At 71.1% G+C, this 56486-nt stretch carries 54 protein-coding genes and 1 tRNA gene (1 of these 55 only partly in view); 33 read left to right on the top strand and 22 right to left on the bottom strand.

Features of this window, described 5'->3' with window-relative positions; translation table 11 throughout:
* The 5 genes from IOD14_RS40065 to IOD14_RS40045 form a co-directional block, all read left to right on the top strand.
* On the top strand, positions 1 to 366 hold the 3' portion of the coding sequence (locus tag IOD14_RS40065) for a septum formation initiator family protein (protein ID WP_123989773.1). The gene continues 111 nt to the left of window position 1, outside the view; 366 of the gene's 477 nt are visible here — the last part of the coding sequence; its start codon lies off the left edge, out of view; it ends in the stop codon at positions 364 to 366.
* Positions 367 to 396: 30 nt separating this feature from the next.
* Positions 397 to 933 carry a DUF501 domain-containing protein gene (locus IOD14_RS40060; RefSeq protein WP_123989772.1) on the top strand — a complete coding sequence of 179 codons (537 nt, stop codon included), beginning with the start codon at positions 397 to 399 and terminating at the stop codon, positions 931 to 933.
* On the top strand, positions 930 to 1871 hold the full coding sequence (locus IOD14_RS40055; protein ID WP_123989771.1) for a Ppx/GppA phosphatase family protein: 942 nt from the start codon (positions 930 to 932) through the stop codon (positions 1869 to 1871). Before IOD14_RS40060 ends, IOD14_RS40055 begins: the two co-directional genes overlap by 4 nt.
* A 432-nt stretch (positions 1872 to 2303) precedes the next feature.
* On the top strand, positions 2304 to 3680 hold the full coding sequence (locus tag IOD14_RS40050) for an NAD(P)/FAD-dependent oxidoreductase (protein ID WP_078936012.1): 1377 nt from the start codon (positions 2304 to 2306) through the stop codon (positions 3678 to 3680).
* 144 nt (positions 3681 to 3824) lie between these two features.
* Entirely contained in the window at positions 3825 to 5123 is a 1299-nt protein-coding gene (locus IOD14_RS40045) for a class I SAM-dependent methyltransferase (protein ID WP_123989770.1), read from the top strand.
* Positions 5124 to 5180: 57 nt separating this feature from the next.
* On the opposite strand, the gene IOD14_RS40040 is transcribed toward IOD14_RS40045, so the two are convergent.
* Together IOD14_RS40040 and IOD14_RS40035 are read right to left on the bottom strand one after the other, a co-directional pair.
* Positions 5181 to 7709: an FtsX-like permease family protein gene (locus IOD14_RS40040; RefSeq protein WP_123989769.1), complete on the bottom strand. Its 2529-nt coding sequence runs from the start codon at positions 7707 to 7709 to the stop codon at positions 5181 to 5183.
* Positions 7709 to 8470: an ABC transporter ATP-binding protein gene (locus tag IOD14_RS40035; RefSeq protein ID WP_123992690.1), complete on the bottom strand. Its 762-nt coding sequence runs from the start codon at positions 8468 to 8470 to the stop codon at positions 7709 to 7711. Before IOD14_RS40035 ends, IOD14_RS40040 begins: the two co-directional genes overlap by 1 nt.
* Positions 8471 to 8898: 428 nt before the next feature.
* Between IOD14_RS40035 and IOD14_RS40030 the strand changes: the two genes are divergently transcribed.
* Positions 8899 to 8982: transfer RNA gene (locus IOD14_RS40030), tRNA-Leu, on the top strand.
* Positions 8983 to 9031: 49 nt separating this feature from the next.
* Here IOD14_RS40030 and IOD14_RS40025 read toward each other — a convergent pair.
* Both IOD14_RS40025 and IOD14_RS40020 read right to left on the bottom strand, forming a co-directional pair.
* Entirely contained in the window at positions 9032 to 9283 is a 252-nt protein-coding gene (locus tag IOD14_RS40025) for a hypothetical protein (protein WP_249126185.1), read from the bottom strand.
* A 623-nt stretch (positions 9284 to 9906) separates the two neighbouring features.
* Positions 9907 to 10302 (bottom strand): helix-turn-helix transcriptional regulator, encoded by a 396-nt coding sequence (locus IOD14_RS40020; RefSeq protein WP_123989767.1) that lies wholly within the window; start codon positions 10300 to 10302, stop codon positions 9907 to 9909.
* Positions 10303 to 10534: 232 nt separating this feature from the next.
* Between IOD14_RS40020 and IOD14_RS40015 the strand changes: the two genes are divergently transcribed.
* The 6 genes from IOD14_RS40015 (at position 10535) to IOD14_RS39990 (ending at position 17063) form a co-directional block, all read left to right on the top strand.
* A complete protein-coding gene (locus IOD14_RS40015) occupies positions 10535 to 10750 on the top strand; it encodes a hypothetical protein (RefSeq protein ID WP_249126184.1) in 216 nt (71 codons plus the stop codon).
* A 52-nt stretch (positions 10751 to 10802) separates the two neighbouring features.
* Positions 10803 to 11021: a hypothetical protein gene (locus IOD14_RS40010; RefSeq protein WP_007382551.1), complete on the top strand. Its 219-nt coding sequence runs from the start codon at positions 10803 to 10805 to the stop codon at positions 11019 to 11021.
* A gap of 108 nt (positions 11022 to 11129) precedes the next feature.
* Positions 11130 to 13061, top strand: a complete 1932-nt coding sequence (locus IOD14_RS40005; protein ID WP_212672850.1) for a hypothetical protein — start codon at positions 11130 to 11132, stop codon at positions 13059 to 13061.
* A gap of 937 nt (positions 13062 to 13998) precedes the next feature.
* Positions 13999 to 14676, top strand: coding sequence for a hypothetical protein (locus tag IOD14_RS40000; protein ID WP_123989765.1), 678 nt, complete (start codon positions 13999 to 14001; stop codon positions 14674 to 14676).
* Between the two features lie 169 nt (positions 14677 to 14845).
* Entirely contained in the window at positions 14846 to 16021 is a 1176-nt protein-coding gene (locus IOD14_RS39995) for a 4-hydroxybenzoate 3-monooxygenase (RefSeq protein ID WP_212672849.1), read from the top strand.
* 148 nt (positions 16022 to 16169) lie between these two features.
* Complete coding sequence (locus IOD14_RS39990) at positions 16170 to 17063, top strand: Bax inhibitor-1/YccA family protein (RefSeq protein ID WP_123989763.1); 894 nt, start codon at positions 16170 to 16172, stop codon at positions 17061 to 17063.
* Between the two features lie 64 nt (positions 17064 to 17127).
* Here the strand turns inward: IOD14_RS39990 and IOD14_RS39985 are convergent, their stop codons facing one another.
* Entirely contained in the window at positions 17128 to 17358 is a 231-nt protein-coding gene (locus IOD14_RS39985) for a DUF4287 domain-containing protein (protein ID WP_020120819.1), read from the bottom strand.
* A 104-nt stretch (positions 17359 to 17462) separates the two neighbouring features.
* Between IOD14_RS39985 and IOD14_RS39980 the strand changes: the two genes are divergently transcribed.
* The gene (locus IOD14_RS39980; RefSeq protein WP_212672848.1) at positions 17463 to 17774 is read left to right on the top strand and encodes a hypothetical protein; all 312 of its coding nucleotides are present in this window, start codon (positions 17463 to 17465) and stop codon (positions 17772 to 17774) included.
* A 3-nt stretch (positions 17775 to 17777) separates the two neighbouring features.
* On the opposite strand, the gene IOD14_RS39975 is transcribed toward IOD14_RS39980, so the two are convergent.
* The 3 genes from IOD14_RS39975 to IOD14_RS39965 all read right to left on the bottom strand — a co-directional run bounded on the left by IOD14_RS39975 (position 17778) and on the right by IOD14_RS39965 (position 21449).
* Positions 17778 to 18560, bottom strand: coding sequence for a hypothetical protein (locus tag IOD14_RS39975; protein WP_123989762.1), 783 nt, complete (start codon positions 18558 to 18560; stop codon positions 17778 to 17780).
* A 288-nt stretch (positions 18561 to 18848) separates the two neighbouring features.
* A complete protein-coding gene (locus IOD14_RS39970; RefSeq protein WP_062029947.1) occupies positions 18849 to 20069 on the bottom strand; it encodes an acetyl-CoA C-acetyltransferase in 1221 nt (406 codons plus the stop codon).
* A 348-nt stretch (positions 20070 to 20417) separates the two neighbouring features.
* A complete protein-coding gene (locus IOD14_RS39965) occupies positions 20418 to 21449 on the bottom strand; it encodes an SGNH/GDSL hydrolase family protein (protein ID WP_123989761.1) in 1032 nt (343 codons plus the stop codon).
* Between the two features lie 162 nt (positions 21450 to 21611).
* Here IOD14_RS39965 and IOD14_RS39960 point away from each other — a divergent pair, with 162 nt between their 5' ends.
* The gene (locus tag IOD14_RS39960; RefSeq protein ID WP_123989760.1) at positions 21612 to 23000 is read left to right on the top strand and encodes a cystathionine beta-synthase; all 1389 of its coding nucleotides are present in this window, start codon (positions 21612 to 21614) and stop codon (positions 22998 to 23000) included.
* Between the two features lie 338 nt (positions 23001 to 23338).
* Here IOD14_RS39960 and IOD14_RS39955 read toward each other — a convergent pair whose 3' ends face one another.
* On the bottom strand, positions 23339 to 24193 hold the full coding sequence (locus IOD14_RS39955; protein ID WP_212672847.1) for a helix-turn-helix transcriptional regulator: 855 nt from the start codon (positions 24191 to 24193) through the stop codon (positions 23339 to 23341).
* 151 nt (positions 24194 to 24344) lie between these two features.
* Between IOD14_RS39955 and IOD14_RS39950 the strand changes: the two genes are divergently transcribed.
* On the top strand, positions 24345 to 25109 hold the full coding sequence (locus tag IOD14_RS39950; RefSeq protein WP_212672846.1) for an SDR family oxidoreductase: 765 nt from the start codon (positions 24345 to 24347) through the stop codon (positions 25107 to 25109).
* 8 nt (positions 25110 to 25117) lie between these two features.
* On the opposite strand, the gene IOD14_RS39945 is transcribed toward IOD14_RS39950, so the two are convergent.
* From IOD14_RS39945 to IOD14_RS39925, 5 genes are all read right to left on the bottom strand, one after another.
* Complete coding sequence (locus tag IOD14_RS39945; RefSeq protein WP_123989757.1) at positions 25118 to 25561, bottom strand: hypothetical protein; 444 nt, start codon at positions 25559 to 25561, stop codon at positions 25118 to 25120.
* 76 nt (positions 25562 to 25637) lie between these two features.
* On the bottom strand, positions 25638 to 26576 hold the full coding sequence (locus IOD14_RS39940; RefSeq protein ID WP_212672845.1) for an ABC transporter substrate-binding protein: 939 nt from the start codon (positions 26574 to 26576) through the stop codon (positions 25638 to 25640).
* A gap of 11 nt (positions 26577 to 26587) precedes the next feature.
* Positions 26588 to 27250, bottom strand: coding sequence for an ABC transporter permease (locus IOD14_RS39935; RefSeq protein ID WP_123989755.1), 663 nt, complete (start codon positions 27248 to 27250; stop codon positions 26588 to 26590).
* Between the two features lies 1 nt (position 27251).
* Positions 27252 to 27893, bottom strand: coding sequence for an ABC transporter permease (locus tag IOD14_RS39930; protein WP_123989754.1), 642 nt, complete (start codon positions 27891 to 27893; stop codon positions 27252 to 27254).
* Complete coding sequence (locus IOD14_RS39925; protein ID WP_123989753.1) at positions 27890 to 28936, bottom strand: ATP-binding cassette domain-containing protein; 1047 nt, start codon at positions 28934 to 28936, stop codon at positions 27890 to 27892. Before IOD14_RS39925 ends, IOD14_RS39930 begins: the two co-directional genes overlap by 4 nt.
* Positions 28937 to 29077: 141 nt before the next feature.
* On the opposite strand from IOD14_RS39925, the gene IOD14_RS39920 reads away from it, so the two are divergent.
* From IOD14_RS39920 to IOD14_RS39910, 3 genes are all read left to right on the top strand, one after another.
* On the top strand, positions 29078 to 30598 hold the full coding sequence (locus tag IOD14_RS39920) for an aromatic amino acid ammonia-lyase (protein WP_212672844.1): 1521 nt from the start codon (positions 29078 to 29080) through the stop codon (positions 30596 to 30598).
* Positions 30595 to 31446 (top strand): MurR/RpiR family transcriptional regulator, encoded by an 852-nt coding sequence (locus tag IOD14_RS39915; protein ID WP_123989751.1) that lies wholly within the window; start codon positions 30595 to 30597, stop codon positions 31444 to 31446. The genes IOD14_RS39920 and IOD14_RS39915 overlap by 4 nt, the downstream gene beginning before the upstream one ends.
* A gap of 99 nt (positions 31447 to 31545) precedes the next feature.
* Complete coding sequence (locus IOD14_RS39910) at positions 31546 to 32139, top strand: hypothetical protein (RefSeq protein WP_249126183.1); 594 nt, start codon at positions 31546 to 31548, stop codon at positions 32137 to 32139.
* Between the two features lie 43 nt (positions 32140 to 32182).
* On the opposite strand, the gene IOD14_RS39905 is transcribed toward IOD14_RS39910, so the two are convergent.
* From IOD14_RS39905 to IOD14_RS39885, 5 genes are all read right to left on the bottom strand, one after another.
* Positions 32183 to 32557, bottom strand: coding sequence for a hypothetical protein (locus IOD14_RS39905; protein ID WP_123989750.1), 375 nt, complete (start codon positions 32555 to 32557; stop codon positions 32183 to 32185).
* Between the two features lie 21 nt (positions 32558 to 32578).
* A complete protein-coding gene (locus tag IOD14_RS39900; protein WP_123989749.1) occupies positions 32579 to 33100 on the bottom strand; it encodes a roadblock/LC7 domain-containing protein in 522 nt (173 codons plus the stop codon).
* A 34-nt stretch (positions 33101 to 33134) separates the two neighbouring features.
* On the bottom strand, positions 33135 to 34073 hold the full coding sequence (locus IOD14_RS39895; protein WP_212672843.1) for a hypothetical protein: 939 nt from the start codon (positions 34071 to 34073) through the stop codon (positions 33135 to 33137).
* Complete coding sequence (locus IOD14_RS39890) at positions 34070 to 34483, bottom strand: hypothetical protein (RefSeq protein ID WP_212672842.1); 414 nt, start codon at positions 34481 to 34483, stop codon at positions 34070 to 34072. Before IOD14_RS39890 ends, IOD14_RS39895 begins: the two co-directional genes overlap by 4 nt.
* 169 nt (positions 34484 to 34652) lie before the next feature.
* On the bottom strand, positions 34653 to 36026 hold the full coding sequence (locus IOD14_RS39885) for a diaminopimelate decarboxylase (RefSeq protein WP_123989747.1): 1374 nt from the start codon (positions 36024 to 36026) through the stop codon (positions 34653 to 34655).
* A 174-nt stretch (positions 36027 to 36200) separates the two neighbouring features.
* On the opposite strand from IOD14_RS39885, the gene hutU reads away from it, so the two are divergent.
* The 8 genes from hutU (at position 36201) to IOD14_RS39845 (ending at position 44538) form a co-directional block, all read left to right on the top strand.
* Entirely contained in the window at positions 36201 to 37865 is a 1665-nt protein-coding gene (gene hutU, locus IOD14_RS39880) for a urocanate hydratase (protein WP_123989746.1), read from the top strand.
* A 59-nt stretch (positions 37866 to 37924) separates the two neighbouring features.
* Positions 37925 to 39127, top strand: a complete 1203-nt coding sequence (locus IOD14_RS39875) for an allantoate amidohydrolase (protein ID WP_123992684.1) — start codon at positions 37925 to 37927, stop codon at positions 39125 to 39127.
* Positions 39124 to 40461: a formimidoylglutamate deiminase gene (locus IOD14_RS39870; protein WP_212672841.1), complete on the top strand. Its 1338-nt coding sequence runs from the start codon at positions 39124 to 39126 to the stop codon at positions 40459 to 40461. Before IOD14_RS39875 ends, IOD14_RS39870 begins: the two co-directional genes overlap by 4 nt.
* Complete coding sequence (gene hutI / locus IOD14_RS39865) at positions 40458 to 41753, top strand: imidazolonepropionase (protein WP_212672840.1); 1296 nt, start codon at positions 40458 to 40460, stop codon at positions 41751 to 41753. Before IOD14_RS39870 ends, hutI begins: the two co-directional genes overlap by 4 nt.
* Before the next feature lie 119 nt (positions 41754 to 41872).
* Complete coding sequence (locus IOD14_RS39860; protein ID WP_212672839.1) at positions 41873 to 43126, top strand: DNA sulfur modification protein DndB; 1254 nt, start codon at positions 41873 to 41875, stop codon at positions 43124 to 43126.
* A gap of 343 nt (positions 43127 to 43469) precedes the next feature.
* Complete coding sequence (locus tag IOD14_RS39855; protein ID WP_212672838.1) at positions 43470 to 43874, top strand: hypothetical protein; 405 nt, start codon at positions 43470 to 43472, stop codon at positions 43872 to 43874.
* Between the two features lie 32 nt (positions 43875 to 43906).
* A complete protein-coding gene (locus IOD14_RS39850; RefSeq protein WP_212672837.1) occupies positions 43907 to 44170 on the top strand; it encodes a hypothetical protein in 264 nt (87 codons plus the stop codon).
* A complete protein-coding gene (locus IOD14_RS39845; RefSeq protein WP_212672836.1) occupies positions 44167 to 44538 on the top strand; it encodes a hypothetical protein in 372 nt (123 codons plus the stop codon). Before IOD14_RS39850 ends, IOD14_RS39845 begins: the two co-directional genes overlap by 4 nt.
* A gap of 21 nt (positions 44539 to 44559) precedes the next feature.
* Here IOD14_RS39845 and IOD14_RS39840 read toward each other — a convergent pair whose 3' ends face one another.
* Positions 44560 to 46164 carry an RICIN domain-containing protein gene (locus tag IOD14_RS39840; RefSeq protein WP_212672835.1) on the bottom strand — a complete coding sequence of 535 codons (1605 nt, stop codon included), beginning with the start codon at positions 46162 to 46164 and terminating at the stop codon, positions 44560 to 44562.
* Positions 46165 to 46330: 166 nt separating this feature from the next.
* Complete coding sequence (locus IOD14_RS39835) at positions 46331 to 47233, bottom strand: RNA polymerase sigma factor SigF (protein WP_123989742.1); 903 nt, start codon at positions 47231 to 47233, stop codon at positions 46331 to 46333.
* A gap of 250 nt (positions 47234 to 47483) precedes the next feature.
* On the opposite strand from IOD14_RS39835, the gene IOD14_RS39830 reads away from it, so the two are divergent.
* The 5 genes from IOD14_RS39830 (at position 47484) to IOD14_RS39810 (ending at position 52036) form a co-directional block, all read left to right on the top strand.
* Complete coding sequence (locus tag IOD14_RS39830; RefSeq protein WP_123989741.1) at positions 47484 to 47864, top strand: STAS domain-containing protein; 381 nt, start codon at positions 47484 to 47486, stop codon at positions 47862 to 47864.
* Between the two features lie 226 nt (positions 47865 to 48090).
* Positions 48091 to 48585, top strand: coding sequence for an ATP-binding protein (locus IOD14_RS39825; RefSeq protein WP_123989740.1), 495 nt, complete (start codon positions 48091 to 48093; stop codon positions 48583 to 48585).
* 132 nt (positions 48586 to 48717) lie between these two features.
* Positions 48718 to 49410: an LPXTG cell wall anchor domain-containing protein gene (locus IOD14_RS39820; RefSeq protein WP_123989739.1), complete on the top strand. Its 693-nt coding sequence runs from the start codon at positions 48718 to 48720 to the stop codon at positions 49408 to 49410.
* Positions 49411 to 49637: 227 nt separating this feature from the next.
* Positions 49638 to 50729 carry a hypothetical protein gene (locus IOD14_RS39815; RefSeq protein WP_212672834.1) on the top strand — a complete coding sequence of 364 codons (1092 nt, stop codon included), beginning with the start codon at positions 49638 to 49640 and terminating at the stop codon, positions 50727 to 50729.
* Positions 50730 to 50731: 2 nt separating this feature from the next.
* Positions 50732 to 52036 carry a hypothetical protein gene (locus IOD14_RS39810; RefSeq protein ID WP_212672833.1) on the top strand — a complete coding sequence of 435 codons (1305 nt, stop codon included), beginning with the start codon at positions 50732 to 50734 and terminating at the stop codon, positions 52034 to 52036.
* A gap of 90 nt (positions 52037 to 52126) precedes the next feature.
* Here the strand turns inward: IOD14_RS39810 and IOD14_RS39805 are convergent, their stop codons facing one another.
* Positions 52127 to 53623 (bottom strand): oligopeptide:H+ symporter, encoded by a 1497-nt coding sequence (locus tag IOD14_RS39805; RefSeq protein ID WP_123989737.1) that lies wholly within the window; start codon positions 53621 to 53623, stop codon positions 52127 to 52129.
* 296 nt (positions 53624 to 53919) lie between these two features.
* Between IOD14_RS39805 and IOD14_RS39800 the strand changes: the two genes are divergently transcribed.
* Positions 53920 to 54597: a response regulator transcription factor gene (locus tag IOD14_RS39800; RefSeq protein ID WP_007382513.1), complete on the top strand. Its 678-nt coding sequence runs from the start codon at positions 53920 to 53922 to the stop codon at positions 54595 to 54597.
* 47 nt (positions 54598 to 54644) lie between these two features.
* Positions 54645 to 55919, top strand: a complete 1275-nt coding sequence (locus IOD14_RS39795; RefSeq protein WP_123989736.1) for an ATP-binding protein — start codon at positions 54645 to 54647, stop codon at positions 55917 to 55919.
* Positions 55920 to 56486: the final 567 nt, after the last annotated feature.

Below are 56486 nucleotides of genomic sequence, written 5' to 3'. Positions count from 1 at the left end.
TCCCGGCTCACCGGCAGGGCCGCGCTGCTCGCCCTCGTGCTGTGCACGCTGGTGGTGGCGCTGGCGTACCCGATAAGGCAGTACGTCTCCCAGCGCGCCGAGATCGCCGATCTCCAGCGGGAGAAGGCGCAGGCCGCCCAGCGGGTCGAGAAGCTGCGCGATCTCAAGGCGCGCTGGCAGGACGACGCGTACGCGGAGCAGCAGATCCGGCAGCGGCTGCACTATGTGATGCCGGGCGAGACGGGCTTCATCGTCGTCGACCCGGACGCGGCGAAGCAGTCCCGCACCGATCTCGGGGCGGCCGACCGCCCCTGGTACTCCAACGTCTGGGACGGCGTCGACAAGTCCGACGCCTCGGACCAGTGAACCGACCGATGGACCGATAGAAAGACAGGCATGGAAACGCCCCCGCCCTCCACCCCGCGCACCGAGCCCACCGACGCGGACGTCGAGGCCTTCAAGCAGCAGCTCGGCCGGCCGCCGCGCGGACTGCGCGCGATCGCGCACCGCTGCCCCTGCGGTCAGCCGGACGTGGTGGAGACGGCCCCCCGCCTCCCCGACGGCACGCCCTTCCCGACGACGTACTACCTGACGTGCCCGCGCGCCGCCTCGGCGATCGGCACGCTGGAGGCGAACGGCGTCATGAAGGAGATGACGGAGCGCCTGCAGACCGACCCGGAGCTCGCCAAGGCGTACCGGGCCGCGCACGAGGACTACATCGCCCGCCGTGACGCCATCGAGGTCCTGGAGGGCTTCCCGAGCGCCGGCGGCATGCCGGACCGGGTGAAGTGCCTGCACGTCCTGGTCGGCCACTCGCTGGCCGCGGGCCCGGGCGTGAACCCCTTGGGCGACGAGGCGATCGCGATGCTGCCGGAGTGGTGGCGCAAGGGGGCGTGCGTGACCCTCGCCGATACCGAGGAGAACGACCAGTGACCCGCGTCGCCGCCATCGACTGCGGTACGAACTCCATCCGCCTCCTCGTCGCCGACTGCGACCCGGCCACCGGCGAACTCGTCGACCTGGACCGCCGTATGACCATCGTCCGGCTCGGGCAGGGCGTCGACCGGACCGGCCGGCTCGCCCCCGAGGCGCTGGAGCGGACCTTCGCCGCGTGCCGGGAGTACGCGGCGGTCATCAAGGAGCACGGGGCCGAGCGGCTGCGTTTCGTCGCCACCTCCGCCTCCCGGGACGCGGAGAACAGGGACGACTTCGTTCGGGGCGTCCTCGACATCCTCGGCGTCGAGCCCGAGGTCATCTCCGGGGACCAGGAGGCCGAGTTCTCCTTCACCGGGGCGACCAAGGAGCTCACCGGCAGCGACCACCTCGCCAAGCCCTACCTGGTGGTGGACATCGGCGGCGGTTCGACGGAGTTCGTCGTGGGCGACGACCATGTGCGCGCCGCACGTTCCGTGGATGTCGGCTGTGTGCGGATGACCGAGCGGCACCTCGTCCAGGACGGCGCCGTCAGCGACCCGCCCACCGCCGCGCAGATCACCGCGATGCGCGCCGACATCGAGGCCGCCCTCGACCTCGCCGAGCAGACCGTCCCGTTGCGCGAGGCGCGCACGCTGGTGGGGCTCGCCGGGTCCGTCACCACCGTCTCGGCGATCGCCCAGGAGCTGCCCGAGTACGACTCCGAGGCCATCCACCACTCCCGGGTCCCCCACGAGCGGGTCCGCGAGATCACCGACTGGCTGCTGCGCTCCACCCACGCCGAGCGCGCGGCCGTCCCCTCCATGCACCCGGGGCGCGTGGACGTCATCGGCGCCGGGGCCCTCGTCCTTCTCGCGATCATGGAGCGGATCGGTGCCGAGGAAGTCGTCGTGAGCGAGCACGACATCCTCGACGGCATCGCGTGGTCGGTCGCGTAGCCCCTCCCGGGCACCTCTGCTGAGCAGGGAGAACAACGTATGAGCGCGTCAGAGGGGTCCTTCGGGGCCCCTCTTCGACGTGGCGCCGGGAAAGTTCGTGAAGTTCTTCACAAGGAATTGGGCCCTGTCGGACGACGAATGTGGTCCGGTTGACCCTTCCGGGGGCTCAACACCCCTGTGAACACGTTCAAAACGGTGGGATGCGGACCTCGGGCGAGGGGTCTGCGAGGGGCCTGTGAGGGCCCCTCACGGGGCGGCTTCCGGCACGGAGAGGCAGCTCACGCGGCATTGACAACGGGTCGCCCGGTACCGTGGTTCCCGTCCCGCTTCATGATCTGGATCACGCGAGCGGCGGAGGATAACACACCCCTTGCAAGAGCTTGTGAAGGGGCGCACGAGCGACCCCCCTGAGGCGGGTGGATACTCGATGGCATGAGCACCACGGAGCGTCCCAGGATCCTCGTAGTAGGCGGTGGGTACGTAGGCCTGTACGCAGCTCGGCGCATCCTCAAGAAGATGCGCTACGGCGAGGCGACCGTCACGGTCGTCGACCCCCGGTCGTACATGACCTACCAGCCCTTCCTCCCCGAAACCGCCGCCGGCAACATCTCCCCGCGCCACGTCGTCGTCCCGCTGCGACGCGTGCTGCCCAAGGCGGAGGTTCTCACCGGCCGGGTCACCACCATCGACCAGGACCGCAAGGTCGCCACGATCGCCCCCCTCGTGGGCGAGGCGTACGAGCTGCCTTTCGACTACCTGGTGATCGCGCTCGGCGCGGTCTCCCGCACCTTCCCGATCCCCGGCCTCGCCGAGCAGGGCATCGGCATGAAGGGCATCGAGGAGGCCATCGGCCTGCGCAACCACGTCCTCGAGCAGCTCGACAAGGCCGACTCCACGACCGACGAGGAGATCCGCCGCAAGGCGCTCACCTTCGTCTTCATCGGCGGTGGCTTCGCGGGTGCGGAGACCATCGGCGAGGTCGAGGACATGGCCCGCGACGCGGCCAAGTACTACACCAACGTCTCGCGCGAGGACATGCGGTTCATCCTCGTCGACGCCGCCGACAAGATCCTTCCCGAGGTCGGCCCCAAGCTCGGCCAGTACGGCAAGGAGCACCTGGAGAGCCGGGGCGTGGAGATCTACCTCTCCACCTCGATGGACTCCTGCGTCGACGGCCACGTGGTCCTCAAGAACGGCCTGGAGGTCGACTCCAGCACCATCGTGTGGACCGCCGGCGTCAAGCCCAACCCGGTCCTCTCCCGCTACGGCCTCCCGCTGGGCCCGCGTGGTCACGTGGACACCGCCCCGACCCTCCAGGTCCAGGGCACCGACTACATCTGGGCCGCCGGCGACAACGCCCAGGTCCCGGACGTCGCCGCCCGCAAGGCCGGCGTCGAGAACGCCTGGTGCCCGCCGAACGCCCAGCACGCGCTGCGGCAGGCCAGGGTCCTCGGTGACAACGTGATCTCCGGCATGCGGGGCTTCCCGCAGAAGGAGTACAGCCACTCCAACAAGGGTGCTGTCGCGGGTCTCGGCCTGCACAAGGGCGTCGCGATGATCGTCATGGGCAAGATGAAGATCAAGCTCAAGGGCCGTCTCGCCTGGTACATGCACCGCGGCTACCACGGTCTGGCCATGCCGACCTGGAACCGCAAGGTCCGCGTCTTCGCCGACTGGACCCTCGGCATGTTCCTCAAGCGCGAGGTCGTCTCCCTCGGCGCGATGGAGCACCCGCGCGAGGAGTTCTACGAGGCAGCGCGGCCCGTGCCGGCCGCCGAGCCGAAGAAGACCGAGGCCAAGGCCTCCTGACCCGTACCGGTCGCTGAACGGACCGAAAGGCCCCCTGCCATCCGTGGTGCAGGGGGCCTTTCGGTGGTTTCGGGATTGACCATGGCCGTGGCGTTGTTTACCGAGGTGGACAATTCCGGGATCCTCGTCACGGAGGTGTGCGCCATGGCAGATGCCGCGCTGCGGCTCAGAACCCTCATCTCTCAGGTGCTGGGAGTGCCGCTACCGGTGCGGATCCGTGCCTGGGACGGCTCGGAGGCCGGGCCGCCCGAGGCGCCCGCGCTGGTCGTGCGCAACCGGCGGGCCGTCCGCCGGCTGCTGTTCAAGCCGGGCGAGCTGGGGCTGGCGCGTGCCTGGGTCGCGGGAGACCTGGACATCGACGGCGACCTCTACACCGCCCTCGACCTGATCTCGGGGCTGGTCTGGGAGCGCGGGGAGGACGCCAGGAGCCTCCTGCAGGCCCTGCGCGACCCCGAGGTGCGCTCCGCCGTACGCGGACTGCTCGCCCTCGCCGGGCCTCCGCTGCCGCCCGCCCCGCCGCCGGAGGAAGTCCGGAGGGCCCGCGGCCATCTGCACACCAAAGGCAGCGACAAGCGGGCCATCAGCCACCACTACGACGTCGGCAACGGCTTCTACGAGATCGTCCTCGGCCCGTCGATGGTGTACTCGTGCGCCTACTGGGAGGCCCCCGAGCCCGAGGGCACCCTGGAGCACGCCCAGCGCGACAAGCTGGATCTCGTCTGCCGCAAGCTCGGCCTGACAGCCGGGCAGCGGCTCCTCGACGTCGGCTGCGGCTGGGGCTCGATGGCCGTCCACGCGGCCCGCGAGTACGGCGTGAGCGTCGTCGGCATCACCCTCTCCCAGGAGCAGGCGGCCTACGCCCGCAAGCGTGTCGCCGAGGAGGGGCTCACCGACCGTGTGGAGATCCGGGTGCAGGACTACCGGGATGTCATCGACGGGCCGTACGACGCCGTCTCCTCCATCGGCATGGCCGAACACGTCGGCGCCGAACGCTACCTGGAGTACGCCGAGGACCTGCTGAAGCTCCTGAGGCCCGGCGGGCGGCTGCTCAACCACCAGATCGCCCGGCGTCCGCACCGCGACGAATCGGCGTACCACGTCGACGAGTTCATCGACGCCTATGTCTTCCCCGACGGCGAACTCGCCCCCCTCGGCACCACCGTGACCATGCTGGAGCGGGCCGGGTTCGAAGTGCGGGACGTCGAGTCGATCCGCGAGCACTACGCCCACACCCTGCGCCGCTGGGTCGCCAACCTGGAGGCCCAGTGGCAGCGCGCGGTCCGGATCGCCGGCCCCGGGCGGGCCCGCGTGTGGCGGCTGTACATGGCTGCCAGCGCCCTCGCCTTCGAACGCAACCGCATCGGCGTCAACCAGGTCCTCGCCGTCAGAACTCCCGATTCCGGCGCCTCCGGGCTGCCGCTGAGATCCCGCACCTGGAACTGACCCGCACGAAGAAGGGGCCCGCCACCCCCTCCGTGACGGGCCCCGAGCGCCGTGCCCCTACTCCGCCTTGATGGCCGCCAGCATGTTCATACGGGCCGCCCGGCGGGCCGGCCACAGCGCGGCGAGGATGCCCACCGTCGCCGCGAGGAGCAGGAACACCGCCATCCGGGCCCAGGGCAGGACGAGTTCGTACGTCGCCATCTTCGTGCCGAGCAGCTCACCGGCCGCCCAGCCGAAGAAGACACCCAGGCCGATGCCGAGGACCCCGCCGAACAGGGAGATGACCAGCGACTCCAGACGGACCATCCGCTTGATGCCCTTGCGGTCCAGGCCGATCGCGCGCAGCATGCCGATCTCCTGGGACCGCTCGAAGACCGACATGGCCAGGGTGTTGATGACGCCGAGGACCGCGACGATCACCGCCATGGCCAGGAGGCCGTAGAGCATGTTCAGCATCAGCGTGAACATCTGGGCGATGGAGTCGGAGAGGTCCTTCTTGTCCTGGACCTTGATGGCCGGGTTGGAGCCGAGGGCCTTCTCCAGCCTGTCCTTGGTGGCGGCGGAGGCGCCGTCGGACGTCTTCAGCATGACCTGCATGTCGGACCGGTCGCTCAGATGCGGGTTGAGGGTGGCGGTGTCGAGCAGGATGCCGCTGATCAGCTCGTTGCCCTCGTAGACCCCCGCGACCGTGAGCCGCTGCGCCTTGCCGTCCTCGTAGTGGACGGTGAAGGTCGAACCGGCTTTCCAGCCGAAGGACTTGGCCCTGTCCTTGTCCACGACCACCTGGGTGCCGCCGACCTTGAACGAGCCGTCGTCGACCTTGAGGTCGGTGAGCTCGCCGATCGCGGAGCCGTTGACACCGGTCAGGTACTCGGTCTCGCCGTCGATGCGGGAGGGCCCGTTGCGCAGCGGGCTGACGGCGGTGACGTCGCCGACCTTCGCCAGCTTGCGCTCGACGTCCGGCGAGAGCTCGTTGCCGTTCGCCATGGAGACCACGTAGTCCGCCTTGACGGCCGCCGACGCCATCTTGTCGATCGACTTCTGGAGGCTGCCCGCCATCACCGTCATGCCGGTGATCAGGGTGAGACCGATCATCAGCGCGGAGGCGGTGGCGGCCGTACGGCGCGGGTTGCGCACCGAGTTCTGGCGGGCCAACTTCCCGGAGACGCCGAACACGCGCATGAGGGGGGCCGCGGCCGCTATCAGCGGACGGGACAGCAGCGGGGTGAGGATGAACACGCCGATGATCAGCAGGACGGCGCCGAGACCCATGGGGGCCTGGCCGTCCGAACCCTCCATCGTGGTGGCCGCCAGGACGACGGCGACACCCGCACCGCTGAACAGCGCGCCCAGCGTGTTGCGCAGCACCAGCGACTTGGTCGTCGCCTTCGCGTGCACGCTGCTCATCGCCGCGACCGGCGGGATCTTCGCGGCCCTGCGACCGGGGAGCCAGGCCGCCAGCATGGTGATCAGGACGCCGACCGCGAGGGCCGTGCCGACCGTGCCGGGAGTGATGATCAGCGGGCCGTCCGGGACGGTCGCGCCGAGCGTGCCCATCAGCGACCTGAGCCCGGCCCCGATGCCGATACCGGCCACCAGACCCGTCACCGCGGCGACCAGACCGACCACGAACGCCTCGATCAGCACCGACCGTGTGACCTGCCTGCGGGACGCGCCGACCGCCCTGAGCAGCGCCAGCTCCTTGGTGCGCTGGGCGACCAGCATGGTGAAGGTGTTGGCGATGATGAAGGTGCCGACGAAGAGCGCGATGCCGGCGAAGACCAGCAGACCCTGCTTGAGGCCGCTCATCGAGGCGGAGATCATCTCGGCCTGCTCGTCGGCGAGTTCCTTGCCGGTCTCGGTCTCCACCAGGTCCGCGGGGAGCGCCTTGTCCAGCGCGGCCCGCAGCGCGGTCTGGGAGGTGCCTGCGGCCGCCTTCACGTCGATCTCGTCGTACGTCCCCGGCTTGCCGAACAGCTTCTGGGCGGTGGCCGTGTCGAACAGCGCGAGGCTGCCGCCGGCCGCGACATTGCCGTCGTCGGTGGTGAAGATGCCGGTGACGACGGGCTTGAGGACCGGGCCGTCGACCGAGATGCGCACGGTGTCGCCGACCTTGTAGCCGGCCCGCTTCGCGGTCTCGGAGTCGATCGCGACCTGGTTCGCACCGTGCGGGGCGGTGCCCTCGGCGAGCGGGTACCGGGGGTCCTTGGCCCCGTAGTAGTTGCCGCCCTGCGACTGGAAGCCGCCGCCGATGAGCTTGCCGTCCTTGTCGGCGATGGCGGTGAAGCCGCTGACGACACCGATGGCGTTCGACGCGCCGGGGACCTTGGCGCTCCGGTCGAGGAGGGCCTGGGTCAGCTCGTGGCGCTTGCCGATCGTGTTGCCCTTGCTCTCGTCCCATTCGGCGGTGACGGCGACGTCGACCTGGTCGAAGCCCTTGGCCGAACTCTTCTGGTAGGCCTCGGAGATGGTGTTGGTGAAGACGAGGGTGCCGGAGACGAACGCCACGCCGAGCATCACGGCGAGCACGGTCATCAGCAGCCTGGCCTTGTGCGCCAGTACGTTGCGCAGGGCGGTGCGGAACATCAGGAGGTGCGGCCCTTCGCGTCGAACTGCTTCATGAAATCGAGCACGTTGTCGGCCGTGGGCTTGTACATCTCGTCCACGATCCGGCCGTCCGCGAGGAAGACCACCCGGTCCGCGTACGCCGCGGCCACCGGGTCGTGGGTCACCATGACGACCGTCTGCCCGAGCTCCCGCACGGAGTTGCGCAGGAAGCCCAGCACCTCGGCGCCGGAGCGCGAGTCGAGGTTTCCGGTCGGTTCGTCGCCGAAGATGATGTCGGGCTTGGACGCGAGGGCCCGGGCGACGGCGACGCGCTGCTGCTGACCGCCGGAGAGCTGCGCGGGGCGGTGGCTGAGCCGGTCCCGGAGGCCGACCATCCGGATGACCGAGTCGAGCCACTCCTTGTCCGGCTTGCGGCCCGCGATGTCCATCGGGAGCGTGATGTTCTCCAGCGCCGTCAGGGTCGGCAGCAGGTTGAACGCCTGGAAGATGAAGCCGATCTTGTCCCGCCGCAACTTGGTGAGCTGTTTGTCCTTCAGGGAGCCCAGCTCGGTCTCACCGATGCGCACCGAACCGGAGGAGAAGGTGTCGAGACCGGCGACGCAGTGCATCAGGGTGGACTTGCCGGAGCCCGAGGGGCCCATGATCGCCGTGAACTCGGCCTGACGGAACTCGGCGGTGACCCGGTCCAGGGCGACCACCTGGGTCTCGCCCTGTCCGTAGATCTTCGACAGATCCGTGGCGCGCGCGGCCACGGCCGTGGTCCGGCCGGCCGGGGGCACCCCCGGACGAAGTTCGGGGGAGGGGGTGGTGGTCACGGGATGGAACTCCTAGCGGGACGACATCGTTGAAGGACGTCTTCCATCGTGGTGGCCGGAGCCCGCCGTGTAGTCAGCCGCAGTTCTGGTTCCGAAGGCAGACTTCGGAGGGACCGCGGCGCTCGGTGTCATACCTGGGGATGACGGCGACCCCTGATGAGGGGCCGCGTGCAGAGAACAGGTGGAGCGTCCTCGTTCGGGCGGTGAAATTCCGTCATTCCACATGCGCGTCCGGGTGTCGCACGTAACGCTATTGGCAAGTGCGGATGGCGTGTTCCATGGTCTGATGCACCCTCAGAACTCAATAAAATAAGACAACATCGGTCCGCTCGACCAGGGTTGGGGGGATGCACCCCGATAGGCTCGGAACCTCGACGCGGAGCCCATGGCCTGCCCGGATGGTGGAATGCAGACACGGCGAGCTTAAACCTCGCTGCCCCTTCGCGGGCGTGCCGGTTCAAGTCCGGCTCCGGGCACTTTCCCGCCCACGCGATGAGTACTCACGCGTGGGCCGGCATCCCGTCTTCAACCCTCGTAGACGGTGAGTACGGCACCGTCGATCTCGATCCGGCGGCCGGCGCGCATGCCGTCGCGGCGCAGTCTTCTCAGACAGGTGTGGAACAGGGGCAGCTCGTCCGCGTCCAGGACGGCGGCGGCCAGTTCCAGGAGTTCGGTCACTGACCGGTCGGTCAGTACCTCGGGCAGCTCACCGGAGAGCAGTACGACCGATTCTCCGGCGGGCCCGCGGACCACGGCCGTGGCCGGTCCGCCATGCACGAACAACACATTCCCCCCTGGGAGCCCGGGTCGTGCGGCTCTCGCTCCTCGGGCAGGACGAGAGACTAGCGGGGGAGTCCGGCGCTTTCGGCCACAGTCGAATTCTTTTTCCGACTGCACGAAAGAGTGAACATCCGCGATCGCGGACCGCCGACACCCGGCTTCCGGACGGTCACTTCCTTGGCCAGGGGTGGGGGTTGGGCGGTCGGTCGGGGACGGACGGGGTTCGTGGTGCCGGGGCGCGGAGGGGGGCCGGAGTGCCGACCGAGCCGGTGCGAGTGACGGGCTCGACGGGACCGTCGCGTCGGTGCGGGGCGCAGGGGTGCGGTGGGCCGATGTCCGGGGCCCTTTCCGGGGGCCGGAGGGGGCTCGTGGCGTCGGGTGCGGGTGCGGGTGCGGGTGCGGACGTGGCGAGCGTGCTGTGGCGCGAACCGACGCGCACGGCCCGGGCCCCGTCGCAGACGCCGATGCTCATCGGGCAGCCGCTCGTGTTCGCGCGGCGCCGGGCTGCCGGCGTGGCTCGGGGTGGGGCAGGAGAGGGCTCGCCGTGTCGGGCGGGCGGTGGTCGTGGTCGCCTTGGCGGGGCCGGGCGGGGTGACTTTGGCGGGGCCGGACGGCGGTGGTCAGTTCTTCGGGGTGCGGTCCAGCAGGGACTCCACCAGTGCGGCCACGTGGCGGCGGTCGTCGGCCGAGAGTTTCTGGACGCTGGCGATGAGCAGGTCCACCTCGGGGTCGGCCGGGTGGAGGGCCGTGCCCTCGGCGCTCTGGGCGGCCGGCGTGCCGTAGACGTGGATGCCGCAGGCCTCCGCGGCGGCGCGGCGGACGGTGTCCAACGGGAGTTCCAGCCCCTTGGACAGCCCCTCCAGCGTCGTCGACTGGGGCATGCGGACGACCCGGTCCGTGGTCGCCAGGTGGTGGACGGTGGAGCGCGGGACGCCACCGCGGCGCGCCACCTCGCCGTAGGACCAGCCCTTGAGGTCCAGGCGCTCACGGATCAACTGCTGGAGTGCGTTGGCCACGGGTGGGTCACTTCCTGCTCGCCGCTCGGCGGAACCGTCCATGTCGGAGCCGATTCTACGGGCGGGTCCACCCGCCTCCGAAAGGGTGATTCCCCGAACGGGTTGCGCAGCGGCCCCGCGAGGCCCTAGTGTCCAATCTCGTTGGACAGCACGTCCGACCAAGTTGGACAGAGTGTGGGGGGAACCTGACTCGGTCCGACCGGAAATGCCCATCCCTGAGGGGGAATTGATCATGATGGACGCTCACGAGCTCGAGGCCGAGTCCGCGGAACTGCTGCCGGGCCGGGAGGCCCTCGGTCGTCTGAAGTTCAGCTTCAACAAGACGACCAACGTCACCAAGCACATCGCGAACGTCGAGGCGCACAACACGTCGATGGCCGTCAACGACCACTCCTTCGCCTCGGCCGCCGCCTCCCAGGCCGGCCAGAACATCACCGTCACCCAGTAACACCCGCGCACCACCTCGAACCCGATCCGCATCACCTGAAAGGACGTCCGTCATGAGCATGGACATGCACGAGCTGGAGACCGAGTCCGCCGAGCTGCTGCCGGGCCGGGAGGCCCTCGGTCGTCTGAAGTTCAGCTTCAACAAGACGACCAACGTCACCAAGCACATCGCCAACATCCAGGCGGACAACCAGTCCGCGGCGCTCAACGACCACTCCTCCTACTCGGTCGCCGAGTCGCAGGCCTCGCAGTCGATCGTCGTCAAGCAGTAACGACGACGTGATCACGGCCGTCGGGGCGGACCGCCCGTACCAGCGGTGCGGTCCGCCCCGACGGCCATGCAAGGGGGGAAACGGGGAGGACGTGGGGGGAGACCACATATGACAGTGCTCGGAGACGGGCCCCCGACGCTGTACGACCCCGGGCCGGTGCCCGGGCCGGGCGGCTGGCCGGTCACCTACGAACAGGTGGCCACGGGCAGCCTGCCGGTCGTCGAACAGCGGCTCGTGCCACGGCTGAGCGCGGGGCTGCGGCTGCACGGCGAGTACCAGGGCTCGGGCTTCACCGAACCCAAGTACATCGCCCGTCGGGGGGACGGGCAGGTCGTGCAGCTGTCACGGCTGCTGTATCTCGTGGCGTCGTCCGTCGACGGCGTCCGCGACGCGGAGTCGATCGCCCACCGGGTCAGCGCGCGCTTCGGCCGCGAGGTCAGCGGCGAGAACATCCGCTTCCTGGTGGAGAAGAAGCTCGAACCGCTCGGGGTGACGGTCCCCGAGGGCCAGGAGAGCGACGAGGTCGACGCCCCGCGCTCCGATCTGCTGCTCGCCCTCAAGGGCCACCGGGTCATCTTCGACGAGCGGCGCACGGCACGGATCGCGCGGACGTTCGCGTGGCTGCACCGGCCGGTCGTGGTGCTGGTGATGATGGCGGCGGCCGTCGCCATGGACGTCTGGCTGTTCGCCTTCTACGGGGCGATCGAGCCGGTCCTGGAGGTCCTCGACCAGCCGCTGCTGATCCTGCTGGTCTTCCTGCTGACCGTGGCCTCGCTCGTGTTCCACGAGTTCGGCCACGCCTCCGCGTGCAGATACGGCGGCGCACGGCCCGGGTGCATCGGCTGCGGGATCTTCCTGATCTGGCCGTCGATGTACACCGACGTCACCGACGTCTACCGGATCGGCCGGGGCGGGCGGATCAGGACCGACCTCGGCGGGGTCTACTTCAACGTGGTCTTCATGCTCGGCATGGCCGGGCTGTACTTCGCCACGGGGGAGCCCTTCTTCCTGGCCGCGGTCTACCTCGGGCACTTCGAGATCCTCGAACAGCTGATGCCGGCCGTGCGTCTGGACGGCTACTACATCCTGGGCGACCTCGCGGGCGTGCCCGACCTCTACGGCAAGATCAAGCCGATCCTGCTCGGTCTGGTGCCGGGCAGGAAGGGGCGGGCCGCGCGGAAAGAGGTCGCCGGCCTGAAGAAGTCGGCGCGGACCATCGTGGCCACGTGGGTGCTCACCATGGTGCCGCTGATCATCGGCGAGATGGCCTACGCGCTGTGGAACCTGCCGAGGATCATCGCCACGATGACCCGGTCCATGGTCGAGCAGTTCTCCGGCACCGGGTCGGCCTTCGCGGACGGCAAGATCGTCGAGGGCCTCGTCGGGGTGCTGGGCTGTCTGATGCTGCTCATCCCGATGGGCGGGGTCGTCTATCTCTCCGTGAAGATCGGGGGGCGGATCTTCCGTGCCGCCAAGCGGTCCACGGCGGGGCGGCCCGTGCTGAGGGTGGCGCTGTGCGGGGTGGTCCTCGCCGGGCTGACCGGCCTGAGCTACGCATGGACGTCGGGTCTGACGCCCCAGCCGCTGCCGAAGAAGCCGCCGATCGCGCCGATCCTCCAGCCCGGGGTGTCGACGGAGGAACCGCAGCCCCGGCAGGCCACGACTCCGGACGGCGACGCGTCCACCTCGGACGACGATCCGTCGGGCGATCCGTCGGGCACCGGACCGGGAGCGGTCCCGCCATCGGCGGGGGGCGGTGCCTCGGGCTCCGGCGCCCCGTCCGCCGGTGCCTCCGCCGCCTCGGCGTCCGCCTCCCTGGCGTCGTCCGCGACACCGCCCGGTGCGGCGAGCGGGGGTTCCTCCCGGAAACCGGCGTCCCCGAGCCAGGGCACGTCGGCGGGCCCGGAACCCTCGTCGCCGGGCACGGGCGAGGGCCCGTCGAGCCAGGCCCCGTCCCCGATCCCGTCGGAGAGCATCCCGGCGTCCCCGGCGGACACCCCCTCCCCACCGCCGGCCAGCGGAACACCCGGGGCGTCCTGAGGGGGCGGGACGGAGACGGACCGGCCGCGCAGGCTTCCGGCCCGGGCATCGAGGAGGGGACGGCGGCGACCCGGCCGCCGGGCTTCCCGGACACCGGGGCCGGGGCCGGGTCCGGGGCCCGGGAGGAACCGTCCGCCCCACCCGAGGCAGACCCTCGGCCCGCCACGGCCGGCTCCCGCCACGGGGGCCGGCCAGATCCCTCCCGGAAGGGGGCGTCCTGCCGGACCACCTGCGTGGGGCCGGGGCCGGGCGGGAGCGGGGAGAGGGGCCTCGCATCCCACGGACGGCGGGTCGGGCAGCTCTTTCCGGGGCCGGGAGCCGGGGCCCGGGGCCGAGGGCCGGGGCCGGTCGATTCGCGTCAAGCGGTCCGGTCGGCGGATCTGGCCCGAGGAGGGCGAGGTCGGGCAGCTCCTTCCGAGGGAGGAGGGACGAGGGTCAAGGGCCGGTGGCCTGGGGCCTGGGGTCGGGGCCGGTCGATTCGCATCAAGCGGTCCGGTCGGCGGATCTGGCCCGAGGAGGGCGAGGTCGGGCAGCGCCTTCCGAGGGAGGAGGGACGAGGGTCAAGGGCCGGTGGCCTGGGGCCTGGGGTCGGGGCCGGTCGATCCGCGTCAAGCGGTCCGGTCGGCGGATCTGGCCCGAGGGGGCCTTCGGCCCTTGCCCCGCGGCCCGGTGGTCCGGCGGTCTGCGCCGACCCGCGTGTGTGGTCCTCACGCGGGTCGGCGCTCGGGCCTCGTCCCGGCCGCCCGCGGGCCCGGCGCCCGGCGTCACGGCCGGTTCCGGGCCCCTCCTCGTCGCCCTCCCCGCAGCCGGGCCACCCGCATCCAGGCCCCCCCCCGCACTCCGACAACCCGCATCCAGGCCCCCCGCACTCCGACAACCCGCATCCAGGCCACCCGCACCCCCACATCCCTACTGATCCACCACCCGAGGAGATTCCTTGAGCAGCCACCGAAAACCCCGTACCTCCACCCCGTTCACCCGACGTGCCGTTCGCGTGGGGCTGTTCGCCGCCGGTGTCGCCGGTGTGGCGACCGCCGTACCGGCGCAGGCGGCCACCGGCGGGGCCGCCACCAAGGTCGCCGTCGCGTCGGACCATGTCTTCAGCCACGCCGACCGGCTCGACCACGAGGAGGAGAAGGACTCCTTCACCATCCGCCAGTTCGGCAAGGTGAACGCCGCCTCCGTGCGCAACCAGGCCAACGCGGTCTCCTCGGGCTGCACCGCCGACGACGCCTGCCGTTCGGTCGCGCTGTCGTTCCAGATCGTCACCATCGCGGGTGAGCACACCCGCCTGAACGCCGTGAACCTCAGCGACGCCACCAACAAGAGCTGCACCGGCTGCCAGACCCTGGCCGGCGCCTACCAGTTCGTGGTCTCCACGCCCACCCCGCTCACCCTCGACTCGGCCCACCGCCGCCAACTCGCCGACATCCAACGCAGGCTGGACGCGCTGACCCGCTCCGACGTCCCCGCGACCGACCTGCGCACCCGGGCCGACGCCCTCGCCGCCGAGGTCAACTCCGTCCTCCGGGACGCCGTGGCCGACGCCCCGAAGGGCGATGCGCAGGAGGACGTCACCATGCGCCGCCACCTGGACGGCTGGCCCGGCCGCTGACCCGTCGGCCGTCCGGCCCGCGGCAGCCACCCGCGGGCCGGACGGCCGCGCTGACCGTTGACATCGGCAGTCCCTGGGCGCAAACTCGGCACATTCAAGTGAAAAAAACTTCACTGTGCGAACATCCGCAATGGCGGCCAGTACCCCAGCCCTCCGAAGGGAACGCTCGATGCGTACCACCGTCGGCATCATCGGAGCCGGCCCCGCCGGCCTCCTCCTCGCCCGGCTCCTCCACCGCGCCGGCATCGACTCGGTCGTCCTGGAGAGCCACGACCGCGCCTACGTCGAGCAGCGCCAGCGCGCCGGGATCCTGGAGCAGGGCACGGTCGACGTGCTGCGCGCGGCCGGCGCCGGCGAGCGCATGGACCGCGAGGGGCTGAACCACGACGGCATCGAGCTGCGCTACGCGCGGCAGCGCCACCGCGTCGACTTCCCTGCCCTCACCGGCGGCCGGTCCGTGATGGTCTACGCCCAGACCGAGGTCTGCAAGGACCTCATCGCCCTCCAGCTGAAGGACGGCGGCCCCCTGCTGTTCGAGGCGGAGGCCCTGGCCGTCGAGGGTGCCGACACCGACAACCCGCGCGTCCGCTTCCGGCACGAGGGCCGCGAGGACGTCCTGGAGTGCGAGTACGTCGTCGGCTGCGACGGCTTCTGGGGCGTCGCGAGGAAGGCGATTCCCGCCGAACTGACCAAGGTCTTCGAGCGGACGTACCCCTTCTCATGGCTCGGCATCCTCGCCGACGTCCCGCCCTCCCACGACGAACTCGTCTACGCCCGCCACGACCGCGGCTTCGCCCTGCTGTCCATGCGCTCCCCGTCCGTCTCCCGCCTCTACCTCCAGGTCCCCGAGGGAACGGACGCCGAGAGCTGGGGCGACGAGGAGATCTGGGACGAGCTGGAGCGGCGCTTCGAGACGGACGACGACTGGACCCTCGAGCGCGGCCCGATCACCCAGAAGTCCGTCACCCCCATGCGCTCCTACGTCCACGAGCCCATGCGCCACGGCCGGCTCTTCCTCGCCGGTGACGCGGCCCACATCGTCCCGCCGACCGGCGCCAAGGGCCTGAACCTCGCCGTGGGGGACGTCGTGACCTTCGCGAGGGCGCTGACGCACCAGAAGGAGACCGGTTCGGCCGAACGCCTGGACGCCTACTCCGAGACCTGCCTGCGCCGGGTCTGGCAGGCCGAACGGTTCTCGTACGACATGACGGGCCTCCTGCACCGGGCGCCCGACGCCACTCCCTTCGAGGACCGGATGCAGCTGGCCCGGCTGGAGCGGATCGCCGGGTCGCGGGCCGCCGAGACCGACCTCGCCGAGGGGTACACCGGCTTCGCCTTCGGATGAGGGCCCCTCCGGTGCCGGGAATCACGCCCGCGCGTAGCGTGTTGGCCAGCACAACGAGGGAAGATCCTCCTCAAGCACTAGGGTCATTCCTTTGCCTACCCATTACTCTTGAGGCAAGGTCCACACACGGTGGCCATGGAGGAGTGAAATGAGGAGCAGCAACCCGGTCTTCTCGCGACGGGGGTTCAGCCGCGACAACGGCTACGCGGGCTTCAACACCGCGCCGCAGGCCGGGGGAGCAGCCGTGGGCACGCAGGGCAGCCCCTACGCGCAGCCGCAGGGCAACCCGTACGCGACCAACCCCTACGCCCAGCAGGACCTGCAGCAGGGAGCGCCGCCGCAGGCCCCGGTGACCACCGGCCGGATGACGATGGACGACGTCGTCATGCGCACCGGCACTACGCTCGGCATCCTGATCGTCACCGCCGCGCTCTCCTGGGCGCTGCTGCCCGTCGACGACGCCAACATCGGCCGCTCGTACGGCATCGGCATCGGCGCCGCGGTCATCGGCATGGTCCTGGCGCTCGTCCAGTCCTTCAAGCGCACGGCCACGCCCGCGCTGATCGTGTCGTACGCCGCGTTCGAGGGCGTGTTCCTCGGCGTGATCTCCAGCATCGTCGACAACCGCATCGCGAGCGGTGCGGCCATGCAGGCCGTCATCGGCACACTGGCGGTCTTCGCCGCCGTGCTCGTGGCGTACAAGGCCGGCTGGATCCGCGTCAACCGACGGTTCTACGGCTTCGTCATGGCGGCCGCGCTCGGCTTCATGCTGCTGATGGTCGTCAACCTGCTCTTCGCCGCCTTCGGCGGCGGCGACGGTCTCGGCTTCCGCAGCGGCGGCCTCGGCATCCTGTTCGGCATCATCGGCGTCCTGCTCGGCGCGTGCTTCCTCGCCCTCGACTTCAAGCAGGTCGAGGACGGCATCGCCTACGGTGCGCCGAAGGAGGAGGCCTGGCTGGCGGCGTTCGGTCTGACGCTGACGCTGGTCTGGATCTACATGGAGTTCCTGCGCCTCATCGCGATCCTCAACAGCAACGACTAGTCCTCGACGGTCGTACGGCGAAGGGCCCCCGGTCGAACCGGGGGCCCTTCGGCATGTGCGCAGCTCAGAAGTACCTGCGCGCGGCCCTCCTCAGGTCGTACTCGTGGATGATCGCCTTGGCGTGGCCGTACGCGAGGTTGTGTTCGTGGCGGAGCCAGCTGACCTTTTCCTCGAAGCGGAAGAGGGCTGGGCCTTCGTCGACGGTGCGGAGCCAGTCGGACACTTCACGACCGGTGCAGTGGGGAATGCGGGCGAGCATGTTGCGGTGGGTCTCCTCGGAGAGGACGTGGGACATCGGCGCCTCCGGACGCAAAGGGGATGTAAGCCGGTCCTTCAGGTCACCGTGCCTGAGCGTTCGCCTGTTGGCAACAGTCCCGGTGGGACGCGTACGGTTGCCGGGTGGCTGATACGACACGTCTGACCCGGGCTGTGGACCACTTCGCCGACCGTCTGCGGGCCGCGCCGCAGAGCCGGCTGCAACGGGGTGCGGCCGCCGAGGCGCTGGGCCTGGCCCGCGAGTTCGCCCGCCGGACGCAGGTTCTGGAGGAGCCGGGGACCGCTCCGCGCGAGATGCCGGACGCGGGGATGTTCGCCGCCGCCGACCAAATCACCGTGGCCGTGCACGACTTGGCCCTCGTCCTGACGGACGAGGGCCAAGTGGAAGAAGCGCTGGAGCTGGTGGCGCAGGCCCAGCAGCGTGCCGGAGTGTGACTCCTACAGGGACGCTATGACCCGGTCGGCCAGGATGTAGACGTTCTCCTCGCCGCACGCGAAGGTCAGCGTGTACGCGCCCGAGATGCCCGAGCCGCCCAGCAGCACCGGGGTTTCGCCGGCGCGGAGGGCCGCCGAGAGGCGTTCCGCCGTCTCGCGGTGGCCCGGGGTCATGCAGAGTGTCGTGCCGTCGGCGAAGACATAGACGTCGAGGGTGCCGAGCGGGCCCGGGCGGACGTCGGCGAGCTCGGTGCCGGAGGCGGCCAGCTCCTCCAGCGTCGCCACCGTGCGTTCATGGTCGTTCACGACGGGTGAACCGACCGGGACGAAGTCCGGGTGGCTCGGGTGCCGGCGGCGGGCCGCGGCCAGCTCTGGGGAGTCGCCCGCGAACTCGTCCAGGTCGACGGTCGGCTCCGACACCGGCTCCAGGCCCACGAAATCGGCCTGCCGGGGCAGGAACAGATCGCTGTCGGGCAGACCGAGCAGCGAGGGTGCGTCGGAGGCGTCACGGGCCTCCTGGGCCGCCCAGAAGGCCCGCGCCTCGGCGAGCTCGCGCTCGCGCTCCTCGGCGAGGGCCTCGGCCACGGCGGCGCGTATCTCGTCGACGTCAGCGGCGGGGCGGGCGGCCGGTACGAGACCCCGTACGGGCGCGGTGTTGTTCCTGGCGAGCTCGGTGTGCAGGGCGGCGACCTGTCGGCGCAGCACCATGAGGGTGCGCAGGACGGCGACGCCCACGGCGCCCGTGGCGGCCGTGGTGACCAACAAGGCGATCGGCATGGCGCTCACTGACGTACTCCCGGTTCAAAGTCGACCCCCGACTTCCTACATCAGCTTGAAGGGCGGACTATCCAGCTGTCAGTGCGTAACGTCACGAAACGGACAGGACTTTGGGCCCGGGGTTTAGTGGTGAAACGGCTCTGACCTGCGTAAATCCCTTCCGGAAGGGAGATAGGTCACATCCTGAGGGAGATTGGATCACAAATCGGCCCAGAACCTTGGAGTTTCCTGGGTTCTGGGCCAAAGAGTGACAGCGAGTTCCCGTACGGATACGGAGTGTTGACGCTTCGGCGCCTGCTAGCTCAGACGCTCGATGACCATCGCCATGCCCTGGCCGCCGCCCACGCACATGGTCTCCAGACCGAACTGCTTGTCGTGGAACTGGAGGGAGTTGATGAGCGTGCCGGTGATGCGGGCGCCGGTCATGCCGAAGGGGTGGCCGACGGCGATCGCGCCACCGTTCACGTTCAGCTTCTCCAGCGGGATGTTCAGGTCGCGGTACGAGGGGATCACCTGGGCGGCGAACGCCTCGTTGATCTCGACCAGGTCGATGTCGTCGATGGTGAGACCGGCGCGGCGCAGCGCCTGGTTGCTCGCGTCGACCGGGCCGAGGCCCATGATCTCGGGGGACAGGCCCGAGACACCGGTCGACACGATGCGGGCGAGCGGGGTGAGGCCGAGCTCGCGGGCCTTGGTGTCGGACATGATCACGACTGCTGCGGCACCGTCGTTGAGCGGGCAGCAGTTGCCGGCCGTGACGAGACCGTCGGGGCGGAAGACCGGCTTCAGACCCTGCACGCCCTCGAGGGTGACGCCCGCGCGGGGGCCGTCGTCCTTGCTGACCACCGTGCCGTCGGGCAGCGTCACCGGGGTGATCTCGCGCTCCCAGAAACCGTTCTTGATGGCTTCCTCGGCGAGGTTCTGCGAGCGGACGCCGAACTCGTCCATGTCCTGACGAGTGACGCCCTTGACGCGGGCCAGGTTCTCGGCGGTCTGACCCATGGCGATGTACGGGTCGGGGAGCAGACCGTCCTCGCGCGGGTCGTGCCAGGTGGAACCCTCGGACGCGGCGGTGGCGGCGGTGCGGGCCTGGGCCTCGTCGAAGAGCGGGTTCGTGGTGCCCGGCAGACCGTCCGAGCTGCCCTTGGCGTAGCGGGAGACCATCTCGACGCCGGCCGAGATGAAGACGTCGCCCTCGCCGGCCTTGATGGCGTGCAGGGCCATGCGGCTCGTCTGCAGCGAGGAGGAGCAGTAGCGGGTGATCGTGCAGCCGGGCAGGTGGTCCATGCCCATCTGCACGGCGACGATACGGCCCAGGTTGTACCCCTGCTCACCGCCGGGCAGGCCGCAGCCGAGCATCAGGTCGTCGATGTCGCGCGGGTCCAGCTCGGGGACCTTGGCGAGGGCGGCCTGGATGATCGTGGCGGTGAGGTCGTCGGGGCGCAGGTCCTTGAGCGAGCCCTTGACAGCGCGGCCGATGGGGGAGCGGGCGGTCGAGACGATCACGGCTTCGGGCATCACGGCTCCATTGGCGTACGGAATTGTTCTTCCTGGACGGGGCTCCTTGGGAAGTTACCCGGACGTATGGCCTGGGTCACGGGGGTGGCGGTGTGACCTATGTCTAAGCGCTTGCTTTGGCCTCCGGCGATTGAGCGGGTCGGGGCGTGGGCCGGTCGTGGCGCGGGTCGGTGGGGGCGGGCGTCCTGGGGGCTGCGCCCCCAGGCCCCCATCGACCCAAGGGCCTCGTCCTCAAACGCCGGACGGGCTGGGAGTCCCCGAACCGACGCCGTTGACGGCACGCCCGTCTCCGGCCCGGCATTCGTCACCGCGCGCCCGTCGGGCAGGGCGTCTCCGGCCCCGTGCTCGTCACTGGGCGCCCGTCGTGCTGGTGGGTGACGGTTCTGCCTCCTTGACCCGGCGCCTGCGTCGCCGCTTCAGCAGGGCCCACGGGCCTGTCGGGCCCGTGGGCATCGCGGCCGCGACTTCGGTGCCCGCCTCCGACGCGGCTTCCGCCGCCGCACGCGCCACCGGTAGGAAACCCTCGCGGCGGGAGATGTCCGGGCGGTCCTCGTCGGCCGGCCACAGGCTCAGGGCCGCACAGACCGTCGGCAGCACCGCCATCGCGGCCGTCGCGTAGCCCTCCGCCGAGGGGTGGTAGTGGTCGGGGCCGAACAGCTCGCGCGGATTCGCCTCGAACTCCGGGCCCAGCAGGTCGCCCAGCGACACCGTGCGACCGCCCTGCTCCACCGCGCCGATCGTCTGCGCCGCCGCCAACTGACGCGAGGCCCGGCGGGCCAGCCACCGCAACGGCTGTTGCACCGGCTCGATCGTGCCCAGGTCGGGACAGGTGCCGACCACGACCTCGGCACCGGCCGTGCGCAGCCGCCGTACCGCCGAGGACAGATGGCGCACCGAACGCGTCGCCGGCATCCGGTGCGTCACGTCGTTCGCACCGATCATGATCACGCAGACGTCCGGGACCAGGTCGGGATCCGAGAGCGTCAGCGCCACCTGACGCTCCAGATCGTCCGAGGTGGCCCCGGGCAGAGCCACATTGCGGAGTTCGACCGGGCGCTCCGCCACCGCCGCCAGCCCGGACGCCAGCAGCGCGCCCGGTGTCTGGCCCGCCCGGTGCACCCCCTGGCCCGCGGCCGTGGAGTCGCCCAGCATCGTCAGGCGCAGCGGCGGATCACCGAGGGCGGCGTAGACATGGCCGTACCGGCCCTCGGCCTGCGGGACGTGCGGCGTCGTGCCGTTGCCCACCTGCCGTCTCGCCAGCCGCACCTCCGCCAGCAGCAGACCCATGGCCGCCGCGCCGACCAGGCCGATCCCGCCGCCGCCGTACGCCGCGCCGGCCGCGATCCGACGGGCCACCCTCGCCCTCGACATGCTCGTCATACGTTGCCGCCACCTCCGTCGTACCCGCTACACCCACTCCTTGCCCCGCACGGACCGTGGCCCAATCCCAACGGGGAGTGATCGGCCGTCATGGCGCCCGAACAGGCCATAGGCTGGCTGGACCACTAGGACCACTTCTTTTGCAAGCATCCGGAGACAACGGTGCAATTCCACGACTCGATGATCAGCCTCGTCGGCAACACCCCGCTGGTGAGGCTCAACAGCGTGACCAAGGGCATCAAGGCGACCGTCCTGGCCAAGGTCGAGTACTTCAACCCCGGCGGCTCCGTGAAGGACCGCATCGCCCTGCGCATGATCGAGGCGGCGGAGGAGAGCGGCGCACTGAAGCCCGGGGGCACCATCGTCGAGCCGACCAGCGGCAACACCGGGGTCGGGCTCGCCATCGTGGCGCAGCAGAAGGGGTACAAGTGCATCTTCGTGTGCCCCGACAAGGTCTCGACGGACAAGATCAACGTCCTGCGGGCCTACGGTGCCGAGGTCGTCGTCTGCCCGACCGCCGTGGACCCCGAGCACCCGGACTCCTACTACAACGTCTCCGACCGGCTGGTCCGCGAGACGCCCGGCGCGTGGAAGCCCGACCAGTACTCCAACCCCAACAACCCGCTCTCCCACTACCACTCCACCGGCCCGGAGCTGTGGGAGCAGACGGAGGGGAGGATCACCCACTTCGTGGCGGGCGTCGGCACCGGCGGCACCATCTCCGGCACCGGCCGGTACCTGAAGGACGCCAGCGACGGCAAGGTCCAGGTCGTCGGCGCCGACCCGGAGGGCTCGGTGTACTCCGGCGGCTCGGGACGGCCGTACCTCGTCGAGGGCGTCGGTGAGGACTTCTGGCCGACCGCCTACGACCGGACCGTCGCCGACGAGATCGTCGCGGTCTCCGACAAGGACTCCTTCCAGATGACCCGCCGCCTCGCCAAGGAGGAGGGCCTCCTGGTGGGCGGCTCCTGCGGCATGGCCGTCGTCGCGGCCCTGCGGGTCGCCGAGCGCCTCGACGAGAACGGCGTCGTCGTGGTCCTGCTCCCGGACAGCGGACGCGGGTACCTCTCGAAGATCTTCAACGACGAGTGGATGGCCGACTACGGCTTCCTGGAGGACGAGGGCCCCAGCGCCCGAGTCGCCGACGTCCTGAACGACAAGGTGCACGGAGCCATCCCCTCCCTCGTCCACATGCACCCCGACGAGACGGTCGGCGAGGCCATCGAGGTCCTGCGGGAGTACGGCGTCTCGCAGATGCCGATCGTCAAGCCGGGCGCCGGTCACCCGGACGTGATGGCCGCGGAGGTCGTCGGCTCGGTCGTCGAACGCGAGCTGCTCGACGCCCTGTTCGCCCAGCGGGCCTCGCTGGAGGACCCGCTGGAGAAGCACATGTCACCGCCGCTGCCCCAGGTCGGCTCCGGCGAGCCGGTCGGCGACCTGATGTCGGTCCTGGGCCGGGCGGACGCGGCCATCGTCCTCGTGGAGGGCAAGCCCACCGGCGTCATCAGCCGCCAGGACCTGCTGGCCTTCCTCGCCAAGGGCGGGAAGTAGCGGTGAACGTCCGGTGAACCCGGGGTGCCGGCGGCGGACTTGCGGTTTCCTACCGAATGGGTGGACTTCGCGGAACTGGTACGAGGGCGTCACGTCCGCGCAGCACACGCTTAACACGGGTTCGGCACAGTAGTGGGTGTCGGCAGGGCGGGAGCGGCTCCCCGCCCCGGCCGACGCCGAACGTCCAAGGACCTCCGGAGCGGCTCCCGGACCTCCATGGACGCCGGACGTGAGACCCGGCCTGACCCGGTCGACGTCCTTCGCGGGGACCGCCGTCGTCCCGCCCCCCGGTAACGGGGGTGCGGCGGTCCCCGCGCACATCTCTTTCCAGGCTCTTCCTAGGCGCCCGTACTGGCCCAACTGCCCAGCAGCGTCAGCCTCTCCGCGGTCTCCGAGCCCGGTTCCGGGGTATATGCCACGAGCGTCCGGTCCGGGGTCTCCGGCAGGACCAGGGATTCGTACGGCAGGGTCAGCAGGCCCGCCAGCGGGTGCCGGACCCGTTTGACGCCGTACATGCACGCCTTGACCTGGTGGTCGGCCCACAGTCGGCGGAAGTCCTCGCTCTTCAGGGAGAGTTCCCCGACGACCTCGCGCAGTCGCCGGTCCTCGGGGTGGGAGCCGGCGCCCAGCCGCAGGTGGGCGACGGTCTGCGCGGCGACCGCGGCCCAGTCCGGGTACAGGTCGTGGGTCCCGGGGTCGAGGAAGAGCTGAAGCGCGGTGTTGCGGTGGGCGGGGGCGATGCGGCTGAACCCGAGCACGGCGTCGGCCAGGGCGTTCCAGGCCAGGACGTCCATGGCGGGGCCGAGGACGAAGGCCGGGGTGCGCTCCATGCTGTCGAGCAGCAGCTGGATCCCGGGACGGACGCGGGGCGCGGAGCGCCTGCGCTCGGCCGTCTTGGGCGGCCGGGCCACGGCGTGCAGATAGGCGTGCTCAGTCTCGTCCAGACGCAGCACACGGGCGATGGCGTCCAGGACGGCGTCCGACACTCCCGCGGACTTCGTCCGGGAGGTGCTCCCGGGACCCCGGCCCTGTTCCAGCCGGATGTAGTAGTCCACGCTCACTCCGGCCAGCTGCGCCACCTCCTCGCGGCGCAGCCCGGGCACCCGGCGCCGGCCGTGCGAGGGCAGCCCCACTTCCTCCGGCTGGATGCGAGCGCGACGCGAGCGCAGGAAATCTCCGAGGTCCCCGTCCATGCGGTCGAGCATAGGGGAGCCGGGGCCGCGGAACCTGGTACTGCCAGACCCAGGAAAAACACATCCCTGGGTAGGGCCGCGAGACCGGCGCAGGGTGAGAACGAGGCCGGGGACAGCACCCCGGCGGACATCCCATCCGAGGAGCAACTCCATGTCGTACGAGAACCTTTCAGGGCGTACCGCGGTCGTCACCGGGGCCGCGAGCGGGATCGGTGAGGCGGTCGCCGTGCTGCTGGCCGCGCAGGGAGCCCGGGTCGCGCTGCTCGCGCGCCGCGGTGAGCGGCTGGACGCGGTGGCCGGGAAGATCCGGGCCGACGGCGGACAGGCGCTGGCGGTGGTCGCCGACGTCACCGACGACGCGTCCGTGGCGGCCGCCGTGGAGAGCGTCCACGCGGCCTACGGGAGCGTCGACCTGGTGGTGAACAACGCCGGGGTGATGCTGCCGAACCCGATCGCGGACGCCCGCGTCGACGAGTGGCAGCGGATGATCGACACCAATGTCACCGGTGTCCTGCGGATCATCGGCGCGTTCGCCGGCGACCTGTACGAGGCGGCCGAGCAGGGGCGCAGCGCGGACCTGGTCAACGTCTCCTCCATCGGCGCGCACATCACCGGCTTCACCAACTACGCCGTGTACGGGGCGACGAAGGCCGCCGTCACCCATCTCTCGGCGCTGCTGCGCAACGAGTTCGGGCCGCGGGGTGTGCGGGTGACCAACATCGAGCCGGGGCTGACGGAGACCGAACTGGCCACGCACATCGACAACGACGGGCTGCGGGAGCAGATCGGCGGGATGTTCGAGGCGATGGGCGCGCTGGCGGCCGCAGAGCTCGCCGACCTCGTCGCCTACGTCACCAGCCGGCCCCGGCACGTCAACCTGCGCCAGGTCATGGTGCTGCCGACCGCGCAGGTGTGAGCGCCGGGTCAGCCCTCCCAGTCGCTGTCCTGGGAGGTCGGCCCGGTGCGCCGGCCGCCGCGGAAGAGGTCGGGGTTGAGGCGCAGGGCCTGGAAGGCGTTGACGCCGACGATGCCGAGCCAGGTGACCAGCAGGCCGGGCAGGTGGGCGACGCCGGCGCCGATCCCGGAGAGCGGGATCGCCAGCACCAGGGAGACGATGCCGAAGCCGAAGCGTTCGCCGAAGGAGTCGGTGGGCCTGGGCGAGCGGGCGCTGCGGGCCGTCACCATCTGCTGCTCGGCGAGCTGCCGGCGCAGCCGTCGGTCCACGGCGCCGTCGATCCGCTGGTCGACCTTCTCCAGGAACGAGTCGACCAGCGCGGACTCGTACTCCTCGCCCAGTTCCCTGCGGGCCTGCAGGGTGGCGTCGAGTTCCTTCTTGAGTTCGGGGTCCCGCGCGTCCATTCCGGTCATGGAACCCACGGTAGGCAGCCGGAGGGCCCGCTGCACTGGGGTTAGCCCCCCTGTTGCGGCGGGGGCCCCTCCCAGGTCAGCCCGTGGTCAGTCCGTGCTGCTTCGCGTAGGCGTTCGCCACGTCCTCGGGGTCCTTCTTGTCGTTGTCCACCTGGCTGTTGAGCTGGGTGAGCTGGGCGGTGGTGAGGATGTTTCCGAGGCGGGCGAGGGCCTTGCGGACGGTGTCGTCGGCCTTGCGGTCGGCGATGAGAGGGACGATGTGCTGGCTGGGGATGAGGTTCTTGGGGTCGGTCAGCACCACCCAGTCGTTGGCGGCGATGTCGGTGTCGGTGGTGAAGAGGTTCGCCACGTCCACGTCGCCCTTCTTCAGGGCGCCCTTGACGAGCGGGCCGTCCGAGTCGAGGGACTTGAACTCCTTGAACTCGACGCCGTACACGTCCTTGAGGCCGACCGCGCCCACCCGGCGCTTCTTCACCTCGGGCGCTGCGCCGATGACCAGCTCGCCGTTCCGCTTGGCGAGGTCGGCGAGGGTGACGAGACCGTACTTCTTCGCGGTGGCGCGGGTGACGACGAAGCAGTCGGAGTCGGCCGCCTGGCCGTACGGGAGGACCTGGAGGCCGGTGGGCAGGGCCAGGGTGAGGGCGTTCTGCATGGTGCCGGGCTCGGCGGAGGCGTCCTTGGGGGCGAGGTAGTTGAGGAGGGCGCCCTGGTACTCGGGAAGGAGGTCGATGTCGCCCGCCTTGAGGGCGGGGATCACGATCTCGCGGGTGCCGAGGTTGGGGCGGACCTTCACCTTGACGCCGGCCTGCTGGAGCACGGCCGCGTACAGGTAGCCGAGGACCTGGTTCTCGGTGAAGTTGGCGGTGCCGATGGTGACTCCGCCCTTGCTGGAGCCGCTGCCGCCGGAGGTGGTGCCGCCGCCGTCGAGCGAGGTGATGCCGCTGGAGCAGGCGGAGAGGGCGGGGACGGTGACGGCTGCTCCGGCGAGGGCGCCGAGGAGGGTGCGACGGTTCATCGGAGGGGTCCTTAGGCAGTGCGGTGGCGGAAGAGGAAGCGCTGGAGGCCGGAGAGCAGCAGGTCGAGGGCGACGGCGATCACGGCGACCAGCACCGCCCCGCCGAGGACCTGCACGAGGTCGCGCTGGGCGAGGCCGTCGAAGACGTAGCGGCCCAGGCCCCCGAAGGAGACGTAGGCGGCGATGGTTGCGGTGGCGACGACCTGGATCAGTGCCAGGCGCAGGCCGGTCATGATCAGGGGGAGCGCGAGGGGCAGCTCGACCTGGAACAGGACCTGGTGGCCGCGCATGCCCTGGCCGCGGGCGGCGTCCTTGACATCGGGGTCGACGGCGGTCATGCCGGCGTAGGTGTTGGTGACGATCGCCGGGACCGCGAGGGCGACGAGGGCGACGTAGACCGGGAGCATGGACAGGCCGCCGGCGAGGAAGACCAGCACGACCAGGCCGACGGTGGGCAGGGCGCGGCCGAAGGACGCGAGGTTGATCGCGACGAAGGCGCCCTTGCCGGTGTGGCCGATCAGCAGGCCGAGGGGCAGGCCGATCGCGGCGGCGACGAGGGTCGCCAGGAGCGAGTACTGGAGGTGTTCGGCGAGCCGGTGGGCGATGCCGTCGGTGCCGGCCCACTGGGAGCCGCTGGTCAGCCAGGAGCCGAGGTTCTTGATGAGTTCGTACATGTCAGGCTCGCCTCCGCCGCCAGGGGGTCAGGACGTACTGGAGGGCCACCAGCAGGGCGTCCGCGACCACGGCGAGCAGGAGCGTGAGGACCACGCCCACGATCACCGGGGTCGGGAAGTCGCGCTGGAAGCCGTCGGTGAAGAGCTGGCCGAGGCCGCCGTCGCCGATGTAGGTGGCGACCGAGACGAGGGAGATCGACATGACGGTCGCGATCCGCACACCCGCCATGATCACGGGGAGCGCGAGGGGGAGTTCCACGGTGAGGAGGGTGCGCAGGGGCCGGGTGCCCATGGCCTTCGCCGCCTCCTTCGTCCTCGCGGGGACCGAGTCGAGGCCCTCGACGGTGTTCCGCAGCAGGACGACCAGGGTGTAGACGGTCAGGCCGATCACGGTCGTGGTCCTGGTCAGGCCGCTGACCGGCAGCAGGAGCACGAAGATCGCGATGGACGGGATCGTGAACAGGACGTTCGAGAGCCCGAGCAGGAATCCGCGCAGAGGGCGGATCCGGTGGGCGACCACGGCCAGGGGCAGGCTGATCAGCAGGCCGAGGAAAACGGCGCTGAGGGCCGCCTGGAGGTGGGAGACCGTGAGGGTGGTCAGGTCGTCGGTGTGGCCGGAGATCCACGACCAGTCGATGGTCATGCGGCCACCCGGGCTTCCGTGTGCGCCAGGCCCGCGTGCCGGTGGATGTCGTCGCGGGAGGTGACCCCGGTCAGGACGCCGTCGGCGTCGACGCGGGCGACCAGGCCGGTGGGGGAGGCCACCGACTCGTCGAGGGCGGCGAGCAGCGAGTCGCCGTCCCCGAGCGGCCGCAGGGGGATGTCGAGGGCTTCCGCGCCTTCCGCCGAGCGCCAGTGCGTCGGCTTTCCGGCTTCGTCGCGTACGAGGGTCCAGGCGCCGCCGTCCGGGGCCGGGCCCTGGGGGACCTCGGCGAGGGACTTCAGCGAGAGGAGCTTCAGGCCGCGCTCGGCGCCGAGGAAGTCGGCCACGAAGTCGTCGGCGGGGCGGGCGAGGAGTTCGGCGGGCGGGGCGCACTGGACGAGGTGGCCGCCGGTGCGGAAGATCGCGATGCGGTCGCCGAGCCGGACGGCCTCGTCGACGTCGTGCGTGACGAAGACGATGGTCTTGTTCAACTCCTTCTGGAGTCTGAGCAGTTCGTCCTGGAGCTGGGTGCGCACCACCGGGTCGACCGCGCCGAAGGGTTCGTCCATGAGCAGCACCGGCGGGTCGGCGGCGAGGGCGCGGGCGACGCCGACGCGCTGCTGCTGGCCGCCGGAGAGCTGGTGCGGGTACCGCTTGCCGGCCTCGGCGCTCAGGCCTACGGTCTCCAGCAGTTCCGCCGCCCGGGCCCGGGCCTTCTTGCGGCCGTGGCCGAGCAGCAGCGGGACGGTGGCGATGTTGTCCAGCACCGTGCGGTGCGGGAAGAGGCCCGACTGCTGGATGACGTAGCCGATGGAGCGGCGCAGTTCGGCCGCGTCCTGGTCGGTGACGTCCTTGCCGCCGACCTTGATGGTGCCGGAGGTCGGTTCGACCATCCGGTTGATCATCCTGAGGGTGGTCGTCTTGCCGCAACCGGAGGATCCGACGAGGACGGTCACGCCGCCTTCCGGCATGTCGAGGGTCAGGTCGTGCACGGCTGTCGTGCCGTTGGGGAAGCGCTTGTGGACCGCGTCGAACTGGATCATGAGATGTCCCTTGCCCGGCTGTATAACGTCATGCAGAGTTCTTGGTAGCTGAATAGGTTGTCAACGGTTCGGTGTTAATCCGAGGTAACTGATGACCGACAAGCAAGATCAAGTGTCCGCATTGAGGGGAGTTTGGGCTCTATGTCGTCTCGGATCGTGGACACGCCGGATCCCGTCGCCACCGGGCACACCGGTCTGGTGGTCCTCGACGGGATCGGACTCGGTGTCGCGGACGTCACCCGTCTCGCCGACGGAAGCGCGCGACCGGTGCCCGGGACCGAGGCGATGAAGCGCGTGACGGAGTCCTGGGACGCCGCCCGCCAGATCGCCGCGACCGGACGCGTCTACGGCCGCTCGACCGGAGTGGGCGCCAACCGGAACGAGGACGTACCCACCGACGCGGCCGCCGAGCACGGACTGCGGCTGCTGCGCAGCCACGCCGGCGCCATTGGTGAGGAACTCCCGGCCCGACAGGTCCGCGCGATGCTCGCGGTCCGCACCAACCAGCTCCTCGCGGGCGGGGCCGGGCTGCGGCCGACGGTGGTGACCGCCCTGTGCGAGGCGCTGGAGAACGGGGCGTACCCGGTCGTCAACGAGTTCGGTTCGGTCGGCACCGGGGACATCGCGGCGCTGGCCCAGGCGGGGCTGGCGCTCACCGGGGAACACCCGTGGCGGGGCGTCGTCGGCGCACCCCGGCCCCAGCCCCTCGACAACAACGACGCCCTCGCCTTCATCAGCAGCAACGCCCTCACCCTCGGACAGGCCGCCCTCGCCCTGCACGAACTGCGCGGCCTGATCGAGGCCACGCAGGTCGTCGGGGCGCTCTCCCTGCTGGCCGTGGACGGCTCGCACGAGGCGTACGCCGCCCCCGTGCACACCGCCCGCCCGCACCGTGGCTCCGCCGAAGTGGCCCGGCGGATGCGGAAACTGATCGGCGCCGAGGACCGGCCCACCCCACCGCTCGGCCGCATCCAGGACCCGTACGGCTTCCGGTGCCTGCCCCAGATCCACGGCCCCGCCCATGACGCCGCCGACGCCCTGGAGGAGGTCCTCGCGATCGAGATCAACGCGGCCGCCGAGAACCCCCTCATCTCCCCCGAGGACATGGCCGCCTACCACCACGGCGGCTTCTACCAGGCCCAACTCGCCCTCGCCCTGGACCACTTCAGGCTCGCCCTCACCCAGGTCGCGCGCCTGTCCACATCCCGGCTCTCCACGCTCAACGAGCCCGCCTTCACCCGCCTCAGGCCCTTCCTCGCCGACCCGGAGCCCGCCTCCTCCGGCGTGATGATCCTGGAGTACGCCGCCGGAGCCGCCCTCGGCGACCTGCGGGCCTTCTCCGCGCCCGCCTCCCTCGGGCACGCTGTACTCTCCCGAGGCGTCGAGGAACAGGCCAGCTTCGCCTCGCTCGCCGCCCGTCAGACACTGCGCGCGTGCGGCGCGTACCGTCTCGTCGTCGGCTGCGAACTCGTCGCCGCCGTACGGGCGCTGCGCCAGCGCGACCTGCGGCCCGACCCGGAACTGCCGGTGGGCCGCGCGCTGGAACTCGCCGAGGCGGTGCTGGAGGAGGACACGGCCGACCGGCCGCTCACGGGCGACGTGACGGCGGCGGCCGCACTGCTCGACCGGTTCACGGACATCTGGAGGGGGATCGAGGCATGAGCGACATGGGTGTGGCGGACACTCCCGCGGGACGGCTTCAGACACTGTTCGAGGGGCACCGGCTCACGCCGACCCAGCGGCGCATCGCGCACAGCATGGTGCGCAGGGCAGCCGACGTGCCGTTCCTGTCCAGCGTGGAGCTGGCCGAGCTCGCCGGGGTCAGCCAGCCCTCCGTCACCCGCTTCGCCGTCGCCCTCGGCTTCGACGGCTACCCCGCGCTGCGCAGGCACCTGCGCGAGGTCGCGCCGGCCGAGCAGACGGCGGACTCGGCCTCGTACAACGAGTACCAGCAGGCCGTCGAGGCCGAGATCGAGAACCTCAGGCATCTGGCGGAGGTCCTCGCCGACCCCCGCCCGGTGCAGAAGGCCGGCCGGCTGCTCGCGGCCTCCCGCCCCCTGCCGGTGCTCGGCCTGCGGGCCGCCGCCTCCCAGGCCTACGGCTTCGCGTACTTCGCCGCCAAGGTCCATCCGGACGTACGGCTGCTCCACGAGGGCGGCACGATGATCCACGACCGCATCGACGCCGCCGTCCGCGCGGGCGCCTCGGCCCTGCTGTGCTTCGCGCTGCCCCGGCATCCGCGCGAGGTCGTGGACACCCTCGCCTACGCCAAGGAGGCGGGGCTGACCGTCGTCACGGTCGCCGACTCCGCCTTCGCGCCGGTCGCCAAGGTCTCCGACCTCCTGCTGCCCGCCGCCGTCGGCACCGGGCTCGCCTTCGACACCGCCTGCGCGCCGATGCTCCTGGGCCGGGTGCTGCTGGAGGCGATGTGCGACGACCTGCCGGACGCGCAGGCCCGCCTCGAGGAGTTCGACGCGCGGGCGGCGGCACGAGGACTCTTCGTGGAGTAGCCGGCCTCCTCCCGGCGGCGTTTTTTCAGACTCGTCTCACGTTCGCCCACTAGCCTCCCCGCCCAGCAGGACTGTGCCGGGACGACAAGGAGGCAGGACGTGGCACGCGCAGATCGCAGGGCTCAGGGGCTGGCTCGGGTGGCCGTCGTCGTGCGCGCCGGGGCCGCACCCCTGTGGTGGCTCGGAGTGCTCGCGGCGGGCGTCGGGCTGCTGATTCCGGGGCTGACCGGCCGCCGGATCGGGGTGATGGCGGGCGCCGCGCTGTTCGTCGTCGCGGTGGCCGTGGTGTCGTACGGCCGCCGCAGGCGGTACACCACGCTGGGACGGGTCGCCGCCCGGGCCGGGAAGCACGACGTGCTCCAGGACCGCGCGGTCAGCGTGCGCAACTGGCGCCGCGGACACCGCTGGTGGCTGCTGTCGGCCTGGCTGGTCGCCCTGGGCTGCAACTTCGCCGTGCCCGTCGCGGGCGGCCTGCTGCTCGCCGGGTGCGGTACGGGCCTCGCGCTCAAGGCCGCCTGGCTCGGGCGGCGCGAGCGGGACGGGGACGCGCTCCTGTGGGTGCGGGTGGACTGGCTCGCCGCGAACGGCGGACGCCCGGCCGGCAAGGCGGTCAAGGCGTACCGCAGCACGGGAATCGCGGCGGGCGACGCGGCCCCTGGAGGCGCGCGCCGCCGCACCACGACACTCGTCTAGAACGGGTGGTTCCGGTGGAACGGGTGGAGCGGGTGGTCCGGGGTCACACCTCCAGGTCGTTCTCGATGGACCGCAGCTGGTGGCGGGCCATGGCGAGGTTGGACCGCTTGGCGTCCAGGACCAGGTAGAGGAAGAGGCCGTTGCCCCCGCGTCCACTGATCAGACGGATCAGGTGGTACTGGTCGGACAGGGTGATCAGGATGTCCTCGATCTGCCCCTTGAGCCCGAGGTGCTCCATCGTGCGCATCTTGGCGCGGACCACGTCGGTGTTGCCGGCGGCGGCCACGTTCAGGTCGAAGCCCTTGCTGCCGCCCATGGTGCCGAGCGCCATGCCGCTGGTGTAGTCGACGAGGGCGACGCCGGTCGCGCCCTCGATGGAGGCGAGGGCCTCCTTCAGTGCTGTTTCGGTGTTGGCCATGACTGTGTCTCCTCGGTTCTCTCAACTTTCGGTGGTGGTGCGGGCCGCCGTCGGTGCGGTGGCCGCGGCGCGGGTGTCCACGGGCTTGGCCCGGGACGTGCGGGCCGCTCTGGCGCGGGCCGGAGCGGGTTTCGCGGGCGCCTTCGCGATGGCTTGTGCGGGCTCGGTGGCCGCGCTGGCGACGAGCTCCCCGATTCGGGCCCCCGCCCGCCGGCCCTCCAGATGGAGGCGGCCGACGTTGACCCGGTCCTGCGCGAGCAGCGTGACGACGGCCCCGGCGCCCGCCGGGTACGTGGCGACGTAGCCGTACACGCCCCGTACGAGGAGTTCGCGCAGGTCTCCCTGGCCGGTCTCGTCGGCCAGCTGGACGGCGAGCGTCCGGGTGGCCCCGGTGAGCGCGGCCACCGTCTCCGGGTCGACGCCCGGGGTGTCCTGGGCCAGGACGAGACCGTCCGTGTCGGCCGCGAGAGCGCCGGTGAGTTGTGGCACCCGGGCTCTGAGCCGGCGCAGCTCCTCCAGGATCGCGTCCTGAGCTGCTGCCATCAGGTCTCTCCTCTCGGCGCGGGTCCGCTGCCGCTCAAAGGGCCTCCAGCGCATCCCTGAGCCTCTTCAGCAAGGTGACGTGGGGATCGACGGGCTCCAGGGGGGAACCCTCGCCCGGCGGTCCGGTCCGAGGGTCGGTGAGGGACACCGGCGGGCGGGGCGATACCACTCCGGCCGCCACCAGCCGCCGTACGTCCACCAGGGTGTGGAAGGCCGGGCGGCCCAGCTCGCGGGCGATCTCCGACGCCGTGCGGACACCGTCGACGCGGGCCAGCACGGCCTGTCGCCGGGCCGGGAGCAGCGGGGGCGCGGGGCGGTACTCACGGGTCAGCGGCACCTCGTCGGGCAGGGCGTCGGGCCAGATGTGGTGGAGCAGGTCCCGGCGGCGCAGGGTCTCCCGCTCCAGGTCCGCGACCGGGACGGGGTGCGGGACGCCGGGGGTGTGGCCGGGGCCGTCGGGCTCGTCTGCGGGCTCGACCGGTCCGTCCTCGGAGCCGTAGCGGAAGCGGCCCGGGGTGCTGCTCGGGGAGAGGGCGAAGTAGGCGGCGTCGTACAGCGCGGTCAGCCGGCACATCTCCAGGGCGCCCGGGGTGAGCAGCCCGCCCGCGACCAGCCGGCGGCCCGCCCGGTGCACGGCCTCGGCGCCGGTCAGGCGGCGCACCCCGGTACCGGCGCTCCCGGTGCTCGCGATGCTCTCGGCCAGGGCCTGCCGCCACACGTCGGCGTCCAGCGTGCCGTGCGCGGCGAGCAGGACGTCGGCGCCGGGAGCGGCCGGACTCTCGGCGTGCACCACCTTGCCGTCGGCGAGGTGCAGGGTGCCGCGCTCGCGCACCAGGACACCGGTGGCGCGCTCGGCGGCCAGCCGGGTCAGCATCGGCGAGACCCCGCCCCAGCCGCGGTCCAGGGCGGCCGCCTTGTCGCGCACCGGCAGCCGGGGCGGCGGGGTGGCGGGCGTGGTGCGGACCGTCGTCATCCGAGCTCCAGCCGTCCGGCCATCTCACCGAGCCGGATCCGGGCCAGCGCGAGGTTGCCCTCCGCGCGGGCCAGCCACAGGTGCAGGAACACGCTGCTGTCGAAGGACGTCGGCACGAACCTGAGGACGTGGTAGCTGTCCCGGTTGCTGAGGATGAGGTCCTCGACCGGAGGGTCCGGTTCGTCCCCGGCGTCCCCCTCCTCGGCGGCCTGGCTCTCGGAGGCGAAGGCGCGCTGCTCGGCGGCGAGCCGGGCGAGCTCGGCGGCCTCCGCGGCGGCCGCCTCCTGGTCGCCGCCGGGGGATTCCCCCACGGCGCCCAGGGCCAGCCCGCTCGTCCAGTCGACCAGCGCGGCCCCCCGCGCACCCGGCAGCCGCATGGCTTCCAGCAGGCACTCGTCGATTCCCTGCACCGTGGCTCCCCTCCCGCCTGGGGTTCGGCTGAGTGACGCCGAAACTACGCAACGTGTGCGCGAGGGGTGAGGGATCTGGCATTTTCCGGTGGAACATGCTCAGGGTGGCTAGAGTGGGTCAACTTGCCTTGTTCACGGGCACATTGATCACTCGATCCGTCGGTGCGTGTCAATGGCTCCCGGGCGCGTGCAGGGTGGTGAGCGCACCGACGTGCGCCCCTCCGGATTCGGCCACGATCGAGGCGATCGTCTGGGGATCCCGCACGGTCGCGAAGCGAACCCCTCCCGCCTGCGGGTCGGGGACGAAGCCGTAGATGCCCGGCCGGGCCAGCGAGTTGTACGCGTAGTGGTGCGCGAAGTAGTACGCGCCCGTGTCCAGCGCCGCCGCGTGGTCCCCCTGCTCCAGAAGCGGCAGCGCGCGCCCCTCGGCCAGCAGGTCGCCCGCGAAACAGGCCGGTCCGGCCACGTCCTGCACCACCTCGGGCCCGCTCTTGGGGCGCCCCTTGCCGTCGTACGCCGCGATCCTCAGCGGCCACGACCCCGGCACGTACACCGTCCGCGTCGCCACCTGCACACCCGCGTGCGTCACCGCGACCGGCCGCCCGCCCGCGCTCTTGGCGTACTCCACCCGCGCCACGATCGTGCCGTGCTTGGCCAGCAGCGACCGGCCGAACTCGGTGACCAGCCCGTACCGCCCGTCGAACAGCCCCGGCACCGCCTCCCTGAGCGCCCGCGCGTACTCCCGGTACGTCGGTGCCGTCACGTCCGAGGCGAAGTTCACCGGCAGCCCGCCGCCTATGTCGATCGTGTCGATCTGCGGCCGCCCGATGCTCCGGTTGATCTCCTCGGCCAGCGCGTACGTCTCCGCGACTCCCTGGATCATCAGGGAGAGCGGGATGCCCTGCGAGCCGGTGTGCGCGTGCAGCCGGTTCAGCCAGGGCCGGTCGAGGAAGGCCCGCACGACCCACTCGCGCGCCCCCTCGTCCCGCAGCGCCACCCCGAACTTCGAGGTGGCCGTGGCCGTGGAGGTCGAGCCGATGGAACCGCCGCCGATCTGCGGATTGACCCGGATCCCCAGCGGGGAGCGGCTGACGGCCGAACGCATCAGGGCGTCGATGCGGTCCAGCTCCTGCGGGTTGTCCGCGTTGACGGCGATCCCCAGCGCCAGCGCCTCCCTGAGCTCGGCCGGTGTCTTGGCGGGCGAGTCGAGCACGGTCAAGGCCGGTGGCAGCCCCGCGGCGCGCGCCAGCGCGAGTTCGCCCGGGCTCGCCACCTCCGCGCCGATGCCCTCCTCGCGCAGCAGCCTCAGCACCGGCACGAGCGGGGCGGCCTTCACCGCGAACGCGTGCAGCACCGGGGTACCCGGCGCGGTGACCTCGTCGAAGGCCGCGCGCAGCTCCGCCGCCGACTCCCGGATGCCGGTGACGTCGAGAAGCCCGACGACGGGGGAGTCCGGCCCCAGCAGACCCTGCTCCACGGCCGCCCGCACCGCCTCGTCCCGGCGGGCGGCCCGCCCTTCACCGGTGCTGTCGTACTCGTCCATCACGTCCCCGTCCTCCTTGCCACCCGCGCCTCGGATGTCCAGCGAAACATCCCTGCCCCACCGACGCTGACGCGAGAACGTATTGACTAGTTCTATTCAGAAAGCCAGGATGTGAATATCGGCAGCAACAACCGGCACGCGGCCATCCGCGGCACAGTCCCCAGGAGGCAGACCATGTCAGGACCCCGCCCCGTACGAGCGCCGCGCGGTACGGAACTGAGCGCCCTGGGATGGCAGCAGGAAGCCGCCCTGCGGATGCTGCAGAACAACCTGGACCCCGAGGTCGCCGAACACCCCGACAAGCTCGTCGTCTACGGCGGCACCGGCAAGGCCGCCCGCGACTGGCGCTCCTTCGACGCCATGGTCCGCACCCTGCGCACCCTCAAGCAGGACGAGACCATGCTGGTCCAGTCCGGCCGCCCGGTCGGCGTCATGCAGACCCACGAGTGGGCCCCGCGTGTCCTGATCGCCAACTCCAACCTCGTCGGCGACTGGGCCAACTGGGAGGAGTTCCGCCGCCTGGAGGCCCTCGGCCTGACCATGTACGGCCAGATGACCGCCGGTTCCTGGATCTACATCGGCACCCAGGGCATCCTCCAGGGCACCTACGAGACCTTCTCCGCCGTCGCCGCGAAGAAGTTCAACGGCACCCTCGCCGGCACGATCACCCTCACCGCCGGCCTCGGCGGCATGGGCGGCGCCCAGCCCCTCGCGGTCACCATGAACGACGGTGTGGCGATCTGTATCGACTGCGACCCGCGCGCCATCGAGCGCCGCATCGAGCACCGCTACCTGGACGTGAAGGCCGACAGCCTGGAGCACGCCCTCCAGCTCGCCGTCGAGGCCCGGGACGCCCGCCGCCCGCTCTCCATCGGCCTGCTGGGCAACGCCGCCGAGCTGCTGCCGCGCATGCTCGCCGAAGGCGCGCCCATCGACATCGTCACCGACCAGACCTCGGCGCACGACCCGCTGGCCTACCTGCCGACGGGCATCGCCTTCGAGGACATGGCCGACGCCGCCGCCAAGGACCCGGCGGGCTTCACCACCCGGGCCCGCGAGTCGATGGCCCGCCACGTCGAGGCCATGGTCGGCTTCATGGACGCCGGCGCCGAGGTCTTCGACTACGGCAACTCCATCCGCGGCGAGGCCCAGCTCGCCGGGTACGAGCGGGCGTTCGCCTTCCCCGGGTTCGTGCCCGCCTACATCCGGCCGCTGTTCTGCGAGGGCAAGGGCCCCTTCCGCTGGGCCGCGCTGTCCGGTGAGGCCTCCGACATCGCCAAGACCGACAAGGCGATCCTGGAGCTCTTCCCCGAGAACGAGTCCCTCGCCCGCTGGATCAAGATGGCCGGGGAACGGGTCCACTTCCAGGGCCTCCCCGCCCGGATCTGCTGGCTCGGCTACGGCGAGCGCGACAAGGCCGGCGAGCGCTTCAACGACATGGTGGCGAGCGGCGAGCTCGCGGCACCGCTGGCGATCGGGCGCGACCACCTCGACTGCGGCTCCGTCGCCTCCCCGTACCGCGAGACCGAGGCCATGCTCGACGGGTCCGACGCGATCGCGGACTGGCCGCTGCTGAACGCCATGGTCAACGTGGCCTCGGGCGCCTCCTGGGTGTCCCTGCACCACGGCGGCGGCGTCGGCATGGGGCGGTCCATCCACGCAGGCCAGGTCTCCGTGGCCGACGGCACCAAGCTGGCGGGCGAGAAGGTCCGGCGGGTGCTGACCAACGACCCCGGCATGGGCGTCATCCGGCACGTGGACGCCGGGTACGACATCGCGGAGTCCGTCGCCGACGAGCGGGGCGTGCGGGTCCCGATGCGCGAAGGTGACTCGGCGTGACGGATTGCGGGAACTCCTCGGCGCCGGCCGGAACCGGGTCGGGCCGCTCCTTCCACGCCATGTGGGGCGAGCTGCGCACCATCGGCCGGCACCCCGAATCCCACGGCTACCGCCGCTTCGCCTGGACCGGGCCCGACGCCGAGTGCCGGGCCTGGTTCAGGGAACAGGCCGAAGCCCGCGGACTGACCTACGAGGTGGACCGGAACGGCAACCAGTGGGCCTGGCTCGGGGACCCCACGGCCGGGGACGCCGTCGTCACCGGCTCGCACCTCGACTCCGTGCCCGACGGGGGCGCCTTCGACGGCCCCCTCGGAGTCGTGTCCTCCTTCGCCGCGCTCGACGAACTCCGGGCGCGGCGGGCCGAGTTCACCAAGCCCCTCGCCCTCGTCAACTTCGGTGACGAGGAGGGCGCCCGCTTCGGGCTCGCCTGCGTCGGGTCCCGGCTCACCGCGGGGCAGCTCACCGTCGAGCAGGCGCACCGGCTGACCGACGGGGACGGCGTCACGCTGCCACGGGCCATGGAGTCCGCCGGCTACGACCCCGACGGCATCGGAGCCGACCCCGAGCGGCTCGCCCGCATCGGCGCCTTCGTCGAACTCCACGTCGAGCAGGGCAGGGCGCTGGACCTCTCCGGCGACCGGGTCGGTATCGCCAGTGCCATCTGGCCGCACGGGCGTTGGCGGTTCGACTTCCGGGGCGAGGCCAACCACGCCGGGACCACTCGCCTGGTGGACCGGCGCGACCCCATGCTGTCGTACGCCGAGACCGTGCTCGCGGCCCGCCGCGAGGCCGAACTCGCCGGTGCCGTCGCCACCTTCGGCAAGATCGCCGTCGAGCCGAACGGAGTCAACGCCATCCCCTCCCTGGTGCGCGGCTGGCTCGACTCCCGCGCCGCCGACCAGGAGAGCCTCGACCAGGTGGTCGGCGGCATCGAGAAGGCGGCCCGCGAGTACGCCGACGCCCACGGCATCGCCCTCGACATCGTCCGGGAGTCCTTCACCCCCGTCGTCGAGTTCGACCACGCCCTGCGCGACGAGCTCGCCCGCATCCTGGGCACCGACACCGATCTCACCGTGCCCGTCCTGGGGACCGGCGCCGGACACGACGCCGGGATCCTCTCCGGGAGCATCCCGACCGCCATGCTGTTCGTGCGCAACCCCACCGGCGTCTCGCACTCCCCGGCGGAGTTCGCCGCCGAGGACGACTGCGTGGCCGGAGTCCTCGCGCTCGCCGACGTACTGGAAGGGCTGGCCTGCAGGTGACAGCGAAGACGTACTGGCTGGAGCACGCCTGGCTCGACACCCACGTCGAGCCGGGCGTGGCGCTGGACGTGGCGGACGGCCGCGTCACCACCGTCCGCACCGGCACCGAGGCCCCGCCCCCCGGCGCCGAGATCCTGCGCGGACTGACGCTCCCGGGCCTGGCCAACACCCACTCGCACGCCTTCCACCGGGCCCTGCGCTCCACCGTCCAGGTCGGCTCCGGGACCTTCTGGACCTGGCGCGAGGTCATGTACGCCACCGCCGACCGGCTCACCCCGGACACCTACCGCGACCTCGCCCGTGCCGTCTACGCGGAGATGGCACTGGCGGGGGTCACGGCGGTCGGCGAGTTCCACTACCTGCACCACGCCCCCGGCGGCACCCCCTACGCCGACCCCAACGCCATGGGCGAGGCGCTGATCGAGGCCGCCGCCGAAGCAGGCATCCGCATCACCCTCCTCGACACCGCCTATCTCTCCTCCGGCTTCGGACAGCCCCCCGACACCCATCAGCGGCGCTTCTCCGACGGCACCGCACAGGCCTGGGCCGAACGCTGTTCAGTTCTCAAGGACCGGGATCACGCGAGGATCGGTGCGGCGATCCACTCCGTACGGGCCGTGCCCGCCGGGCAGTTGGCGACCGTGGCGCGCTGGGCCGAGGAGCGGCGGGCCCCGCTCCACGTCCACCTGTCCGAGCAGACCGCCGAGAACGACGCCTGCCGCGCCGCCCACGGCTGCACGCCGACCCGGCTGCTCGCCGATCACGGTGTCCTCGGGCCGCGCACCACCGGCGTCCACAACACCCACCTCACCGACGAGGACATCGCCCTGATCGGTGGCAGCGGCACCGGCACCTGCATGTGCCCGACGACCGAGCGGGACCTCGCCGACGGCATCGGACCGGCCGTGGCCCTCCAGCAGGCGGGCTCACCGCTGTCCCTCGGCTCCGACAGCCACGCCGTCATCGACCTCCTCGAAGAGGCACGCGCGATGGAGCTCAACGAGCGCCTGCGCACCCGCAGACGAGGTCACTGGACGGCTGCGGCCCTCCTGCGGGCGGCCTCGGCCGACGGCCACGCGGCCCTCGGCTGGGACGGCGCGGGCACCCTGGAGCCCGGCGCGCTCGCCGACTTCACCACCATCGCCCTCGACTCGGTCAGGACGGCAGGGCCGCTTCCGCGGCTCGGGGCCGAGACGGCCGTATTCGCCGCGTCGGCAGCGGACGTGTCGCACACGGTCGTGGGAGGCCGGCACGTCGTCCGGGACGGGGTGCACGCGCTGGTGCCGGATGTGCCGAGAGCCCTCGCGGACGCCGTCGCGGCGCTGCACGGATGACTCCGGGCCGCCCGCCCCCGCGGCGGCCCGCCCCCGAACCCGCCCCCACCGCCGACCAGGCCACCGAGGACGCCATGAGCAACGCGACGAACGTCAGCCCCGCCCACTCCGCGAGCACCGCAAGCACGCTCATCACCAACATCGCCGCCCTGGTCACCAACGACCCCTCCCTAGGTGACGGATCCCCCCTCGGACTGGTCCAGGACGCGGCGATCGCCATCGAGGGCGACCGCGTCGTGTGGACCGGTGATCAAAGCAAAGCACCCGCCACTGACAATCGGGTCGACGCAGGTGGCCGGGCGGTCCTCCCCGGCTTCGTCGACTCCCACAGCCACCTCGTCTTCGCGGGCGACCGCACCCAGGAGTTCAACGCCCGCATGTCCGGTCGGGCTTACAGCGCGGGCGGCATCCGCACGACGGTCGCCGCGACCCGGGCCGCCACGGACGCCGAACTCGAACGCAACCTCACCCGCTACCTCGCTGAGGCCCTCCGCCAGGGCACGACCACCTTCGAGACCAAGTCCGGCTACGGCCTGACCGTCGAGGACGAGGCCCGCGCCCTGCGCATCGCCGCCGCCCACACCGACGAGGTCACCTACCTCGGCGCCCACATCGTGTCGCCAGACCACGCCGACGACCCGGCCGCCTATGTGGCGCTGGTCACCGGCGAGATGCTCGACGCCTGCGCCCCGTACGCCCGCTGGATCGACGTCTTCTGCGAGAAGGGCGCCTTCGACGGCGACCAGGCCCGCGCGATCCTCACGGCGGGCCGGGCGAAGGGCCTGCACCCCCGCATCCACGCCAACCAGCTCTCCTACGGCCCCGGTGTGCAGCTGGCGGTGGAACTCGACGCGGCCAGCGCCGACCACTGCACCCACCTCACCGCCGAGGACGTGGACGCCCTGGCGAACAGCCGTACGGTCGCCACGCTCCTGCCCGGCGCGGAGTTCTCCACGCGCGCCGAGTGGCCGGACGCCCGCCGCCTCCTGGACGCCGGCGTCACCGTCGCCCTGTCCACGGACTGCAACCCGGGCTCCTCCTTCACCTCCTCCGTCCCCTTCTGCGTCGCCCTCGCGGTGCGCGACATGGGGATGACCCCCGACGAGGCGGTCTGGTCGGCCACGGCGGGCGGAGCGGCCGCCCTGCGCCGCGAGGACATCGGCCGCCTCACCCCGGGCGCCCGGGCCGACCTGATCCTCCTGGACGCCCCGAGCCATGTGCACCTGGCGTACCGGCCGGGGGTGCCGCTGGTCAGCGGGGTGTGGCGGAAGGGCGTGCGTGTAGCAGGGTGATCCCCGCAGTTGCCCCATAGTCCCCCCGCAGTTGACTGACGTTGACTACGCTTGGGTCATTCGGGTCCGGGCCGGACATCTCGTGGCCTCGACGTCGGTTGAGTGGAGAGGGGCGGCCTGTGGCCGAACATCTGGCTGCAGAGTACGTGGACGAAATCGACCCGGGGCTCGGCGAACCACTGCGAGTCCTACAAATGAGCCCTACTCGGCTTCTGGCAAGCATGCCCTGGGGCAAGCTGCGGCAGATCGTGCCCGATCCACGGCTCTCGGAGAACGTGCGCGTGCTCCAGGCTCTCTCCCCTGAGGTGCAGCGACAGGCCGATGTGCGTACTCAGGTGCAGCGCGTCATCAAGTCCACGAAGAAGGCGGAGAACGCCAAGGACTATGCCCGTTACCTGGCGAACGTCATACGGGGTGAGCGTGGCGAGCACTGGGCGACTCCGCCTTTTGCGCTGTGGACCGACGATCAGTTGACCACCGTCAAGGCAAGGAGCCCCTTCGGCGTCGATCACCTGGTCTATCTGCCGTACTCGGTGACCGGGGTGCTGGTCGATGCGGAGACCCAGCACCTGGCGCACTTTTTGCTTCTGGACGACCCCGCCGCCTACGGCGTGACGGCACAGCAGGTCAACGGGCGGACGGTCGGAGTGGAGATCTACCACGGCATCGAACTGAGCGCAGCCAGGCAGATCTTCCACGATCGCAACCTGCTCGGTGTCGTCCCCAACAAGAACGTGGCCCTGGCCTCGGACTCACTGAACAAGGCGACCCAGATCGCGAACGCACTCCTGGCGACGATGTCCGTCGTGGACCCCGAGTCGGGCGAGGCGGTCTTGTTGGAGGAACTGATCGCCGTGCGGCAGCGACAACTGAAGGCCGCTGACCACGCATGGATGACCTTGTCCACGCTGCGTTCGTTCGTGGTGACTGCGATCTTCGGCAAAGCCGGCTTCGAGCGGACGAGCGGATCGATCCATGACCTGCCTCAGCACTGTGACCGGGAGCAGGCCGAGGAGTCCATCGCAGAGGTCCTCGGCCTGCTCTTCGACGAGTTCGCCTTTTGTTTCGCGGACCGGACCCGGCATGTCATCGCGGCCCCAGCGGTGTTCGCCGCGCTGGGCGCCGTCGCCCACCGGTCCATGCCCTGGGCCGCCGCTCCACATCGGAGTCTGAACGAGCTCATGGAGCTACTCAAGGGTGTCCAGTGGGCCAGGGACCCCAAGTACTGGGACGGCATCTGCGGCAAGCGCACCAGTAACGGAACCTTCTCTCTGGCGGGGGGCGTCAAGGATTCGGGTTCGCGCACGGCAACGGCCCTGGAGGATCCGGAGTCGGAGAGGTACCGATGGATCCGGTTCGGCCAAGACGCGTAGCAGGATGAGAGCAAGTGCGGGGCCCGCACTTTGCTCGTCGTCCGCGCAGTAGGTGTGCTTTTCCAGGGCGGGGGAGCCACTGGAGCGCTAAAGATGCCTTGAAGCGTTCCTGGTTCACGATCTGACGGCCGAACGGCCATGCAGAAGCGCGTACTTGGGTATCGTCTTCGACTATCTAGCCACGGAGGTGCGTATTGGCTCCTTGGCTCCTCTTTCGGACGCACAGGAGCATTAGGTGGGCCTACAGGTCGCCTCATCGGCCATCAGCGGGGGCGATCTCGCCGCTGGGGCACCGCCAGGAGGGTGGCTACCCTGGGCGGCAACCCTCCTGCTCCCTCTGGCGTTGTCCCTGCTTATCCACCGGATCGGGCGGGGCGATCGCTACCAGGATCGGGCGGCTGAGGCAGTGCGTGACTTCAAGGCACTGGTCGACGAAATCAATCTGGAGGGGCATCGGGTACTTGGGCAAGTGGTGTCGGAGGTTGACCTCAAGCCCTTGCGTGATCTGCAGGTGAAGGCTGAGTTGGCTCCTGACCGGCTGCCCCAGCCACTGCAGTTGTGCGCGCGAGAACTGGAGTCGAGGCTTGCCAAGTACCTTGCGGTGGCCGGGCCGGCGCCGACCGAATATTCCGTCGAAGAGCGTGAGGCCCGGATGGAGCGGCGCATGCATGCGGGCAACCACCTAAAGCGCGCCATCGAAGTGGCGTTCAAGGACCTCGACGCGTACAGGACTCGCCGTAAGGGCTGACCCACTCAGGTATTCAGATGTATTCTCCGTCTATGGCTGACACCACGATCAAGATCAGCGAATCAATAAGGGACCGCCTTCGCATGCTGGCAGAAGAGCGGGGCTTGAGTACGCGGGCATACGTCGAGCGGGTTGTCGCCGCCACGCCCACTGAGGTCGAGCGTGCCGAGCGGACGGCTCGGGCGGTGGCCTATGTGCGCGCCCACCTGCGCGAGGACTTCACCGAGGACGACGTGCGGGAGGCACAGGATTGGCGGGCGGCGATCGCCTCCGGCCAAGTGGGGAGTCGTAGGTGATCATTCTGGATCACACCGCGGTCCTTGCCCTCTGTCGTGGGCACCGGCTGCTGTCAGGGCTGGCAGTCGTGGAGGTCGACGATCCGGCCCAGCGAGCGCATGTTCCTGCCCTGTGCCTCGTCGCAGCCAGCCTGGAGCGGCCCGGTGTGGCAGCCCATGTCGGAGCCCTGCCGGGTTTGGAGTTCCTGACGCTCGACTTTGCGGGGGCCGCTGCCGTCGAACAGGTCGTGTCCGCCGGTCTGGACTGGCCGTTCGGCCACGCGGTTTACGCCGCCGCCTCCGGCACTGTCGAAGGGCAGATCCTGACCGCGACGCCGGACGCCTATGACGGTACGGGAGTGTGGGTCGTGGACATCGGCAAGCCGTAACGGCAGGACGACGGGCCCCCGTTACCTCGCCCCCGCCCGCCACCGCTGCTCCGCACCCCCGGTCAGCGGCTCCAGTGAGACCCCGCCCCCGCCTCCCGGCGTCAGGCCCGTCGCGATGGCGATCGCCGGGCGGATCACCCCGTCGGGGTCGACCGTGAAGCGCAGGTTGTCGCCGTTGTCGCCCTCGACCGAGTCGCAGGACCAGATGCCGAGGCCCTTGTCGACGTCACCGCGGCTGTCGAGACAGAAGTCGGGGTCGGCCGCGGACTGGAGGACTCCGCGCGCGGTGTCGACACGCCAGCGCTGGGAGCCGGCCGAGGAGCAGGGGGCCGTGACGACGTCCGCGCCGTTGTCGAAGTCGCCGGAGACGTCCAGGCAGCGCGCCGTGGAGACGTTGACCACCTGGGCGTAGGCGCCGCCCGGCGCGCGGAACGGGGGCGGGCTCGCCTTCCGCGGCGGTGCCGTGCTCCTCGACGGCGAGGGCGACGGCGGCCTGCTGGTGGCGGACCGGGACGGCGAGGGGGAGGGCGTGAGCGTCGCCGTCACCGTCACCTGGGGCGGACCCGGCAGCGCGCCGCCGCCCGGAGCGGACGCCGGAGGTGACGCCGCCCCGGAGGACGATTCGCCGCCCTGCGCCACCAGGAACACCAGCAGCGGCGCCAGTGCCACCCCCAGCGCCGCCGACGCCAGCACGAGCCGACGCGGCCGCGGCCAGGTGCCCGACGGCGCCCGCGACATCGCACGCCGCCCCGCCCCCGGCACACCCGCGCCCCGGCCCACCCCCGGTCCGTCCGCGCCCTTCTCCGGCCCCGGCTCGCCCGTGCCCTGCCGCGACCCCGCGTACGCCGTCCCGCCCCACGGCAGCAGCCCCTCCGCCAGGGCCGCCCGCGGGGTGTCCCGCAGCGCGCACAGCTCCGCGTGGGCCGCCGCGCAGTGCGGGCAGTGGCTCATGTGGGTGTGCAGGTCGGTGCTGGCGCGGGGGCTGTCCGGTCGTACGGACTCCTCGATGAGGCGGCGGAAGTCCGCGCACTGGGGATCGTCCGAGGCGGCGAGGCGCAGTCGCAGACATTCCCGGGCCAGGGCCTGCAGGGCCCCCTCCGTGCCGTAGACCACGTCCTCGCGGGTGACGCCCAGGTGGCCGGCGGTGCGGGACTCGGGCTCGGCCTCCACCAGGCCGTACCAGACGAGGCCCTGGGTGCGGGCCGGCAGGGACTCGAAGGCGGTGAGCATGGGCGGCACCGGGCCGCCGGGCCCCGCGGTGTTCAGGAGCAGGAGGACGTTCGGGTCCAGGCCCGCCGCCCGCGCGTCCCCGGCCCAGGCCGCCGCCGACCGGGCCGTCAGCAGCAGGAGCCGGTGGCGCCAGGGGACGCCGGGGTCGACCCCGCGGGCCGTCTCCCGGGCCGCGAGGGTGAAGGTCTGCGCGGCCAGCTGCCGGGCGCCGCTCTCCCCGGCGGTGCACAGCCGGGCGTAGGCGAGGACCGAGGGCTGGTGGCGGGCGCGGAGCTCGAGGAGGGCCGCGTACGCGGTGCCCGTGTCGGCGCGCAGCAGCTGGGTGAGCCGGGCGTCGGACGCGTCGTGGTGATTTCCGGCGCGCACACCGTCCCCGGCCCCGTCGGCACGCGCCATTGCGCACCCTCCTCCTGACGTACCGGCCAGTCTGTGAGGGACCATAGTGGGGGAAGCGAACCGTTGGGGAAAGGGTTTCTCCGAGTAACACGAGGGGCCCGCCCGCGCGTGTGCCCGGTGTCCCACCGGACACCGGGCACACGCGCAGGTCAGTGGTGCCGAGGTGTCACTCCTCGACGGTCAGGCCCTTGCGCAGTCGTACCAGAGTCCGCGACAGCAGCCGCGAGACATGCATCTGGGAGATGCCGAGCTCGTCGCCGATCTCCGACTGGGTCATGCCCGCGACGAAGCGCAGCGAGAGGATCTGGCGGTCCCGGGAGGGGAGCTCGGCGATCAGCGGCTTCAGGGACTCGACGTACTCGATGCCCTCGAGCCCGTGGTCCTCGTAGCCGATGCGGTCGGCCAGCGCGCCCTCGGAGTCGTCCTCCTCGGGCTGGGCGTCCAGCGAGGAGGCGGTGTACGCGTTGGACGCCGCCATTCCCTCGACGACCTCCTCCTTCGACAGCCCGAGGCGCTCGGCGAGCTCGGCCACGGTGGGGGCGCGGTCGAGCTTCTGGGCCAGTTCGTCGCCGGCCTTGGCCAGGTCGAGCCGGAGCTCCTGAAGACGGCGCGGCACCCGCACCGACCAGGACGTGTCGCGGAAGAAGCGCTTGATCTCGCCCACGATGGTTGGCATCGCGAAGGTGGGGAACTCCACACCACGGCTGAGTTCGAAGCGGTCGATCGCCTTGATCAGGCCGATGGTGCCGACCTGGATGATGTCCTCCATCGGCTCACTGCGGGAGCGGAACCGGGAGGCGGCGAACTTGACCAGGGCGAGGTTCAGTTCGACGAGCGTGTTGCGGACGTACGAGTACTCGTGCGTGCCCTCCTCCAGCGACTCCAGGCGCGCGAAGAGGGTCTTGGAGAGCGCTCGTGCGTCCACCGCCCCCACCTCTTCGAACGGTGGGATCTCCGGAAGCCCGGCGAGCACATCGCCTTCGCTGTCCTGCTCGATGGGATCCAGATGTTCCGGGGGGGATGTCGACGTCGCCTGATGGGTATGCGAGGCGTCGAGCCGGGGTGACATGATGTCCTCCATCGTTCTCGGCATATGGCTGCCGAAGCCAGTTCGTGCACTGCGGTGTGCGGCGCCTCCAAAGCCGGCCGTGTCGAGTACGTGTCTCTACTAGCCCTACCCGGTTCCCCGACACGACCGCAAGTGTGTTCTGTGTGGTTATGTCCGTTTGTGGGTGATTGTTCGGGTGTCGGAGGGTGTGGAGAAGGCGTAGTGTTCGAGGGCGTCATCAGCAGCCACGACGTCGGGAGAGAGAGACGGCATGGACCGCGGGACGGTCGGCAGCGCACAGTCTGGCCGGCTTCTGGTTGAGGTGCGGCAAGAGGGCTCCAGTGCCGTCGTGACTCCAGCAGGTGAGTTGGATCACCACACGGCCGATTTGTTGCGTGAGCCACTCGAGGAATGCCTCGCCAAAGGGAAGAGCCGGCTTGTCGTCGACTGCACACGGCTGGAGTTCTGTGACTCCACCGGACTGAATGTGCTGCTGGGGGCGCGGCTGAAGGCCGAGGCGGCGGGGGGTGGCGTGCATCTGGCGGGCATGCTGCCGGTCGTGGCGCGGGTCTTCGAGATCACGGGGGCCGACGCGGTCTTCACCGTGCACGACACGCTGGAGGAGGCCCTGGCCGGCGAGACCGGCGGCTGAGGCGGTGACCCGGGCGGCGGCCGCGGCGGTCCCGTTGGTGGCCCCGTTCGTCTTGTGCGGCCGGTGTCCAGCGGGTGTCACACCTCTCGTGGCGGACAAACGTCCCGAATGCGGGGGTGTTCCACCGGTCCGCCCGGGCAGGAGACATCCGTACTGACTGTTCGGTGAGCGACCATGCAGTGACGTTTTGAATCGTGAACCGGTGAATCGGTGAGGTGAAGCGCTGATGAGCACCACCCGGCCCTACTCGCCGGGCGACCGTGACCCGGAGCCCAGCGTGGAGCCTGGCGGCGAAGCCGAGGTGCCGACGGGACGGCAGGTCCGTCGGCTGAGCTTCGAGGGGGAGAGCGGGGTCGTCCCGCTCGCACGCGACTTCACCCGGCAGGCACTGCACGCGTGGGGATGGCTGCCGGCGGCGTCCGCCGACCGGCGGGCCGCGGCGGAGGACGTGCTGCTGGTCGTCTCCGAGCTGGTGACGAACGCCTGCCTGCACGCGGAGGGCCCGGACCAGCTGCAGATCTCCTGCGACAACAAGGTGATCCGGCTCGAGGTCTCGGACCGGGGGACCGGACAGCCCGCGCCGCGCACTCCGCACCGGGCGGGACGGCCCGGCGGGCACGGCATGTTCATCGTGCAGCGGCTCTGCCTGGACTGGGGAGTCGTACGGGCTCCCGGGCTGATCGGCAAGACCGTGTGGGCGGAGCTCGGAGCACCCGCCTAGCATCCCCGCGGTGTTCACCCGGAGCCGTCCCCACAGTTCCGACACTTACTTTCTCTTCCTTCCTCCGGTGCCCCGGCGTACCTTGACGGCCGATCTGATGTGCCGTCAGGAACGAGTAAGGGGAGCGGAACCGTGTCGTACCCGAAACGAACCGCCGCGCTCGCGTCCGTCGCGGCTCTGGCCGGCTCGGCGGTGCTGATGGCCGCCCCCGCTGCCCGTGCCGAGGTCGTGAACGTCAACTACCAGTGCAAGACGCCGATCGGGGACAAGAGCGCCGTCTCGCCCATCGACATCGAGGGCGTCAAGAGCGGCGCCGGCTACAAGATCACCATGTCGTGGCAGAAGGGCGTGTCGTCCAGCCCGGTCGATCTCGGCAAGGGCGCGATGAACCCGAGCGCCACCATCAAGCTGGGCGGCGCGGACAGCGGGACGATGAACGTGACGGGCCCCGCCAACCAGGCCGTCGTCCCCGCCAACACCCCCATCAAGATCAACGACCTGACCGGGACCTACACCCCGAAGAAGTCCGGCAAGGTCACCTTCACGCCGGGCGTCCTCACCATCAAGGCGCTCGGTACGACGACCACCTGCACGCCGACCAACAGCCCCGGCGCCGCACTGACCCTCGACGTCACCGCCGCCTCGGGCTCCTCCGGCGGCACCCGGAGCGACAGCGGCAGCGACGAGGGCGCCGCCCTCCCGCAGACCGGCCCTGCGGACTCGGCGATCGCCCTCGGCACGCTCGGCGGCACGGTGCTGCTCGCGGGTGCGGCGGGCGCGCTGTGGCTGACCCGGCGCAACCAGACGGCCCGCGCGCGCCGCTGAGCGGCCCGGTCCGCTCTCGTACGACAGCTGGAGCCGCCCATGCCGTCCCCCACCCGTGTCCCACCCGCGCCGGACCCGCCGGACCGTGCCGTCGACGGGTCGCCCGGTGCGCCCGACGGCGTGCCGGCCGGGGGCGGTTCGTCCGGCGTACGGCGTCGAGGGCCTCGTACGGCCGGACGCGCGCCCGAATCCCCGTGTACGGAGGCCGAGTTGACGGGAGCGACGACGTGAGCCCGAGCGGCAAGGCGCGGTGGGCGGTGCTGGTGGCGGTGCTCGCGCTGCTGTTCGCACCCCTGGCGGGGACGGCGACCGCGGCCGACAGGCCGACGGTGGAGCTGTCCAAGGCCCAGGCGGGGACCGGCGGTTCGATCACCGTGAGCGGCAGCGGATGGCGGGCGCGGGCGCTGCTGATGATCCTGGTCTGCGGCCAGGCGGTGCCCTCGCGCGGGGTGCCCGGCGGCACCAACTCCTGCGCCAACGCGGACGGTCGGGCCGTCACCACGGACGCGAAGGGGCACTTCAGCAGGAAGCTGCCCGTCGCCGAGCCGCCGGTGCCCTGCCCCTGTGTGGTGCACGTGGCCACCGTGACCGGGGCGAAGGCCGAGGCCGACGCGATCTTCCAGGTGGCCGGGCACGCCGTGGAACCGCTGCCCGCGGACACGGGCGGCGGGCGGCTGTCCGTCCTCACCGACACCCGGCTCGACGGCTCCGGCTCCCTGCTGACCTGGTTCGGGGCGCCCCCCGCCCGCACCCTCGTCTTCACCGTCGGCAACGTCGGCACCTCCGACATCAGGAACCCGGTCTTCCAAGTCGGCACCGCGCACGGCGTGTTCGCCCCGCAGTGGGAGGAACAGCAGTGGCGCGGCACGATCCGGCCGGGCGGGAAGGCGCGCATCGAACTGCCCGTCGAGCTGACCGGCGGCGCGCACGGCGAGTACACCGTGTCGCTGAAGTACGGCGGCAAGGTGCTGGCCGAGCAGCCCTGGGGCGTGGGCCGGCCCTGGGGCGTGACCCTGTTCTGGATCCTGGTCTGCCTGGTGGTGCCCGCGGCGCTGTTCCGCATCGGCATGGCGGTGGTGGACCGGGTACGGCCACGGCCGGCCGGAGGCATCCGGCACCGCGGACTGCGGCTGCCCGAACTCGCCCTGCGCCTGCCGGGGTTCAAGCCCTCCACGGCCGCGCACGCGGCCACCCCGACGTCCACCCTGCCGTGGTTCACCCCGGACGCAGATCCGGGCGCGGTCGGTGGCCGGCTCTCCGCACCGCACGACGACAGCCCGACGAGTCCCACGACTCCCACCAGAGAGGGTTCCACGTGAGCATGCGAAGGAGAGTCCCACCAGCCGGCGGGCCGAGACGAGCGAGCGCGGCGGGTGCGGCGCTGGTACTGGTCGGCACGGGCCTGGTGCTGGGCCTCGCCGCCGGACCCGCCCAGGCCGCCGAGGTGTCGTTCGCGACCCGGTGCGTACCGCCCGCGGGCGTCGGGCTCGACCCCGTCGACGGCACCACCAAGGTCGAGATCACCGCGCCTGCGGACGCGAAGGTCGGGGACGAGATCGACGTGGTGTGGAAGTTCACCCAGGCCGCCTCGAAAAACCCCGACATCATCGATCTGCCCGCCAATTCGGTCCAGCCGACCGGCACGCTGAAGGTGAGCGGCGCCCAGACCGCCGACCTCGCGATGTCCGGTCCGCGCGAGAACCCGGCCATCCCCAAGGGCGGCGCCATGGTGCTGTCCGACATGAAGGGCACGCTGAAGCTGACGGCGGCCGGGCAGGTGACGCTGACGCCGGGCGCGTACACGGTGAACGCGATGGGCACGAACACGGTGTGCACGCCGACGCAGACGGTGCCGGCGGCGGGGACGGTCGAAGTGGCGCAGGGAGACGGTTCGTCGACCCCGACACCCACACCGACCTCGGATCCCACGGACAGCGCCACCCCGACGCCGACCGACACGGCTAGTCCGACGCCGAGCCCGACCAAGTCCTCGGACGACGGCCAGACCGACTTCACGGGCAAGGCGGTCGACATCCCCTACACCTGCCAGTCGCCCCTCGGCGAGAAGAAGGCCACCTCCACGATCCAGATCAACGCCAAGAAGGACGGCGGCAGTTACGGCCTCACCGTGCAGTTCAAGAACTCCCCGATGGACAGCCCCGCCGACATCCCCGCCGACTCGGTCAAGCCCTCCATGGAGGTGACCCTGGGCGGCGACGACAAGGGCTCGGTCCATGTCGAGGGACCCACCAACTCCGCGGCCATCAAGTCGGGCGATCCGATAGAGATCCCGGACATGACGGGCACGTACAAGCCGGGTGCGACGGGTGAGTCGACGCTGTCGCCGGGTGTCCTGACGATCGAGGCCCTGGGCACGACCACGACCTGCAAGCCGGACAGCACGACCGTCTCCCTGACCCTGACCACGGAGGAGCAGGAGGGCGGGGCGTCGGGCGGTTCGTCGGGCTCCGGCGGATCGTCGTCCGGTACGTCGACCAGCGGCGGCCTGGCCGCGACCGGCGCGGACGACCACGCGGCGCTGAAGGCGCTGGGTCTGGTGGCAGGGACGGCACTGCTGCTGGGCGGCGCGATCTTCACGTTCATGCCCAGGCGCAGGAGGCTCTGAGGCGCGCGGGACCGCGCACCCCACAGAAACCGACGGGGCGTCGAGATCCACCAGGATCCCGACGCCCCGCGGTTTTCCGTGCACGTCGTGTCAGCGCACGCTGCCCATGAGCTCCTTGACCCGGTTGCGGTACATCCACACCGCGACACCGGCGAGCACGGCGAGCGTGGCCTCCAGAGCCACCACGCCGGTCTTGTTGAGGTCGACCCCGGCGATGGACAGCAACCCGGTCGTCGCGTCACCAGCGGTCACCGCCAGGAACCAGACGCCCATCATCTGCGAGGCGTACTTCGCGGGAGCCATCTTCGTGGTCACCGAGAGGCCCACCGGGGACAGCAGCAGCTCACCCACGGTCTGCACGAAGTAGATCGCGACCAGCCACATCGCGGCGGCCTTGTGGCCACCGTCCGCGATGGCCAGCGGCGCGAGGAACACGAAGAAGGACGCACCGACGAGCACCAGGCCCGAGGCGAACTTCACAGCGGTGCTCGGCTCCTTGCCGCGCCGGTTCAGCGCCAGCCAGAACCAGGCGAAGACCGGGGCCAGCGCCATGATGAGGACGGGGTTGACCGACTGGTACCAGGAGACCGGGAACGTCCAGCCCAGGACGCTGTTCTCGGCGGAGGACTCGGCGAAGATCGACAGGGTCGAGCCGCCCTGGTCGTAGATCATCCAGAACACGGCCGCGGCGACGAAGAACCAGATGTACGCGGACATCGACTTCTGCTCGGTGCGGTCCAGGTCCTTGTCGCGCTTGATGTTGGCCAGGACCATCACCGGGATGATCACGCCGAGCAGGGTCAGCGGGACCAGGATCCAGTTCAGCGTGTAGTGGCCGGAGAAGCCGACGATCGCGTAGAAGACGACGGCGATGCCGGCCCAGATCGCGGCCTTGCGCAGGGTGGCGGCCTTCTCCACGGGGGACAGCGGCGTCGGGACGACGCTGGAGCGGTCGGCCAGGTGGCGGCTGCCGATCAGGAACTGGGCGAGACCCAGGGCCATGCCGACCGCGGCGAGGGCGAAGCCCAGGTGCCAGCTGACGTTCTCGCCGATGGTGCCGATGACCAGCGGCGCGGCGAAGGCGCCGAGGTTGATGCCCATGTAGAAGACGGTGAAGCCGCCGTCGCGGCGGGCGTCGTCCGGGCCCTCGTAGAGGTGGCCGACCATCGTGGAGATGTTGGCCTTCAGCAGACCGGAGCCGATCGCGACCAGGCCGAGGCCGGCGTAGAAGGTGCCCGAGGAGGGCAGCGCCAGCGTGAGGTGACCGAGCATGATCACCGCACCGGCGACGGCGACGGTCTTGCGGGGGCCCCACACGCGGTCGCCGAACCAGCCGCCCGGCATCGCGAGCAGGTACACCAGCGACACGTACACGGAGTAGATCGCGGTCGCGGTCGCGGCGCTGAGGTGCAGGCCGCCGGGGGCGACGAGGTACAGCGGGAGCAGAGCCCTCATGCCGTAGTAGGAGAACCTCTCCCACATCTCGGTCATGAAGAGGGTGGCCAGTCCGCGGGGGTGGCCGAAGAAGGCTGTGTCGGAACCGGGGGTGCCCGGAGTCACCGAGTCCTTCGTCAGGCTGGACGCCATGGTCGTTCCTTGCTGGTGGGGATTACCGCACACAAAAGAGACCTTCAGCGACAGATACGCGCCAAAGGTCCCCACGATGCGACAGGCATTGATTCACCATACGACAGGATACTGACGGAAATGGAAGGACTTGAGAGCTGAATCACAGGTGACCGAGGAACCGTACACCCGAAATCCAAGGCCCTTACAGGATTGGCACCCCACACTCACAGGTTCACACCGGATCCATGAAAGGTAAGAATCATGGGGTTGCGATCACACCCCAGCATCTGTCAAGAGCGGTCTACCATCAGCTCATGACCCGTGTACTGCTCGCCGAGGACGATGCGTCCATTTCGGAGCCGCTGGCCCGCGCCCTGCGCCGGGAAGGGTACGAGGTCGAGGTGCGTGAGGACGGTCCCACCGCACTCGACGCCGGAATGCAGGGCGGCATCGACCTGGTCGTTCTCGACCTGGGTCTGCCCGGCATGGACGGCCTCGAGGTGGCCCGCCGACTGCGCGCCGAGGGCCACGCCGTACCGATCCTCATCCTGACCGCGCGCGCCGACGAGGTGGACACCGTCGTCGGGCTCGACGCGGGCGCCGACGACTACGTGACCAAGCCCTTCCGGCTCGCCGAACTGCTCGCCCGGGTCCGGGCGCTGCTGCGGCGCGGCGCAGCCGAGCCGGCGCAGCCGCCCGCCACCCACGGGGTGCGCATCGACGTCGAGTCGCACCGGGCGTGGATGGGCGACGAGGAACTCCAGCTCACCGCCAAGGAGTTCGACCTGCTGCGGGTGCTGGTGCGGGACGCCGGCCGCGTGGTGACCAGGGACCAGCTGATGCGCGAGGTCTGGGACACCACGTGGTGGTCGTCGACCAAGACCCTCGACATGCACATCTCCTGGCTGCGCAAGAAGCTCGGCGACGACGCGGCCAACCCCCGGTACATCGCGACGGTACGAGGCGTGGGCTTCCGCTTCGAGAAGAGCTGAACCCCCGGGGCGTTGGTCGGGGGTATCCGTCTAGCAGGTAAGAGGACATGCGCCGTCGACTGATCCAGTCCACGCTCGCCGTGGTGCTCGTGGTGATCGCCGTCTTCGGCGTCTCCCTCGTCATCGTCGAGACCCGCACCATCAGCAACAGCGCTCAGGAGCGGGTCGACTCCGAGGCGATCCGGCTGGCCGGGATCGTGGACAGCCGGCTCTTCGCCGCGGAGGACGTGACCACCGAGATCCTGCGCGACCAGGTCGCGCAGGAACGGTACGCCGTGATCCGGATCCCCGGGAAGGATCCGATCGAGGTCGGCACCAGGCCCTCCGGTGAGGTCATCAGCTCCACCGAGAAGGGCGAGGAGGGCGAGACGGTCACCGTGCAGGAGCCGCGCTCCTCGGTGACCCGGGAGGTGGGCCGAACCCTCCTGATCATCGGGCTCGTGGCGCTGCTCGCGGTGATCGCCGCGGTGCTGCTCGCGATCCGCCAGGCCAACAAGCTGGCCTCGCCGCTGACCGACCTCGCCGAGACCGCGGAACGCCTCGGCTCGGGCGACCCGCGACCCCGGCACAAGCGGTACGGCGTCCCCGAGCTGGACCGGGTCGCCGACGTCCTGGACTCCTCCGCCGAGCGCATCGCCCGCATGCTCACGGCGGAACGGCGCCTGGCCGCCGACGCCTCCCACCAGCTGCGCACACCGCTGACCGCCCTGTCGATGCGGCTCGAGGAGATCACCCTCACCGACGACCCGGACACGGTGAAGGAGGAGGCGAACGTCGCGCTGACCCAGGTGGAGCGGCTGACGGACGTGGTCGAGCGGCTGCTGACGAACTCCCGTGACCCGCGGGCCGGCAACGCCGTCACCTTCGACCTCGACGAGGTCATCCAGCAGCAGCTCGCCGAGTGGCGGCCGGCGTACCGCAGTGCGGGCCGGGCGATCGTGAGCTCGGGCAAACGGCACCTCACGGCCGTCGGCACGCCGGGCGCGGTGGCCCAGGTGCTGGCCGCGCTGATCGAGAACTCCCTCATGCACGGCGGTGGCACGGTGGCGCTGCGCACCCGCGTCACCGGCAACCAGGCCGTCATCGAGGTCACCGACGAGGGACCCGGGGTCCCCGCCGACCTCGGCGCCCGCATCTTCGAACGCACGATCAGCGGCCGCAACTCCACGGGCATCGGCCTCGCGGTGGCCCGGGACCTTGCGGAGGCCGACGGCGGCCGCCTGGAGATGCTCCAGGCCCAACCCCCGGTCTTCGGCCTCTTCCTCTCCCGCACCCCCCTGAAGTCGACACCCCTGGACGACGACGAGCCCATGGTCCGCTGACCCACGGAGCCCCGCGCGCCACGACGGGGCCGAGTGCCGCCCCGACGGGGCCGACCTGGCGGGCGGGCCGTAGGGGCGTACGCCGGGGCGCGGGTCGCGCGGCTTCGAGGCGTGTGTCGGGCGGTGTGCGGGGCTTGTCGGCAGCCGGACGTGGGCGGAGCCCTGGGCCGGTTCGGGGCGCGTGGCGGGCGGGGCGCTGACGGCGTCGGTGTGCAGGGCCTGGCGGCAGTTGGACGTGGGGCGGGGCCCCGGGCCGGTTCGTGGCGCGGGCCGTGCGGCTTTGAGGCGGGTGTCGGGTGGTGTGCTGACGGGGGCGGTGCGCGGACGGGTCGATATCGCAGGGCCTCCCGGCAGCCGGGTCTGGCCCGGACCGGGCCGGTTCGTGGCGCGGGACGCTGTGCAGGCGCCGGATCGCCGAGCGGGAGGTCCGGGAGCGCGCGGGCATGGTGGGCGAAGCGGCTGGTGATCGCGCTGTCCGTCGACCAGGGGTCTGCGCCGTGGACCCACCGCCTCGATGCCGGGCGCGGGCCCTCGGCTTCGAGAGGCCTGTCGCACGGCGTCGGACGC

The organism is Streptomyces sp. A2-16, from assembly GCF_018128905.1.
Lineage (GTDB): Bacteria > Actinomycetota > Actinomycetes > Streptomycetales > Streptomycetaceae > Streptomyces.
Note: the sequence above shows the minus strand (reverse complement) of the source record. Positions and strands in the feature narration are given on the sequence as shown.

Excerpts from the sequence above, each read along its gene's own strand:
- IOD14_RS40060 (WP_123989772.1), top strand. The coding sequence starts at position 397 with ATGGAAACGCCCCCGCCCTCCACCCCGCGCACCGAGCCCACCGACGCG.
- IOD14_RS40050 (WP_078936012.1), top strand. The coding sequence starts at position 2,304 with ATGAGCACCACGGAGCGTCCCAGGATCCTCGTAGTAGGCGGTGGGTAC.
- IOD14_RS40045 (WP_123989770.1), top strand. The coding sequence starts at position 3,825 with ATGGCAGATGCCGCGCTGCGGCTCAGAACCCTCATCTCTCAGGTGCTG.
- IOD14_RS40040 (WP_123989769.1), bottom strand. The coding sequence starts at position 7,709 with ATGTTCCGCACCGCCCTGCGCAACGTACTGGCGCACAAGGCCAGGCTG.
- IOD14_RS40015 (WP_249126184.1), top strand. The coding sequence starts at position 10,535 with ATGATGGACGCTCACGAGCTCGAGGCCGAGTCCGCGGAACTGCTGCCG.
- IOD14_RS40010 (WP_007382551.1), top strand. The coding sequence starts at position 10,803 with ATGAGCATGGACATGCACGAGCTGGAGACCGAGTCCGCCGAGCTGCTG.
- IOD14_RS40005 (WP_212672850.1), top strand. The coding sequence starts at position 11,130 with ATGACAGTGCTCGGAGACGGGCCCCCGACGCTGTACGACCCCGGGCCG.
- IOD14_RS39995 (WP_212672849.1), top strand. The coding sequence starts at position 14,846 with ATGCGTACCACCGTCGGCATCATCGGAGCCGGCCCCGCCGGCCTCCTC.
- IOD14_RS39990 (WP_123989763.1), top strand. The coding sequence starts at position 16,170 with ATGAGGAGCAGCAACCCGGTCTTCTCGCGACGGGGGTTCAGCCGCGAC.
- IOD14_RS39985 (WP_020120819.1), bottom strand. The coding sequence starts at position 17,358 with ATGTCCCACGTCCTCTCCGAGGAGACCCACCGCAACATGCTCGCCCGC.
- IOD14_RS39970 (WP_062029947.1), bottom strand. The coding sequence starts at position 20,069 with ATGCCCGAAGCCGTGATCGTCTCGACCGCCCGCTCCCCCATCGGCCGC.
- IOD14_RS39965 (WP_123989761.1), bottom strand. The coding sequence starts at position 21,449 with ATGACGAGCATGTCGAGGGCGAGGGTGGCCCGTCGGATCGCGGCCGGC.
- IOD14_RS39955 (WP_212672847.1), bottom strand. The coding sequence starts at position 24,193 with ATGGACGGGGACCTCGGAGATTTCCTGCGCTCGCGTCGCGCTCGCATC.
- IOD14_RS39950 (WP_212672846.1), top strand. The coding sequence starts at position 24,345 with ATGTCGTACGAGAACCTTTCAGGGCGTACCGCGGTCGTCACCGGGGCC.
- IOD14_RS39945 (WP_123989757.1), bottom strand. The coding sequence starts at position 25,561 with ATGACCGGAATGGACGCGCGGGACCCCGAACTCAAGAAGGAACTCGAC.
- IOD14_RS39940 (WP_212672845.1), bottom strand. The coding sequence starts at position 26,576 with ATGAACCGTCGCACCCTCCTCGGCGCCCTCGCCGGAGCAGCCGTCACC.
- IOD14_RS39935 (WP_123989755.1), bottom strand. The coding sequence starts at position 27,250 with ATGTACGAACTCATCAAGAACCTCGGCTCCTGGCTGACCAGCGGCTCC.
- IOD14_RS39930 (WP_123989754.1), bottom strand. The coding sequence starts at position 27,893 with ATGACCATCGACTGGTCGTGGATCTCCGGCCACACCGACGACCTGACC.
- IOD14_RS39925 (WP_123989753.1), bottom strand. The coding sequence starts at position 28,936 with ATGATCCAGTTCGACGCGGTCCACAAGCGCTTCCCCAACGGCACGACA.
- IOD14_RS39920 (WP_212672844.1), top strand. The coding sequence starts at position 29,078 with ATGTCGTCTCGGATCGTGGACACGCCGGATCCCGTCGCCACCGGGCAC.
- IOD14_RS39915 (WP_123989751.1), top strand. The coding sequence starts at position 30,595 with ATGAGCGACATGGGTGTGGCGGACACTCCCGCGGGACGGCTTCAGACA.
- IOD14_RS39905 (WP_123989750.1), bottom strand. The coding sequence starts at position 32,557 with ATGGCCAACACCGAAACAGCACTGAAGGAGGCCCTCGCCTCCATCGAG.
- IOD14_RS39900 (WP_123989749.1), bottom strand. The coding sequence starts at position 33,100 with ATGGCAGCAGCTCAGGACGCGATCCTGGAGGAGCTGCGCCGGCTCAGA.
- IOD14_RS39895 (WP_212672843.1), bottom strand. The coding sequence starts at position 34,073 with ATGACGACGGTCCGCACCACGCCCGCCACCCCGCCGCCCCGGCTGCCG.
- IOD14_RS39885 (WP_123989747.1), bottom strand. The coding sequence starts at position 36,026 with ATGGACGAGTACGACAGCACCGGTGAAGGGCGGGCCGCCCGCCGGGAC.
- hutU (WP_123989746.1), top strand. The coding sequence starts at position 36,201 with ATGTCAGGACCCCGCCCCGTACGAGCGCCGCGCGGTACGGAACTGAGC.
- IOD14_RS39875 (WP_123992684.1), top strand. The coding sequence starts at position 37,925 with ATGTGGGGCGAGCTGCGCACCATCGGCCGGCACCCCGAATCCCACGGC.
- hutI (WP_212672840.1), top strand. The coding sequence starts at position 40,458 with ATGACTCCGGGCCGCCCGCCCCCGCGGCGGCCCGCCCCCGAACCCGCC.
- IOD14_RS39850 (WP_212672837.1), top strand. The coding sequence starts at position 43,907 with ATGGCTGACACCACGATCAAGATCAGCGAATCAATAAGGGACCGCCTT.
- IOD14_RS39840 (WP_212672835.1), bottom strand. The coding sequence starts at position 46,164 with ATGGCGCGTGCCGACGGGGCCGGGGACGGTGTGCGCGCCGGAAATCAC.
- IOD14_RS39835 (WP_123989742.1), bottom strand. The coding sequence starts at position 47,233 with ATGTCACCCCGGCTCGACGCCTCGCATACCCATCAGGCGACGTCGACA.
- IOD14_RS39830 (WP_123989741.1), top strand. The coding sequence starts at position 47,484 with ATGGACCGCGGGACGGTCGGCAGCGCACAGTCTGGCCGGCTTCTGGTT.
- IOD14_RS39825 (WP_123989740.1), top strand. The coding sequence starts at position 48,091 with ATGAGCACCACCCGGCCCTACTCGCCGGGCGACCGTGACCCGGAGCCC.
- IOD14_RS39810 (WP_212672833.1), top strand. The coding sequence starts at position 50,732 with ATGCGAAGGAGAGTCCCACCAGCCGGCGGGCCGAGACGAGCGAGCGCG.
- IOD14_RS39805 (WP_123989737.1), bottom strand. The coding sequence starts at position 53,623 with ATGGCGTCCAGCCTGACGAAGGACTCGGTGACTCCGGGCACCCCCGGT.
- IOD14_RS39800 (WP_007382513.1), top strand. The coding sequence starts at position 53,920 with ATGACCCGTGTACTGCTCGCCGAGGACGATGCGTCCATTTCGGAGCCG.
- IOD14_RS39795 (WP_123989736.1), top strand. The coding sequence starts at position 54,645 with ATGCGCCGTCGACTGATCCAGTCCACGCTCGCCGTGGTGCTCGTGGTG.